This window comes from Streptomyces sp. NPDC058401, assembly GCF_042722885.1.
Classification (GTDB): Bacteria; Actinomycetota; Actinomycetes; order Streptomycetales; family Streptomycetaceae; genus Streptomyces.
The window spans coordinates 1-57,671 of the sequence record NZ_JBHXKA010000042.1 but is presented as its reverse complement, the minus strand read 5'-3'; the positions used below and the strand labels follow the sequence as shown (position 1 = coordinate 57,671).

General features: G+C 72.4%; 45 protein-coding genes, 1 tRNA gene and 1 riboswitch (1 of these 47 running past the window's edge). Of the genes, 30 read left to right on the top strand and 16 right to left on the bottom strand.

Features of this window, described 5'->3' with window-relative positions:
* From ACFWNV_RS17920 to ACFWNV_RS17900, 5 genes are all read left to right on the top strand, one after another.
* A protein-coding gene (locus ACFWNV_RS17920) for a PQQ-binding-like beta-propeller repeat protein (RefSeq protein ID WP_383947440.1) crosses the window boundary here: on the top strand, positions 1 to 37 show its final stretch. It extends 1,646 nt beyond the left edge of the window; only the last 37 of its 1,683 coding nucleotides appear in the window; its start codon lies beyond the left edge, outside the window; the stop codon is at positions 35 to 37.
* A gap of 97 nt (positions 38 to 134) precedes the next feature.
* Positions 135 to 1,901, top strand: coding sequence for a PQQ-binding-like beta-propeller repeat protein (locus tag ACFWNV_RS17915; RefSeq protein WP_383947436.1), 1,767 nt, complete (start codon positions 135 to 137; stop codon positions 1,899 to 1,901).
* A gap of 138 nt (positions 1,902 to 2,039) precedes the next feature.
* A complete protein-coding gene (locus ACFWNV_RS17910; protein ID WP_383947454.1) occupies positions 2,040 to 2,729 on the top strand; it encodes a response regulator transcription factor in 690 nt (229 codons plus the stop codon).
* 168 nt (positions 2,730 to 2,897) lie between these two features.
* Positions 2,898 to 3,845, top strand: coding sequence for a UDP-glucose 4-epimerase GalE (gene galE / locus ACFWNV_RS17905; protein WP_383947452.1), 948 nt, complete (start codon positions 2,898 to 2,900; stop codon positions 3,843 to 3,845).
* A gap of 470 nt (positions 3,846 to 4,315) precedes the next feature.
* Positions 4,316 to 5,101: a LuxR C-terminal-related transcriptional regulator gene (locus ACFWNV_RS17900; protein WP_383947433.1), complete on the top strand. Its 786-nt coding sequence runs from the start codon at positions 4,316 to 4,318 to the stop codon at positions 5,099 to 5,101.
* Here the strand turns inward: ACFWNV_RS17900 and ACFWNV_RS17895 are convergent.
* A complete protein-coding gene (locus ACFWNV_RS17895) occupies positions 5,060 to 5,557 on the bottom strand; it encodes a MarR family winged helix-turn-helix transcriptional regulator (protein ID WP_243335294.1) in 498 nt (165 codons plus the stop codon). The genes ACFWNV_RS17900 and ACFWNV_RS17895 overlap by 42 nt on opposite strands.
* 161 nt (positions 5,558 to 5,718) lie before the next feature.
* Here ACFWNV_RS17895 and ACFWNV_RS17890 point away from each other — a divergent pair, with 161 nt between their 5' ends.
* The gene (locus ACFWNV_RS17890; protein WP_383947430.1) at positions 5,719 to 6,591 is read left to right on the top strand and encodes a trans-aconitate 2-methyltransferase; all 873 of its coding nucleotides are present in this window, start codon (positions 5,719 to 5,721) and stop codon (positions 6,589 to 6,591) included.
* 118 nt (positions 6,592 to 6,709) lie between these two features.
* Here ACFWNV_RS17890 and ACFWNV_RS17885 read toward each other — a convergent pair whose 3' ends face one another.
* Together ACFWNV_RS17885 and ACFWNV_RS17880 are read right to left on the bottom strand one after the other, a co-directional pair.
* Entirely contained in the window at positions 6,710 to 7,384 is a 675-nt protein-coding gene (locus ACFWNV_RS17885; protein WP_383947427.1) for a TetR family transcriptional regulator, read from the bottom strand.
* Positions 7,381 to 8,361: an acyl-CoA desaturase gene (locus ACFWNV_RS17880; protein ID WP_383947424.1), complete on the bottom strand. Its 981-nt coding sequence runs from the start codon at positions 8,359 to 8,361 to the stop codon at positions 7,381 to 7,383. The genes ACFWNV_RS17885 and ACFWNV_RS17880 overlap by 4 nt, the downstream gene beginning before the upstream one ends.
* A gap of 384 nt (positions 8,362 to 8,745) precedes the next feature.
* Here ACFWNV_RS17880 and ppc point away from each other — a divergent pair, with 384 nt between their 5' ends.
* Positions 8,746 to 11,511 (top strand): phosphoenolpyruvate carboxylase, encoded by a 2,766-nt coding sequence (ppc, locus tag ACFWNV_RS17875; protein WP_383947421.1) that lies wholly within the window; start codon positions 8,746 to 8,748, stop codon positions 11,509 to 11,511.
* 84 nt (positions 11,512 to 11,595) lie between these two features.
* On the opposite strand, the gene pth is transcribed toward ppc, so the two are convergent.
* From pth to ACFWNV_RS17850, 5 genes are all read right to left on the bottom strand, one after another.
* Complete coding sequence (gene pth / locus ACFWNV_RS17870) at positions 11,596 to 12,186, bottom strand: aminoacyl-tRNA hydrolase (RefSeq protein ID WP_383947418.1); 591 nt, start codon at positions 12,184 to 12,186, stop codon at positions 11,596 to 11,598.
* Between the two features lie 91 nt (positions 12,187 to 12,277).
* Positions 12,278 to 12,853, bottom strand: a complete 576-nt coding sequence (locus tag ACFWNV_RS17865) for a 50S ribosomal protein L25/general stress protein Ctc (protein WP_383947414.1) — start codon at positions 12,851 to 12,853, stop codon at positions 12,278 to 12,280.
* 204 nt (positions 12,854 to 13,057) lie between these two features.
* Entirely contained in the window at positions 13,058 to 14,035 is a 978-nt protein-coding gene (locus ACFWNV_RS17860) for a ribose-phosphate diphosphokinase (RefSeq protein ID WP_112451977.1), read from the bottom strand.
* Between the two features lie 133 nt (positions 14,036 to 14,168).
* Positions 14,169 to 15,614: a bifunctional UDP-N-acetylglucosamine diphosphorylase/glucosamine-1-phosphate N-acetyltransferase GlmU gene (gene glmU, locus ACFWNV_RS17855; protein WP_383947410.1), complete on the bottom strand. Its 1,446-nt coding sequence runs from the start codon at positions 15,612 to 15,614 to the stop codon at positions 14,169 to 14,171.
* Between the two features lie 108 nt (positions 15,615 to 15,722).
* Positions 15,723 to 15,794, bottom strand: a tRNA-Gln gene (locus ACFWNV_RS17850).
* A 154-nt stretch (positions 15,795 to 15,948) separates the two neighbouring features.
* Here ACFWNV_RS17850 and ACFWNV_RS17845 point away from each other — a divergent pair.
* Positions 15,949 to 17,211, top strand: coding sequence for a sensor histidine kinase (locus ACFWNV_RS17845; RefSeq protein ID WP_383947407.1), 1,263 nt, complete (start codon positions 15,949 to 15,951; stop codon positions 17,209 to 17,211).
* Between the two features lie 230 nt (positions 17,212 to 17,441).
* Positions 17,442 to 17,984: a hypothetical protein gene (locus tag ACFWNV_RS17840; protein ID WP_383947405.1), complete on the top strand. Its 543-nt coding sequence runs from the start codon at positions 17,442 to 17,444 to the stop codon at positions 17,982 to 17,984.
* A 19-nt stretch (positions 17,985 to 18,003) separates the two neighbouring features.
* On the opposite strand, the gene ACFWNV_RS17835 is transcribed toward ACFWNV_RS17840, so the two are convergent.
* Both ACFWNV_RS17835 and ACFWNV_RS17830 read right to left on the bottom strand, forming a co-directional pair.
* Positions 18,004 to 18,522: an SUKH-3 domain-containing protein gene (locus ACFWNV_RS17835; RefSeq protein WP_383947402.1), complete on the bottom strand. Its 519-nt coding sequence runs from the start codon at positions 18,520 to 18,522 to the stop codon at positions 18,004 to 18,006.
* Positions 18,523 to 18,527: 5 nt separating this feature from the next.
* The gene (locus ACFWNV_RS17830; protein ID WP_383947399.1) at positions 18,528 to 19,157 is read right to left on the bottom strand and encodes a YwqJ-related putative deaminase; all 630 of its coding nucleotides are present in this window, start codon (positions 19,155 to 19,157) and stop codon (positions 18,528 to 18,530) included.
* A 230-nt stretch (positions 19,158 to 19,387) separates the two neighbouring features.
* On the opposite strand from ACFWNV_RS17830, the gene ACFWNV_RS17825 reads away from it, so the two are divergent.
* The 3 genes from ACFWNV_RS17825 (at position 19,388) to ACFWNV_RS17815 (ending at position 23,984) form a co-directional block, all read left to right on the top strand.
* A complete protein-coding gene (locus ACFWNV_RS17825; protein ID WP_383947396.1) occupies positions 19,388 to 20,437 on the top strand; it encodes an SMI1/KNR4 family protein in 1,050 nt (349 codons plus the stop codon).
* A gap of 7 nt (positions 20,438 to 20,444) precedes the next feature.
* Positions 20,445 to 22,952 carry an SUKH-4 family immunity protein gene (locus ACFWNV_RS17820; RefSeq protein WP_383947393.1) on the top strand — a complete coding sequence of 836 codons (2,508 nt, stop codon included), beginning with the start codon at positions 20,445 to 20,447 and terminating at the stop codon, positions 22,950 to 22,952.
* A 159-nt stretch (positions 22,953 to 23,111) separates the two neighbouring features.
* Positions 23,112 to 23,984 (top strand): DivIVA domain-containing protein, encoded by an 873-nt coding sequence (locus ACFWNV_RS17815; RefSeq protein ID WP_383947390.1) that lies wholly within the window; start codon positions 23,112 to 23,114, stop codon positions 23,982 to 23,984.
* A 123-nt stretch (positions 23,985 to 24,107) separates the two neighbouring features.
* Here ACFWNV_RS17815 and ACFWNV_RS17810 read toward each other — a convergent pair whose 3' ends face one another.
* The gene (locus ACFWNV_RS17810; RefSeq protein ID WP_383947387.1) at positions 24,108 to 24,953 is read right to left on the bottom strand and encodes a hypothetical protein; all 846 of its coding nucleotides are present in this window, start codon (positions 24,951 to 24,953) and stop codon (positions 24,108 to 24,110) included.
* 124 nt (positions 24,954 to 25,077) lie between these two features.
* Complete coding sequence (locus tag ACFWNV_RS17805) at positions 25,078 to 26,655, bottom strand: MFS transporter (RefSeq protein WP_383947384.1); 1,578 nt, start codon at positions 26,653 to 26,655, stop codon at positions 25,078 to 25,080.
* 417 nt (positions 26,656 to 27,072) lie between these two features.
* On the opposite strand from ACFWNV_RS17805, the gene ACFWNV_RS17800 reads away from it, so the two are divergent.
* The 3 genes from ACFWNV_RS17800 (at position 27,073) to mfd (ending at position 34,225) form a co-directional block, all read left to right on the top strand.
* Positions 27,073 to 27,849: an ABC transporter ATP-binding protein gene (locus ACFWNV_RS17800; protein ID WP_383947381.1), complete on the top strand. Its 777-nt coding sequence runs from the start codon at positions 27,073 to 27,075 to the stop codon at positions 27,847 to 27,849.
* Entirely contained in the window at positions 27,846 to 30,419 is a 2,574-nt protein-coding gene (locus ACFWNV_RS17795) for an ABC transporter permease (protein WP_383947378.1), read from the top strand. Before ACFWNV_RS17800 ends, ACFWNV_RS17795 begins: the two co-directional genes overlap by 4 nt.
* Before the next feature lie 245 nt (positions 30,420 to 30,664).
* Complete coding sequence (gene mfd / locus ACFWNV_RS17790; RefSeq protein WP_383947376.1) at positions 30,665 to 34,225, top strand: transcription-repair coupling factor; 3,561 nt, start codon at positions 30,665 to 30,667, stop codon at positions 34,223 to 34,225.
* A gap of 106 nt (positions 34,226 to 34,331) precedes the next feature.
* Here the strand turns inward: mfd and ACFWNV_RS17785 are convergent, their stop codons facing one another.
* On the bottom strand, positions 34,332 to 34,493 hold the full coding sequence (locus ACFWNV_RS17785) for an Rv0909 family putative TA system antitoxin (protein ID WP_327306380.1): 162 nt from the start codon (positions 34,491 to 34,493) through the stop codon (positions 34,332 to 34,334).
* A gap of 110 nt (positions 34,494 to 34,603) precedes the next feature.
* Between ACFWNV_RS17785 and ACFWNV_RS17780 the strand changes: the two genes are divergently transcribed.
* The 4 genes from ACFWNV_RS17780 (at position 34,604) to ACFWNV_RS17765 (ending at position 39,932) form a co-directional block, all read left to right on the top strand.
* Entirely contained in the window at positions 34,604 to 35,320 is a 717-nt protein-coding gene (locus tag ACFWNV_RS17780; protein WP_383947373.1) for an HNH endonuclease family protein, read from the top strand.
* Positions 35,321 to 35,465: 145 nt separating this feature from the next.
* Complete coding sequence (locus tag ACFWNV_RS17775; protein WP_383947370.1) at positions 35,466 to 37,604, top strand: N-6 DNA methylase; 2,139 nt, start codon at positions 35,466 to 35,468, stop codon at positions 37,602 to 37,604.
* Positions 37,605 to 37,776: 172 nt separating this feature from the next.
* On the top strand, positions 37,777 to 38,427 hold the full coding sequence (locus ACFWNV_RS17770; protein ID WP_383947367.1) for a hypothetical protein: 651 nt from the start codon (positions 37,777 to 37,779) through the stop codon (positions 38,425 to 38,427).
* Positions 38,424 to 39,932 carry a protein kinase gene (locus ACFWNV_RS17765; protein WP_383947364.1) on the top strand — a complete coding sequence of 503 codons (1,509 nt, stop codon included), beginning with the start codon at positions 38,424 to 38,426 and terminating at the stop codon, positions 39,930 to 39,932. The genes ACFWNV_RS17770 and ACFWNV_RS17765 overlap by 4 nt, the downstream gene beginning before the upstream one ends.
* 39 nt (positions 39,933 to 39,971) lie before the next feature.
* Here the strand turns inward: ACFWNV_RS17765 and ACFWNV_RS17760 are convergent, their stop codons facing one another.
* Positions 39,972 to 42,356 carry a YfhO family protein gene (locus ACFWNV_RS17760; protein WP_383947361.1) on the bottom strand — a complete coding sequence of 795 codons (2,385 nt, stop codon included), beginning with the start codon at positions 42,354 to 42,356 and terminating at the stop codon, positions 39,972 to 39,974.
* A 176-nt stretch (positions 42,357 to 42,532) separates the two neighbouring features.
* Here ACFWNV_RS17760 and ACFWNV_RS17755 point away from each other — a divergent pair, with 176 nt between their 5' ends.
* Both ACFWNV_RS17755 and ACFWNV_RS17750 read left to right on the top strand, forming a co-directional pair.
* The gene (locus ACFWNV_RS17755) at positions 42,533 to 43,153 is read left to right on the top strand and encodes a SurA N-terminal domain-containing protein (RefSeq protein ID WP_383947358.1); all 621 of its coding nucleotides are present in this window, start codon (positions 42,533 to 42,535) and stop codon (positions 43,151 to 43,153) included.
* A 30-nt stretch (positions 43,154 to 43,183) separates the two neighbouring features.
* The gene (locus tag ACFWNV_RS17750; RefSeq protein ID WP_383947355.1) at positions 43,184 to 44,173 is read left to right on the top strand and encodes a nucleoside triphosphate pyrophosphohydrolase; all 990 of its coding nucleotides are present in this window, start codon (positions 43,184 to 43,186) and stop codon (positions 44,171 to 44,173) included.
* Between the two features lie 33 nt (positions 44,174 to 44,206).
* Here the strand turns inward: ACFWNV_RS17750 and ACFWNV_RS17745 are convergent, their stop codons facing one another.
* A complete protein-coding gene (locus ACFWNV_RS17745) occupies positions 44,207 to 45,391 on the bottom strand; it encodes a globin domain-containing protein (RefSeq protein WP_383947352.1) in 1,185 nt (394 codons plus the stop codon).
* A 199-nt stretch (positions 45,392 to 45,590) separates the two neighbouring features.
* Here ACFWNV_RS17745 and ACFWNV_RS17740 point away from each other — a divergent pair, with 199 nt between their 5' ends.
* From ACFWNV_RS17740 to ACFWNV_RS17710, 7 genes are all read left to right on the top strand, one after another.
* A complete protein-coding gene (locus tag ACFWNV_RS17740) occupies positions 45,591 to 46,898 on the top strand; it encodes a cytochrome P450 (protein ID WP_383947449.1) in 1,308 nt (435 codons plus the stop codon).
* Positions 46,899 to 47,041: 143 nt separating this feature from the next.
* A complete protein-coding gene (locus ACFWNV_RS17735; protein ID WP_383947349.1) occupies positions 47,042 to 48,193 on the top strand; it encodes a transglycosylase family protein in 1,152 nt (383 codons plus the stop codon).
* A gap of 276 nt (positions 48,194 to 48,469) precedes the next feature.
* A riboswitch (cyclic di-AMP (ydaO/yuaA leader) is annotated at positions 48,470 to 48,641 on the top strand.
* 2 nt (positions 48,642 to 48,643) lie between these two features.
* A complete protein-coding gene (locus ACFWNV_RS17730; protein WP_383947346.1) occupies positions 48,644 to 49,351 on the top strand; it encodes a transglycosylase family protein in 708 nt (235 codons plus the stop codon).
* 326 nt (positions 49,352 to 49,677) lie between these two features.
* Positions 49,678 to 50,958, top strand: coding sequence for a phosphopyruvate hydratase (gene eno / locus ACFWNV_RS17725; protein WP_383947343.1), 1,281 nt, complete (start codon positions 49,678 to 49,680; stop codon positions 50,956 to 50,958).
* Positions 50,959 to 51,057: 99 nt separating this feature from the next.
* Positions 51,058 to 51,546 carry a septum formation initiator family protein gene (locus ACFWNV_RS17720; RefSeq protein ID WP_250737322.1) on the top strand — a complete coding sequence of 163 codons (489 nt, stop codon included), beginning with the start codon at positions 51,058 to 51,060 and terminating at the stop codon, positions 51,544 to 51,546.
* Between the two features lie 40 nt (positions 51,547 to 51,586).
* Entirely contained in the window at positions 51,587 to 52,144 is a 558-nt protein-coding gene (locus tag ACFWNV_RS17715) for a DUF501 domain-containing protein (RefSeq protein WP_383947339.1), read from the top strand.
* Positions 52,141 to 53,082, top strand: coding sequence for an exopolyphosphatase (locus ACFWNV_RS17710; protein WP_383947336.1), 942 nt, complete (start codon positions 52,141 to 52,143; stop codon positions 53,080 to 53,082). The genes ACFWNV_RS17715 and ACFWNV_RS17710 overlap by 4 nt, the downstream gene beginning before the upstream one ends.
* 71 nt (positions 53,083 to 53,153) lie before the next feature.
* Here the strand turns inward: ACFWNV_RS17710 and ACFWNV_RS17705 are convergent, their stop codons facing one another.
* Positions 53,154 to 54,257, bottom strand: coding sequence for a MerR family transcriptional regulator (locus ACFWNV_RS17705; protein WP_383947333.1), 1,104 nt, complete (start codon positions 54,255 to 54,257; stop codon positions 53,154 to 53,156).
* Positions 54,258 to 54,711: 454 nt separating this feature from the next.
* Between ACFWNV_RS17705 and ACFWNV_RS17700 the strand changes: the two genes are divergently transcribed.
* Both ACFWNV_RS17700 and ACFWNV_RS17695 read left to right on the top strand, forming a co-directional pair.
* The gene (locus tag ACFWNV_RS17700; RefSeq protein WP_383947330.1) at positions 54,712 to 56,097 is read left to right on the top strand and encodes an NAD(P)/FAD-dependent oxidoreductase; all 1,386 of its coding nucleotides are present in this window, start codon (positions 54,712 to 54,714) and stop codon (positions 56,095 to 56,097) included.
* A 198-nt stretch (positions 56,098 to 56,295) separates the two neighbouring features.
* On the top strand, positions 56,296 to 57,630 hold the full coding sequence (locus tag ACFWNV_RS17695) for a class I SAM-dependent methyltransferase (protein ID WP_383947328.1): 1,335 nt from the start codon (positions 56,296 to 56,298) through the stop codon (positions 57,628 to 57,630).
* Positions 57,631 to 57,671 lie beyond the last annotated feature (41 nt).

Below are 57,671 nucleotides of genomic sequence, written 5' to 3'. Positions count from 1 at the left end.
CAAGAGCGAGAAGTTCCTGATGGTCTTCGGCAAGTGAGCGGCCGCCCCGCAGCGAACGAGCAGCCCGCAGAACAGCCCGCCGAACAGCGCGCCGAACAGTCCGCCGAGCCGCCCACCGAGAGGCAGTAGCACCGATGAGTACCCCGCCGCCCCCCAGCCAGCCGCCGTCCGGCGGGTTCGGTGCGCCGCAGGACCCGCCGCCGGGCGGTTTCGGCAAGCCCGCGGACCAGCCCCCCGGCGGTTTCGGCGGGCCCCCGCCGGTGCCCCCGGCCATGCCGGCCGGCCCCCCGCCGCCGCCCCCGGCGCAGCCGCCGACGGTCCCGGCCGGGCAGCCCGCCGGACAGCCCTCGTACGGCTATCCGCAGGAGTCCTACGGCTACCCGCAGCAGCCCCAGCCCGTCACCGCGCCGATGTACGCGGCCCAGAGCCCGGCGGTGCCCGCCGGCGGCGGTGGCGGCGGCAACGACGTCCGCACCCAGCTGATGATCGTCGGCGCGGCCCTCCTGGCCATCGTCCTCATCGTCGGCGGCGGCTTCTGGTACGTCTCAGGCGACGACGAGGGCTCCGGCGACCAGCCCGTGGCCGACGGCAGCGCGAGCCCCGGCGCCGGCGGCGACAAGGCCCCGGGCGGCGGCGGCACCGAGAAGGTGCCCGCCAAGACCAAGTCGAAGACGCTGGTCAACGTCCCGATGCCGGAGTCCGCCGAGATCGTCCAGATCCCCGGCTCCTGGCTCACCGACACCACCTACGCCAAGTCCGACATGGGCAAGATCGTCGGCTACAACGTGGCCGACGGCGCCAAGAAGTGGGAGGTCCCGCTCGGCGCCAACGTCTGCGGCGCGAGCCGCTGGGTCTCGGACAACAAGACGGCGGTCCTCTTCGACGAGGCCCTGCCGTCGGCCGACAAGAAGTACCCGCGCTGCAACCAGGTCGGCGTCATCGACCTGAACACCGGCAAGCTCCTGTGGAAGGCCCAGACCAAGGCCGAGGGCGGCGGCGACAAGCCGATCGAGTTCGAGGAGGTCACCCTCAGCGGCCAGACCGTGGCCGCGGGCGGCCTGTACGGCGGCGCCGCCTGGAACCTCGCCGACGGCAAGGTCCTGTGGACGCCCAAGGTCAACGCCGACAACTGCAGCGACCTCGGCTACGCCGGCGGCCCGGCCCTCGCCGTGATCCGCCGCTGCGGCCGGGGCTCGGGCTACACCATGTACGCCCAGGCCCTCGACCCGGTCACCGGCGCGCAGAAGTACCAGTACAAGCTGGCCGCGGGCCTGGAGTTCGCCCAGATCGTCTCCACCAAGCCGCTGATCGTCGCGGCGGACGTCAATGACACCGCCAAGAACGCCACCGGCGTCAGCGACCTCTTCGTCCTCGACGACGCGGGCCAGCTGAAGACGCGCATCCCGCTCACCTCGGGCAACTACAACCCCGAGTGCGGCGGCACCGAGGTCGAGGACTGCACCAACATGGTCGTCGGCAACGGCAAGCTCTACCTGCCGACCGAGGAGCACAAGGGCACGACCGACTCCGGCCGCACCAACGAGATCGTCTCCTTCGACCTGGAGACCGGCAAGCTGACCGCCGACCGCGCCGACGCCGGCGAGCGCTACACCGTCTACCCGCTGCGCATGGACGGCTCCAACCTCATCGCCCACAAGTCCCCGCCGTACGACGGCGGCGGCCAGGTCGTCTCCATCGACGGCAAGACGATGAAGGAGACCCTGCTCATGCAGAACCCGGCGACCAAGGAATCGCAGCGCGCCGAGACCCAGTTCCTGCCGGAGAGCGCGGAGTACCGCTACCAGAACGGGAAGCTGTTCATCTCCCGCACGGCGGTCATGACCAAGTCCACCGTGTCCACCGACCCGTACTACAGCTTCGTCTCCTTCACCACCGGCTGAGCCGTCGCGGGCGCACGCCCGATCCAGCCGAAGCCCCCGGAAGATCCGCCCTTCCGGGGGCTTCTGCGCGGTAACCCCACCGCGTCGTCGAACAAGCGTGTAGCTTGCCGGGTCAGAAGGGCGGGGGTGGGTGCCTCAATGGGCGTACGGGTCATGGTGGTCGACGAGCACCGGCTGCTGGCCGAGGCGCTCGCCTCGGCCCTGAAACTGCGCGGACACCGGGTACTGGCCGCGGCGGCCCCGGCCGCGGGCGCCGCCGAACTGGTCATCAGCCGCGCCCCGGAGGTCTGCCTCTTCGGCACCGCCACGCCCGCCGAGCCCGGGGTCTTCGAGCCGATCGTCCGGATCAAGCGGGAGCGTCCGCAGATCGCGGTGGTCGTCCTGGGGCCGGTGCCGAGCCCGCGCGGGATCGCGGCCGCCTTCGCGGCGGGCGCCTCGGGGTACGTGCGCCACGACGAGCGCATCGAGGGCGTGGAGCGGGCCCTGGCCAAGGCCCGGGCGGGTGAAGTGGCCATCGCGCCACAGCTGTTGCAGGGGGCCTTCGCGGAGCTGCTCAACCCCGCGGCCCAGCCCGACGACGAGGGCAGCCGGCTGCTGCGGCTCCTCACCCCCCGCGAGGTGGAGGTGCTGGTCCGGGTCGCCGAGGGCGAGGACACCCGGCTGATCGCCGCCGGCATGGCCATCGCGCCGAGCACCGCGCGCACGCACGTCCAGCGGGTGCTGATGAAGCTGGGCGTGGGCTCGCGGCTGGAGGCGGCCGCGCTGGCCGCCCGTACCGGCCTGCTCGACCGGGCCGGACTGCCGCCGTCCGGGGGTGTCCGGCTCTGATCGGGGCCGGGGATTTCCCCGGCGGCGCGGATTCCGGTATGCCGGTGGGCAGCACGCGCACGGTGCGTGCTTTCCCCGGCGAGAGGCAGTAGGCACGTGAGCGAGACGGCGTCTTCCAAGGCTTCCAACTCTTCCAATTCCTCTAAGGCTTCGAAGTCCTCCAAGTACTTGGTCACCGGCGGAGCCGGATACGTGGGCGGCGTGGTCGCGGCCCATCTGCTGGAGGCGGGCCACGAGGTCACCGTCCTCGACGACCTCTCCACCGGCTTCCGTTCCGGGGTGCCGGCCGGCGCCGCGTTCATCGAGGGCCGCATCCAGGACGCCGCCGAACACCTGGACCCCTCCTACGACGGGGTGCTGCACTTCGCGGCCTCCTCGCAGGTCGGCGAGTCCGTGGTGAACCCGGGCAAGTACTGGGAGAACAACGTCGGCGGCACCCTGGCCCTGCTGGCCGCGATGCGCGGCGCGGGCGTGCGCCGACTGGTGTTCTCCTCCACCGCGGCGACCTACGGGGAGCCCGGCGACGGGCCGCTGACCGAGTCCTCGGTGACCGCCCCCACCAACCCGTACGGGGCCTCGAAGCTGGCCGTCGACCACATGATCGCGGGGGAGTGCGCGGCGCACGGCCTCGCGGCGGTCTCGCTGCGCTACTTCAACGTGGCCGGCGCCTACGGGCGGTTCGGCGAGCTGCACGACCCGGAGACCCACCTGATCCCGCTGGTGCTGCAAGTGGCCCTGGGCGAGCGGGAGTCGATCTCGGTGTTCGGCGAGGACTACCCGACCCCGGACGGCACCTGCGTACGGGACTACATCCACGTCGCCGACCTGGCCGAGGCCCACCTGGCCGCGCTGCGGGCCGCCGCCGGGGGAGAGCACCTGGTGTGCAACCTCGGCAACGGCAGCGGGTTCTCGGTCCGCGAGGTCATCGAGACGGTCCGCAAGGTCACCGGGAGGGAGATTCCCGAGGTGGTGGCTCCGCGCCGGACGGGAGATCCGGCCTTCCTCGTCGCCTCCGCCCGCACGGCCCGCGAGCGGCTCGGCTGGACCCCGACCCGCTCGGACCTCACGGGCATCGTGACGGACGCCTGGAACTTCGCCCGCACCCGCCGCGGCTGACCCCTGCCGCACGTACGCCCCTGCACCGATCTGCCCCGCCCCGCCCCGGGCGGGGGCGTGCGTGCGTTCGGGGCGCGCCCTTGGCGGGCGCTGCGCGCGGGCGCCCGGCGTGCGCACGCCGAGTGAAATACACCCCGTGCAACTGCCCGCGGCACACCACCGGACGGAACGGCGGTTCCGCTGGAGGAAAGCAGTCGATTTCAAGCCACACCCGAGCCCTTCCGGATGCGCCTCGCCGGAAAATCGCTCGGAAAACTTCTGCAATTCGGCCAACCACGAGCCGACCCCGGCCCTACGCTGATGCGTGACACCGGTGGGGGCCGGTGTTGATTCAGGGGTCGAGACAAGTCGGGTACGACGTCCGGTCCGGGGTAGTGCAGAGATGTCACGGCGGCGGCCGAGGCGCCTGCGGATCACCCGGTCCGGGCGTCGTACCCGCAGTCGTCCGTTCCCCGACCCTTGGGGGTTTTGTGGTCCGTATCCGGGTACTCGTGGTCGACGATCACCGCATCTTCGCCGAATCTCTCGCCGCCGCGCTCGCGGCCGAACCGGACGTGGACGTTTCCGCGGCCGGCAGCGGCCCCGCCGCGCTGCGCTGCCTCGAACGCGCGGCGGCCGAGGGCCGTCGCTTCGACGTCCTGCTGGTCGACTCCGACCTGGCCGCCGTCCCCGCGGGCGTTCCCGTCCAGCGGGAGTCCGGCTCCGCCCCGCCCGCCGCCGACGGGATCGCGCTGGTGGCAGGCGTACGGGTGTCCCATCCGGAGGTCCGCACGGTCGTGCTCGCCGAGCGCGACGACGCCCGCCGGGCCGCCCTGGCGCTCCAGGCGGGAGCCTCGGGCTGGGTGGCCAAGGACTGCTCGCTCTCGCGGCTGCTGGCCGTGATCCGCGGGGTCCTGCGCGAGGAGACGCACCTTCCGCCCGCGCTGCTCACCGGGGTGCTCCGCGAACTGACCGCGGCGCGCAAGCACCGTACCGACAGCGAACGGCTGGTGGAGTCCCTCACGCCGAGGGAGCACGAGGTGCTGCGCTGCATGGTGGCGGGGCTGGGCCGCAAGGACGTGGCCGCGCGGCTGTTCCTCTCCCCGCACACGGTCCGCACCCACATGCAGAACGTGCTGGGCAAGCTGGGCGTGCACTCCACGCTCGCGGCGGTCGCCCTGGCCCGGCGGGCCGGCGTACGGCCCGCGGACCTGCCCGGACTGCCGGGGCAGGGACTAGCCGGGGATGTTGTCGAACGGAGCGGTCAACTGGCGTAGCAGGCCCGCGAGGTCGCCGCGCTGCGTCCGCGAGAGCTGGGCCAGGATCGCCCGTTCCTGGGCCAGCAGGCCGGCGAGCGCCTGGTCGGCGCGGTCGCGGCCCTCGGGGCTGAGGCGCACCAGGACCCCGCGGCGGTCGTTGGGGTCCGGCAGCCGTTCGACGAGGCCCTTCTTGGCGAGCCGGTCGATGCGGTTGGTCATGGTCCCGGAGGTCACCAGGGTCTGCGTCAGCAGCTGGCCGGGGGAGAGCTGGTAGGGCGCACCGGCCCGCCGCAGCGAGGTCAGGACGTCGAACTCCCAGGGCTCCAGGCCGTGCTCGGAAAAGGCCAGCCGGCGGGCACGGTCGAGATGCCGCGCGAGCCTGCTGACGCGGCTGAGTACCTCGAGCGGTTCCACGTCGAGGTCAGGGCGTTCCCGCCGCCATGCCGCGACCAGTCGGTCGACCTCGTCCTCCATGCCGATCAGTGTAAAGGGTCTGTCGACGTGAAGTCTCTTTAAATCGAGTATCTCGATCTAGAGTATCTTGACGTCGAGATATATATTCCGCCACCATGGGGCATGGAGGGGGCCGGAGAAGCTTCCGCTTCCCACCGCACTGCCAGCAAGGAGGCTCGAACATGCATTCCGATACCGCGCCGGCCAGGGTTCCGGCGTCGACATCCCCCACGAACCCCACGGATGCCGCCCCCACCTGGGACCCGCAGCAGTACCTCCGGCACGCGGGCCACCGGGCCAGGCCCTTCCTCGACCTCCTGGGCCGCATACCCGAGCTGCCCACCCGGGCCGCCCGCATCGCCGACCTCGGCTGCGGCCCCGGCAACGTCACCGCGCTCCTCGCGGACCGCTGGCCCGCCGCGCACATCACCGGCTACGACCTCTCCCCGGAGATGCTCCACCGCGCCGACGCCGAGTACGCCGGCCCCACCGGCGGCGGAGGAGAGCTCGACTTCCGTCACGGCAACCTCGCCGACTGGCTCCCGGAGGAGCCCTACGACCTGATCGTCTCCAACGCCGCCCTGCAGTGGGTCCCCGGCCACGCCGGATCCTTCGCCCCCTGGATCAACGGACTGCGCCCCGGCGGCACCTTCGCCTTCCAGATCCCCGGCAACTTCACCGCCCCCAGCCACCGGATCCTGGCCGAGCTGTGCGACACCCCGCGCTGGCGGGCCCGGCTCGCCGGACACGGAGCCCGCTACATCCACATCCTCGAACCCTCCGGATACCTGGAGCGGTTCACCGAGCTCGGCTGCGACGCCGACGTGTGGGAGACCACCTACTACCAGCTGCTCCAGGGCCCCGACCCGGTGCTGGACTGGGTCAAGGGCACCGCGCTGCGGCCCGTGCTCACCGCACTGGCCGACGACGAGGAGGCAGTCGAGGCCTTCCTCACCGAGTACCGCACCCTGCTCCGCGAGGCCTACCCCACGGGCCCCCGCGGCACCGTCTTCCCGTTCCGCCGCATCTTCGCCGTCGCCCGCAAGGAGCCCTGAGCATGCTCACCGGAGTCGACCACGCCCAGGGCTCGCAGCAGGCCTGACGCCCCGCACGACGGCGCCCCGCCACCGGATCTCCGGTGACGGGGCGCCGTCGTACGCGCGAGCTGCGGGCTCACTTCTTGCGGTGGCCCACCAGTCGCGGCTTCGCCTCCAGGTTCTCCAGTCCGTGCCAGGACAGGTTCACCAGGTGCGCCGCCACCTCGGCCTTCTTCGGCTGGCGGGTCTCCAGCCACCACTGCCCGGTCAGCGCGACCATGCCGACCAGCGCCTGCGCGTACAGCGGGGCCAGCTTCGGGTCGAAGCCGCGGGCCTTGAATTCGAGGCCCAGGATGTCCTCGACCTGCGTGGCGATGTCACTGATCAGCGAGGCGAAGGTGCCCGTCGACTGGGCCACGGGGGAGTCCCGGACCAGGATCCGGAAGCCGTCCGTGTAGTTCTCGATGTAGTCCAGCAGCGCGAAGGCCGCCTGCTCCAGGAGCTCCCGCGGGTGCCCGGCCGTCAGGGCGCCCGTCACCCCGTCCAGCAGCTGGCGCATCTCGCGGTCCACGACGACCGCGTAGAGGCCCTCCTTGCCGCCGAAGTGCTCGTAGACCACCGGCTTGGAGACTCCGGCCTTCGCCGCGATCTCCTCCACCGAGGTGCCCTCGAACCCCTTCTCGGCGAACAGGGTGCGGCCGATGTCCAGCAGTTGCTGACGCCGTTCCGCGCCCGTCATCCGGACCCGGCGGCTGCGCCTGGGCTTCTCGCTGCTGGAACTGCTGCCGTCGTTTCCCACGTCCCCCATCATGCCGCGTTCGACACTTCTTCCTTGCGTCGGGCGTCGATGCGGGCCTCGGACGGCCAGCGGACGTCGGACGCCCAGCCCAGCTGTTCGAACCAGCGGATCAGGCGCGCACTGGAGTCGACCTGGCCGCGCAGCACACCGTGCCGGGCCGAGGTCGGGTCGGCGTGGTGCAGGTTGTGCCAGGACTCGCCGCAGGACAGCACCGCCAGCCACCACACGTTGCCGGAGCGGTCGCGGGACTTGAACGGGCGCTTGCCCACCGCGTGGCAGATCGAGTTGATCGACCACGTCACGTGGTGCAGCAGCGCGACCCGGACCAGGGAGCCCCAGAAGAACGCCGTGAAGGCGCCCCACCACGACATCGTCACCAGACCGCCGACCAGCGGCGGCAGCGCCAGCGAGAACATCGTCCAGAAGATGAAGTCGCGCGAGATGCGGCGGATCGCCGGGTCCTTGATCAGGTCCGGGGCGTACTTCTGCTGGTCGGTCTGCTCCTCGTCGAAGAGCCACCCGATGTGCGCCCACCACAGGCCCTTCATCAGGGCCGGCACCGTCTCGCCGAAGCGCCACGGCGAATGCGGGTCGCCCTCGTGGTCGGAGTACTTGTGGTGCTTGCGGTGGTCGGCCACCCACCGCACCAGGGGGCCCTCGACCGCCATCGAGCCCATGACCGCCAGGGCGATGCGCAGCGGCCGCTTCGCCTTGAAGGAACCGTGCGTGAAGTACCGGTGGAAGCCGATCGTGATGCCGTGGCAGGCCAGGAAGTACATGAACACCATCAGGCCCACGTCCAGCCAGCTCACCCCCCAGCCCCAGGCGAGCGGAAGGGCCACCAGCAGGGCGAGGAAGGGCACGGTGATGAACAGCAGCAGTGCGATCTGCTCCACCGACCGCTTGCTCTCACCGCCGAGGGTCGCGGACGGCGCGGACGCGCCGGAAGACGCCGAGGCGTCCTCGATCACGTCGGGACTGATGGTCATAGGTGTGTCCCCTGAGGGTGAGGGAGTCGGCAGGCGCGCCGCCCGGCCACACATCCCTACGGGTGCGTAACCTACGGCAACGTAAGTATGGCAAAGGTCCCCCCCGCGGCAAGAGGAGCGCGCTGCGATCCCGTCCTCAAGGCGCTGGTTACAGGGCCGATCGGCCCGAGTCCCAGGGCCGTCGTCCCGCCTGGTGACACAGGGACCTGGTCACCGGTACGGGCCACCTATCCTGGTGTCGTCGGACAGCGCGGTCCGCACGGGCAGCCCGAGCTGCGCATCAGGAGCGGTGGCACCGCCGGACCCAGGTCCGGGCGGGCACCACCGCGCGCATCCGGGGCCCACCTCCCAGTAGCGCTCGAAACACTGCAAGGAGCCGCACCTGTGAGCAGTGCCGACCAGGCCCACTCGACCACCGCCCCGGCCACGTCCCCCGCCGGCGCGGCCAACGCCGAGCTGCGCGCGGACATCCGCCGCCTCGGCGACCTCCTCGGTGAGACCCTCGTACGCCAGGAGGGCCAGGACCTCCTCGACCTGGTCGAACGCGTCCGAGCCCTCACGCGCACCGACGGCATCGCGGCCGCGGAGCTGCTCGGCGACACCGACCTGGAGACCGCCGCCAAGCTGGTGCGCGCCTTCTCCACCTACTTCCACCTCGCCAACGTCACCGAGCAGGTGCACCGCGGCAAGGAGCTGCGCGCCCACCGCGCCGCCGAGGGGGGCCTGCTGGCCCGCACCGCCGACATGCTCAAGGACGCGGACCCCGAGCACCTGCGCGAGACGGTCAAGAACCTCAACGTCCGCCCCGTCTTCACCGCGCACCCCACCGAAGCGGCCCGCCGCAGCGTCCTCAACAAGCTGCGCCGCATCGCGGCCCTCCTGGAGGAGCCCGTCTCGGGCGCCGGCGAGCGCCGCCGCCACGACCTGCGCCTCGCGGAGAACATCGACCTCGTCTGGCAGACCGACGAACTGCGCGTGGTCCGCCCCGAGCCCGCCGACGAGGCCCGCAACGCCATCTACTACCTCGACGAGCTGCACGCCGGCGCCGTCGGCGACGTCCTCGAGGACCTCGCCGCCGAGCTCCAGCGCGTCGGCATCGAGATCCCGGCCGGCACCCGCCCGCTCACCTTCGGCACCTGGATCGGCGGCGACCGCGACGGCAACCCGAACGTCACCCCCGACGTGACCCGGGACGTGCTGATCCTCCAGCACGAGCACGGCATCACCGACGCCCTGGAACTCATCGACTTCCTGCGCGGACTGCTGTCGAACTCCATCCGCTACACCGGCGCCACCGAGGAACTCCTCACCTCCCTCCAGGCCGACCTGGAGCGCCTCCCCGAGATCAGCCCGCGCTACAAGCGGCTGAACGCGGAGGAGCCGTACCGCCTCAAGGCCACCTGCATCCGGCAGAAGCTCCTCAACACCCGAGAGCGCCTCGCCAAGGGCATCCCGCACGAGGAAGGCCGCGACTACCTCGGCACCGCCGAGCTGCTCACCGACCTCACCCTCATCCAGACCTCCCTGCGCGAGCACCGCGGCGCGCTCTTCGCCGACGGCCGCATGGACCGCACCATCCGCACGCTGGCCGCCTTCGGCCTCCAGCTCGCCACGATGGACGTGCGCGAGCACGCGGACGCCCACCACCACGCGCTCGGTCAGCTCTTCGACCGGCTCGGCGAGGAGTCCTGGCGCTACGCGGACATGCCCCGCGACTACCGCGGCCGCCTCCTGGCCAAGGAGCTGCGCTCCCGCCGCCCGCTGGCGCCCACCCCGGCCCCGCTCGACGCGGCCGGCCAGAAGACCCTCGGCGTGTTCGGCGCCATCAAGGACGCCTTCGAGAAGTTCGGCCCCGAGGTCATCGAGTCCTACATCATCTCGATGTGCCAGGGCGCCGACGACGTCTTCGCCGCGGCCGTCCTCGCCCGCGAGGCCGGTCTCATCGACCTGCACGGCGGCTGGGCCAAGATCGGCATCGTGCCGCTCCTGGAGACCACCGACGAGCTCAAGGCCGCCGACGTCATCCTCGACGAGATGCTCGCGGACCCCTCCTACCGGCGCCTCGTCTCGCTGCGCGGAGACGTCCAGGAGGTCATGCTCGGCTACTCCGACTCCTCCAAGTTCGGCGGCATCACCACCTCCCAGTGGGAGATCCACCGCGCCCAGCGCCGGCTGCGCGACGTGGCCCACCGCTACGGGGTGCGCCTGCGCCTCTTCCACGGCCGCGGCGGCACCGTCGGCCGCGGCGGCGGCCCCTCGCACGACGCGATCCTCGCGCAGCCCTGGGGCACCCTGGAGGGCGAGATCAAGGTCACCGAGCAGGGCGAGGTCATCTCCGACAAGTACCTCGTACCGTCGCTGGCCCGCGAGAACCTGGAGCTGACCGTCGCGGCCACCCTCCAGGCCTCCGCCCTGCACACCGCCCCGCGCCAGTCCGACGAGGACCTGGCCCGCTGGGACGCGGCCATGGACACCGTCTCCGACGCCGCGCACGACGCGTACCGCGCGCTGGTCGAGGACCCGGACCTGCCGGCGTACTTCTTCGCCGCCACCCCCGTGGACCAGCTCGCCGACCTGCACCTGGGCTCGCGCCCCTCGCGCCGCCCCGACTCGGGCGCGGGCCTCGACGGCCTGCGCGCCATCCCGTGGGTCTTCGGCTGGACCCAGTCCCGCCAGATCGTCCCCGGCTGGTACGGGGTCGGCTCGGGCCTGAAGGCCCTGCGCGAGGCCGGCCAGGGCGACGCGCTGACCGAGATGGGCGAGCGCTGGCACTTCTTCCGCAACTTCCTGTCCAACGTCGAGATGACGCTGGCCAAGACGGACCTGCGGATCGCCCGCCACTACGTCGACACCCTGGTGCCCGACGAGCTCAAGCACGTCTTCGCCCGCATCGAGGCCGAGCACGAGCTGACCGTCCGCGAGGTCCTGCGGATCACGGGGGGCGAGAAGCTCCTCGACTCCAACCCGGTCCTCCAGCAGACCTTCGCGGTCCGCGACGCCTACCTGGACCCGATCTCCTACCTCCAGGTCTCCCTGCTGGCCCGCCAGCGGGCGGCCGCCGAGCGCGGCGAGGAGGCGGACCCGATCCTGTCCCGGGCCCTGCTCCTCACCGTCAACGGCGTCGCGGCCGGCCTGCGCAACACCGGCTGACCCCTTCGCACGAGGTACGACGGCGTACGACGGAGCCCCCGCCACCGGATCGATCCGGTGGCGGGGGCTCCGTCGTATCCCGTACTAGCTGTTGTACGTGGACTGCGCGCGCTCCAGGCCCTCCTGGACGAGGCACTCCACGGCGTCCGCCGAACGGTCGACGAACCAGTCGAGCTCCTTGCGCTCCGTGGAGGAGAAGTCCTTCAGCACGAAGTCCGCGACCTGCATCCGGCCCGGCGGCCGGCCGATGCCGCAGCGCACGCGGTGGTAGTCCGGCCCCATCGCCTTGGTCATCGACTTCAGCCCGTTGTGGCCGTTGTCCCCGCCGCCCAGCTTCAGCCGCAGCGTCGGGTAGTCGATGTCCAGCTCGTCGTGGACCGCGACGATCCGGTCCAGCGGCACCTTGTAGAAGTCCCGCAGCGCCGTCACCGGGCCGCCGGAGAGGTTCATGAACGACAGGGGCTTGGCCAGCACCACGCGCCGGTTCAGCGGTCCGGGCGGGCCCATCCGGCCCTCGACCACCTGGGCGCGCGCCTTGTGCGCCTTGAACTTGCCGCGCATCCGCTCCGCCAGCAGGTCGGCGACCATGAAACCGATGTTGTGGCGGTTGCCCGCGTACTCCGCACCCGGGTTCCCGAGACCCACGATCAGCCAGGGCGCCGCGTCGTCCGACATCAAAAGCTCCTTATACGAAGACGACCGCCGTCCCGCTCCAGTGGAGCCGGACGGCGGTCGTTCAGCAAGTGCTGAGGGTGAGCGGTGAGGCTCAGGCCTCGGAGCCCTCGGCGGCCGGCTCCTCGGTGCCCGCGCCGATGACCTGCAGGACGGCGATGTCACCGTCGACGGCCAGCGTGGTGCCGGCCGGCAGGACCAGGTCGGAGGCGGTGATGGTGGCACCGGCCTCCAGGCCCGCGATGGACACGGTGACCTCGGTCGGGATGTGCGTGGCCTCGGCCTCGACGGAGATGGTGTTCTGGAGGGTCTCCAGCATGTTGCCGCCCGGGGCCAGCTCGCCCTCGGTGACGATCGCGACGTCGACGGTGACCTTCTCGCCCTTCTTGACGATCAGGAAGTCGACGTGGGAGATCGAGCGCTTCAGCGGGTGCTTCTGAACGGCCTTCGGGATGACCAGCTCGGTGCCGGCGCCCTCGATGTCCAGGGAGAGCAGGACGTTCGGGGTGCGGAGCGCCAGCGCCAGGGCGTGGGCGTCGACGTTGACGTGCTTCGGGTCGGTGCCGTGGCCGTAGATGACCGCGGGGGTCAGGGCGTCACGACGGGCCTGGCGGGCAGAGCCCTTGCCGAAGTTTTCGCGGACCTTCGCGGCAAGCTTGATCTCGGACATGCTCACTCCTCGTGGGGTGACGGAAATGGACGACAGTCACCCGGCCGGAACACGGCCTGCTACGAAGAGCGCGTCGATAACGGAGTACCGGAGACCTGTTTGGAAAATCCAAAAACAGGTACAGCCTCCCTCGCCGAGCAACTCGAGGAGTGTACCCGGAGGGGAGGCCGTACCCAAAAATGATCTAGCGCGGAGCGGACGTGCCTACTGCTGCTCTTCGAACAGGCTGGTGACCGAGCCGTCCTCGAAGACCTCGCGCACGGCGCGGGCGATCATCGGGGCGATGGAGAGCACCGTGATCTTGTCGAGCTCAAGGTCCGACGGGTCCGGCAGGGTGTTCGTGAACACGAACTCGCTGACCTTGGAGTTCTTCAGGCGGTCGGCGGCCGGGCCCGACAGGATGCCGTGGGTGGCCGTCACGATGACGTCCTCCGCGCCGTGCGCGAAGAGCGCGTCGGCGGCGGCGCAGATGGTGCCACCGGTGTCGATCATGTCGTCGACCAGGACGCAGACGCGGCCCTTGACCTCACCGACGACCTCGTGGACGGTCACCTGGTTGGCGACGTCCTTGTCGCGGCGCTTGTGCACGATCGCCAGCGGGGCGTCCAGGCGGTCGCACCAGCGGTCGGCGACGCGCACGCGGCCGGCGTCCGGGGAGACGATCGTCAGCTTGGAGCGGTCGACCTTGGCACCGACGTAGTCCGCGAGGACCGACAGGGCCGAAAGGTGGTCGACCGGGCCGTCGAAGAAGCCCTGGATCTGGTCGGTGTGCAGATCGACCGTGAGGATGCGGTCGGCACCCGCGGTCTTCAGCAGGTCGGCGACCAGGCGGGCCGAGATCGGCTCGCGGCCCTTGTGCTTCTTGTCCTGGCGGGCGTACCCGTAGGACGGGACGATCACGGTGATGGAGCGTGCCGACGCGCGCTTGAGCGCGTCGATCATGATCAGCTGCTCCATGATCCACTTGTTGATCGGAGCCGTGTGGCTCTGGATCAGGAAGCAGTCCGCGCCACGCGCCGACTCCTGGAAGCGGACGTAGATCTCGCCGTTCGCGAAGTCGAAAGCCTTGGTCGGCACGAGGCCGACACCGAGCTGGTGCGCGACCTCCTCGGCCAGCTCGGGGTGGGCGCGGCCGGAGAAGAGCATCAGCTTCTTCTCGCCGGTCGTCTTGATCCCGGTCACAGCACTGTCTCCTCAGACGTGGGAAAGCTGCTCGCCCCCATGTGCGTCCGTCCCGCACACGGTGAGCCAGCCGAATTGCGTTCACCTATCACGGTACGCCGTCTCGGGCGTAGCCGTTTCCGGTCAGTTCACCTCAGCGTTCGTCGGAGTCCTCGTGGACCGCCGACTGGGCCGCGGTCGCGGCGGCACTTCCCGGACGCTTGCGGGCCACCCAGCCCTCGATATTCCGCTGCTGGCCACGGGCCACGGCCAGGGCGCCGGGCGGCACGTCCTTCGTGATCACGGAGCCGGCGGCGGTGTAGGCGCCGTCCCCGATGGTGACGGGAGCCACAAACATGTTGTCCGAACCCGTCTTGCAGTGTGAGCCGACGGTCGTGTGGTGCTTGTGCTCACCGTCGTAGTTGACGAACACGCTGGCGGCGCCGATGTTCGTGTACTCGCCGATCGTCGCGTCGCCGACGTAGGAGAGGTGCGGGACCTTGGTGCCCTCGCCGATCGTGGCGTTCTTCATCTCCACGTACGTACCGGCCTTGGCCTTCGCGCCCAGGTTCGTGCCCGGACGCAGGTACGCGAAGGGGCCGACGCTCGCCGAGGCGCCGACGACGGCGGTGTCCGCCACGGTGTTGTCCACGCGGGCGCCGGCGCCCACGCGGGTGTCCTTCAGGCGGGTGTTGGGGCCGACCTCGGCGTGCTCGGCGATGTGCGTGGTGCCGAGCAGCTGGGTGCCCGGGTGCACGATCGCGTCCTGGCCGAAAGTCACCGTCACGTCGACGAGGGTGGTCGCCGGGTCGACGATCGTCACGCCGGCGAGCATGGCGCGCTCCAGCAGGCGGGCGTTCAGCAGTGCGCGGGCCTCGGCGAGCTGGACCCGGTTGTTGATCCCGAGGATCTGCCGGTGGTCCGCGCCCACGGCCGCGCCGACGCGGTGGCCGGCCTCGCGCAGGATGCCGAGCACGTCGGTGAGGTACTCCTCGCCCTGGCTGTTGTCGGTGCGGACCTTGCCGAGGGCGTCGGCGAGGAGGGCGCCGTCGAAGGCGAAGACCCCGGAGTTGATCTCGCGGATGGCGAGCTGGGCGTCGGTGGCGTCCTTGTGCTCGACGATGGCGGTGACCGCCCCGTCGGCGCCGCGGATGATCCGGCCGTACCCGGTGGAGTCGGGGACCTCGGCGGTCAGCACGGTGACGGCGTTGCCGTCGGCCTCGTGCGTGGCCGTCAGTGCGGCCAGGGTCTCGCCGGTCAGCAGCGGGGTGTCGCCGCAGACGACGACCACGGTGCCGGCGGGCCGGTCGCCCAGCTCTTCGAGGGCCATCCGGACGGCGTGCCCGGTGCCGTTCTGCTCGTACTGGACCGCGGTGCGGACGTCGGCGTCGATCGCGGCGAGGTGCGCGGTGACCTGCTCGCGGGCGTGCCCGACGACGACGACGAGGTGGGTGGGGTCCAGCTCGCGGGAGGCGGCGACGACGTGACCGACGAGCGAGCGCCCGCTGATCTCGTGCAGAACCTTGGGTGTGGCCGACTTCATGCGGGTGCCTTCACCCGCTGCGAGTACGACGACGGCTGCCGGGCGATTGGCGCTCACGGGTGTGCCCTTCGGCTTCGGGTGGTGGACCCGTGAAGGATACCGGTGGGTTTGAGGCCCTAAACGAGGGTGGGTCCCGACTGTGAAAGTCAGGACCCGGACCGTGGGCTCCCCTGTCAGGACTCGAACCCGAACATAAGGCACCAAAAGCCTCAGTGCTGCCAATTACACCACAGGGGATTAATCGACTGAACCGGACATAGAGCCCTGGTGGTCGAGCCGACGGGACCTACTATGCCGCACCGGGCGCCCTGAATGCGACGGTACAAAACCGAGCCCTTCAGCGGGATTTCCCGTCGCCTGCGGACCGGGGCCGCTGCGTAGGCTGGACCGCATGACCAGTACGGGGGAAGAGCAGGGAGGGGCGGGGGCCGGACGGGACGGGCCCCTGTGGTGGGACCGGCGCGGTTCGGCCGTGTTGGACGTGGGGCTCGGGGCGGTGTCCGCCGTCGAGTGCGGGGTGGAGGGCGTCGACTTCGCCCACGAGGCCGGGATCCCGGTCTTCGCCGGGGTGCTGTTCGGGCTGCTGATCGGGTCCGTGCTGATCCTGCGGCGGCGCTGGCCGGTCCTCGTGGTGCTGGTCGGCATCGCGGTGTCGCCCGCGGCCATGGGGTTCATGCTCGGGGTGGTCGGGCTGTACACGCTCGCCGCCTCCGAGGTGCCCCGGCGGATCACCGCGACCCTGGCGTCGATGTCGCTGGCCGCGACCTTCGTGGTGATGTACCTGAGGACCAGGAACGAACCCGATGTCAGCTTCACCATCCTCATCACCCTGTCCGTGTTCGTGGCGGTGGCATTGACCGTGCCGCCGGTGCTGTTCGGGCTGTACACGGCGGCCCGCAGGCGGCTGATGGAGAGCCTGCAGGAGCGGGCGGACTCGCTGGAGCGGGAGCTGTCGCTGCTCGCGGACCGGGCGGAGGAACGGGCCGAGTGGGCCCGTACGGAGGAGCGGACCCGGATCGCGCGGGAGATGCACGACGTCGTGGCGCACCGGGTGTCGCTCATGGTGGTGCACGCGGCGGCGCTCCAGGCGATCGCCGCCAAGGACCCGGTGAAGGCGGCGAAGAACGCCGCGCTGGTCGGGGACATGGGACGGCAGGCCCTGACGGAGCTGCGCGAGATGCTCGGCGTGCTGCGGGCGGAGGCGCCCAGGCCGGCGGCCGTGACGGCGCCGGTGGCGCTGGTGGGGAGCTTCGAGGACGGGCCGACGCTGGCCGAGCTGGAGGTGCTCGTCGGACAGTCCCGGGCGGCCGGGATGACCGTGGAGCTGGACGTGCGCGGGGAGTACTCCGCGTACCTGGCGGAGGTGGAGCAGACCGCCTACCGGGTGGTGCAGGAGGCGCTGACCAACTGCCACAAGCACGCCGCGGGCGCACGCGTCGTCGTACGCCTGGCGCACCGCGAGGGCGAGGTGGCCATGCAGGTGGAGAACGGCCCCTGCGACGGCAAGGCCGCCGAGCCGGGTCTGCCGAGCGGCGGGAACGGCCTGGTCGGCATGCGCGAGCGGGTCCTGCGCCTGGGCGGCGTGTTCGTCTCCGGCCCGACGGACGAGGGCGGCTTCAAGGTCTCGGCGGTCCTGCCGGGCGAACGGGGGTAGCGGGGAACGGCCTGGGATCCGGCGGCGGCCGCGGCCGAGCTCGCGCCGTCGCGGGATCCGCAGAGCACGGACGCGGCTGCCGGTGTGCGGCAGTACCGCGCCTACTTGGACGGCGGCGCCCTCGCGGCTGATCTGCGGGCGTATGTTTTCCGGTTGGAGGAAGGCCGGTATCCGGGGGCCGGGGAGCGGCTCCCGCGTCCGTGACGCGGGGCGACAGGGGGAAGTGGGGGATGACGGTGGGCTGGGATCCGGTGGCCGAGCTGACGGACGAGGACCGCAAGCTGTTCCAGGGGCGCTGGGAGAAGAGGCTCTGGCTGAACGTGCCGGGGCCCTTCTACACGGGCGAGACGGACACGTGCTGGACCGGGCGGCTGAACGCGCCCCGCAACGTGATGTACGCGGCGAGCACCGAGGGCAGCCTGGAGTACGTGTTCCGGCAGCCGCGGAGCCCGGCCGAGGTGCGCGAGGTGGTGAACGCCGCCGACGAGGAGCCCTTCCAGGAGTACGCGTACGACGGGGACCGCTGGTGGACCCCGGAGTCGGTGCGCCGGTGGTGGGCCGGCCGGGGCCGGGTCGAGGAGCACCTGGTGCTCACGCTGGCCGAGTACGCGGACAGCGTCCATCCCGCCGACCGGGACGCCGCCGCGGGCGCGCGGGAGTTCCGGGCGTACCTGGAGGGCGGGCTCGCCGCCGATCTGCGGGCGTACCTCTTCCGGCTGGAGGAGGGCCGCTACCCGGGAGAAGGGGAGCAGCTTCCCCGGCTGGAGGGCTAGGGCTGGGGCCAGTGCGTCCCTAGGCGCCCGGGTCCGTCGTCAGGCGGGTCGGCTGGAGGCCGGTGAGGAGGAGGGTGAGGGCCTCGTCGAGGCTCGCGCCGAGGTACCAGTCGCCGGTGTGGTCCACGCAGTAGACGCGGCCCTCGCGGTCCAGGGCGAGGTGGGACGTTCCGTCGGCCTCGATGCCGAGCGGGCAGAGCTGGGTGGAGAGGGCGCGGCCGAGGTCCGCGAAGGTGCGGGCGAGGTGGAGCCCTGTGAGGGGGTCCATGCGTATCGCGGTGGGCGCGATCTGGCGGCCGGGGCCCGGGGCGGTGAGGGTGAGGTTCCCGAACTCCGCCCAGGCCTCGACGGCGGCCGGGAAGACGGTGTGCCGGTGCCCGGCGGGGGTGGTGTGGTCGCGCAGGGCGTCGGCCCAGTACTCGGCCTGCTTGATGTCCCAGCGGCCCGGCTCCCAGCCGGCGGTGCGCAGGGCGGAGTCCACGGCGACGGGGAAGCGGGTGGCCGAGGAACGGGCGTACGAAGCGGAAGCGGTGGTCATGGCGGCTACTCGGGGTGGGAGAGGTCGACGGGGCGGACGCCGAAGTGGGCGAGGAGGGCCTCGCAGGAGCGGCAGGGAGGTGCGTAGCTGCCGTGGAGCGGGTCGCCGTCCTCGCGGATGCGGCGGGCGGTGATCTTGGAGTGCTTCAGCGAGCGGCGGGCCTCGCTGGGGGTGAGGGGTTTGCGCGAGGCGCGCTTGCTGCGGGCGCCCTCCACGGTGGCGAGGTGCCGGGAGAGCAGGATCGCCTCCGGACATCGGCCGGTGAAACGTTCGCGCTGGCCGCTCGTGAGGGTGTCGAGGAAATCCTGGACGAGCGCGTGCAGTACGGGCGGCAGGTCGGCCTTGCCGGCGGTGCCGGTGAGGGTCTCCCCGCGCACGGACAGGGCGGCGGCCACGGTGGGCAGGATCCCGTCACGGCGGAAGCGGAGCGTCGGCACGGCGGGCCGGCCGTCCCCGCCGCCGCCCCAGCGCAGCCTGGGATCGCCGGAGCCCGGGTCGGCCGCGGCACCGGCCTGCGCCGGGACGGCGGCAGGTCCGCCGGCTCCCGCGGGGCCCGCCGGGCCCGCGGATCCCGGGGCTCCCGCGCCTCCTGAGTGGGCGTCGGCCGCTGCTGTACGTGTTGCCGTGTTCTGCATGGTTGCGCTTTCCCTCCCGTGGCCGCGGTGCTGACCGCTGTCGCGCACGCCCCCGTGCTGTGGGGACAGCCTGTCAAATGTCTCCCGGCCTGTGGAAGCGGGGTCGAATATTCGTATCAATTCGGATCTTCCCGCCCGTCCCGCGGGGTCCCCGCACACGCGCGGGTGACCTCCCGGCCGGAGCACATAGGCTGTGGTGAACCAGCCAGATCCAGCAGGGGGCTACCGCCATGACGACAGGTCGGCTCGGGCATCAGGCCGCGCCACCCAACGCCGCTTACTCGGGGCAGGTCGTGCATTTCCCGGACCCCGTCCGGGCCGCGCGCCATCCCCACGGAGTCCGGATCGGCGCGAACGGACATCCCGACTTCGCCGCGTACGCGCGCGCGGCCGTCGAGATCGCCGAGCCCCCGGAGGGCTTCGGCGTGGACGAGCTGCGCCTGACCGACTGCGTGTCCGCGAACGCGGCCATGCGGGCGACCGGCCACGAACTGTGGGACACGGTCGGCCCGGTGTCGACCCCGCACGGCTGGACCTGGCACCACGTGTCCGGCACCCGCCGGATGGAGCTCGTCCCGGTCGAGGTGAAGTCCCTGTTGAGGCACCACGCCGGTCTGACGACGGCGGCGGTGGACCACGGCAAGCGCGGGACGCGGCCGTTGCAGGAGGTGCGCCCGGTGCACCTGGGGCTGCCCAAGACGGTGGTCTCGGTGTCCGAGCAGCAGGTCCAGGGCGTCGAGGAGGACCTCGGCTACCGGCTCCCGGAGGCGTACCGCTCCTTCCTGAAGGCGGCGGGCGGCTGCGCGCCGGTGGGCACCGGGCTCGACGTGGAGCTGGGACTTCTGGTGGACCAGCCGTTCTTCACGGTGCGCGAGGAGGCGGCGGTCAACGACCTCGTCTACGTCAACAAGTGCCTGCGGGACCACCTGACGAAGGACTACCTCTGCGTGGCCTTCGCCCAGGGCGGGCTCCTCGCGGTGAAGGTGCGCGGGGAGGCCGTCGGCTCGGTCTGGTTCTCTCCGTACGACGATGCGCGCGACCAGGACGGCTGGTCGGTGCAGGAACGCGTGGAGCGGCTGCTGCTGCCGTGCGGTACGGATTTCGACGCCTTCCTGGAACGGCTGGCGGGCAATCCGCCGGAACTGGAAACGGTGGCCGGTCTGATGGTGGACGGCGGATTCGCACGCTCGGTTCCCGTGACGGGTCAGGGTTCGGGTGCCGGTTCGGCCGGACGTTCGGTTCCGGGTGCCGGGCCGGCATCGGCACCGGTGGAGGGGTGACGGCGCGATGGTGACGTTTGCGCAGGCGCAGGAGCGCGCCGAGGAATGGATCAACGGGGACGTGCCCGCGTACCAGCACCGCGAGGTGCGCGTACGGGAGTTCGGACTCGGTTTCGTGGTGTGGGCGGAGGACCGCCCCGCCGGCCCCGTGTCCGGGGGCGGCCGGCAGCGGCTCGTCATCGCGCGGGACAGCGGGGAGGTGACGCTCTGGCCCGGCCTGCCGGTGGGTGAGGTGATCCGCCGCTACGAGGAGGAGTACGGGGCGTCGGCCGCGCAGGCCGAGGCTTCGGTTCCGGTGCCGCGCATCGACTCGGAGCAGACCTCCTTCATGCTGAGCCCGCCGGAGTGGCTCCAGGAGGCGGCGGACCGCGCGGGGATCCCGCCGGCCCCGCACGCCCCCGCGGCCCCTCCGGTACCGGTCGGGCAGGCGGCCCCGGCCGCTTCCGGGCCGGGTTCTTCGGGGCCGGGCTCTTCCGGGAGCCCATCGGAGGCGGAGCCCGAGCCCGTGCCCCTGCGGCGCGGGGGAGAGGTCCCCTACGAGCCGACCGCCAACGACGGGGTGCCCGCTGCGGTCCCGACCGGGGCCACGCCCTGGGCCGGGACCGACGTGAACCCCGGTGCGGACTCCGTGTCCGTACCGCTGCCGGCGACGGTGTTCGCCCCGCCGCTGTCCGGGTCGGACCTGGACGAGGCCCGGGCGTCCTCGGGGCCGGGCCCGGAGGCGCGCACGACCCTGATGCCCAGGGGCAGTGAGCTGCCGAAGACCGCCGTCGTGCCCGCGCTGGACCCGCAGTCCGGGCCGGGGCAGGGGTCGGCGCCGGGTCCCGGTCGGGACTCCGGTCCCGGTGCGGTGTCCGGCGGGGACATCGCCGACGCCCCGACGAGCAAGGCCCGGGTCAACCGGCCCGGGACACCCGCCCCCGTGACCCCGCCGGGTCCGCCCGGTGCGCCGGGCGGCGGTGCGGAGGCGCCTTCGTACGCCGCGACCATGCTGGCCGGTCCCGGCGGGCCGCAGCAGCCCGGCCCGCCCGGCCCGCCCGGAGCCCCCGGGGCTCCCGGTGCTCCCGGTGGCGGGCTGGACCATGCCGCCACGATGCTGGCGGGTCCGTCGGTGACGGGTCAGCCGCCCGCGCCTCCCGGTCCGCCGGGTGCTCCCGGGGTTCCCGGCGGCGGGCTGGACCACGCCGCCACCATGCTGGCCGGTCCCGCCGGACCTCGGCCGCCCGGTCCGCCCGGCGCGCCCGGAGCCGGGCAGCCGCCCGGTCCGCCCGGGCCCCCCGGCCTGCCCGGTGGCGGGCTGGACCATGCCGCCACGATGCTGGCCGGTCCGGCCGTGACGGGTCAGCCGCCCGCGCCTCCCGGCCCGCCGGGGGCTCCGGGTGCTCCCGGGTCGTCCGGGGCGTCCGGCGGGCGCGGCGACGCCTACGCCGCCACCATGCTGGCCGGTCCCGGTGGACCGCAGCAGCCCGGCCCGCCCGTGCCTCCCGGCCCCGCGCCGCAGTCACCCGTACCGGCGCCGCAGGCCCCCGCACCCGGGGTGCCCACGGTCGGTCCCGGCTACCAGGCCGTGCTGCGCTACCGCGCGCCCGACGGTTCCGAGCAGCAGCTCATCCGCCGTTCCGCGCCCGGCACCCCGCACCCGGAGTGGCAGATCCTGTACGAGCTGCGGGCGATGAACGTGCCCCCGCAGCAGGTGCTGGAGCTGCACACCGAGCTGGCCTCGTGCGAACTGCCCGGCGGCTACTGCGCCCGCATGATCCGGGAGACCTGGCCGCAGGTCCGGATCACCAGCGTGGCCCCGTACGGCACGGACCACGCGGGCCGGCAGCAGGGCATGCGGCACCTCCTGACCCACCAGGGCGAACTGCACCAGGTGGCGGACGGCCCGGCGCGCCCCGCGCCGGTGCGCGTGCCGGCGCCGCAGGTGCCGTTGCAGCCGGCGATCCCGCTGGACGCGATCGCGCAGGAGCTGGCGGGGGCGTTCGGGCCGCAGGGAGTGTTCCGCTTCGAGCAGCGCGCGGTGTCCCGGCAGGGTGTGCCGGAGATCGTGGCGCAGACGCTGATGTGGTCCGGACTGCCGGTCGATTTCGGGCCGTTCTTCTGGGCCCAGGCCGTACCGGGTGCCCCGCTGCCGACGCTCGCCGAACTGGCCGCGCAGCGGCAGGTGCAGCCGGCCTCGGACGCGGGCTCGTACCTGGTGGTCGGCAGCGACTTCGGCAAGGCGCTGTGCGTCCAGTACGGCACCGCGCACATCGTGGCGGTGCCGGTGGAGAGCGGTCCGGGCGGGGCGCCGGTGCCCCCGCAGTTCGTGAACTCCTCGCTGCCGCAGTTCGTGCGGTCCCTGGCGATGCTGGGTCACATGTGGCGGCTGCGCCAGCATCTGACACCGGAGCAGGCAGGCCGTTGGACCGTCGATTTCCAGGCGAATCTGGCGGGGCTGGACAGCGCGGCGCTCGCGTCGCCGGAGAACTGGTGGTCGGTACTGCTGGAGCAGATGTGGGACGGCCTCCTCTGACCGGTTCCTGCTGATCTCGCACGGATCCTCCGCGGGGCCTGCCTTCATCCGGATGGCCGGGTCGTGACCCTCGAACAGGGTCTCGGCCCGGCCATTCGGGCTTCCGGGAGCAAATGACGCATCCTTGACAGGAACCCCCGCGAGAGAGGCGCTTCCAGGATGAGTGCACCCTTTACGACCGTGCGTGGCCGTGGCTACCGGGCCGAAGAGGTGGACCGGTACCTCGCCCGGCTGTCGGGGAGCCGGGACGAGGCCTGGGAACGAGTGGCCCGGCTGACCGTGCTGTCCCAGCAGCTGGAGGCCGAGGCCGAGCGGCTGCGCGTGGAGGTCTCCGGACTGGCCCCGCAGACGTACGAGGAGCTCGGCGAACGCGCCCGCCGGATCCTGCTGCTGGCCGAGGAAGAGTCCGAGACCCTACGGGGCGACGCGCGGGCGGACGCGCTGGCGACGGCGGGCGCCGCCGAGGCGCACGCCGACCGGGTGGCGGACCTGGCGCGCGGCGACGCGGAGGCGGTCCGCGAGCAGACCGAGGTCCGGGCCCGCCAGCTGCTGCTGCGGGCGGGGCGCGAGGCGGACGACGCGCGGACCGAGGCACGGGACGACGCGGCGGCCTGGCGGGCGGAGGCGCAGACGGCGCTGGCGGACACGGCCCGCCGGGCGGAGACGCTGCTCGCGGAGCGCGAGCAGGAGCACGCGGAGCGGTGGGACACGGCGGAGCGGGAGCTGGCGGCGCGGACGGCGGAGCTGGAGTCCCGGCACGCCGAGCTGGAGCGGTACGCGGAATCCCGGCTGGCGGAGGCGAAGCGGGCGTTCGCGCAGGCGCAGGAGACCGCGCGGCACGGGCAGGAGGACGCGGAGGCGCGGGCGGCGGAGCTGATCGCGGAGGCGCGGGTGCGCGAGGAGCGGGTCGGCCGGGAGACGGAGCGGATCCTCCGGGAACACGGGGAGTCCCAGGACGAGATGCGGGCCCACATGAACCACGTCCGCTCCAGCCTGGCCGCCCTGACGGGCCGCGCCCCGGCAGAGGGCTGACCCGCACGGGCACGCACACCGCCGCTCCCGGGGTCTGGGGCGGAGCCCCAGGGGCTCGGGCGCAGCCCGGGTGCGGTGGGTCAGGGCGGAGCCCTGGGAACGGTGGAAGGGCGGGTAGGGGACTCAAGGCCCGCGCAGCGGAACGGGACCGCCGGGTCGGGACGGCTGCGCCGGGTACGGCGACGGGTCGCTGCGGAGGCCGCGGGTGGTGACCACCACGGTGAAGGCGGGCGGAACCGTCGCGGGGAGGGCCACGGCCAGGGTCCCGGCCGGGGTGACCGCGGTCGGCAGGGCCGTGCCGTCGACCTCGACCAGGGGGGCGTCCCCGAAGCCGCCGCCCTCGACGGCGAGGAGACCCTCCGTCACGGAGACCCGCGTGATCACCGGATTGTCCCGCACCGCCACCTTGTTCAGGAGATAGGCGCCGGCCGGCGCCCCCGTCAGCGCCCACATCTCCGACGGCAGCTTCGGCAGCCCGGCGCCCACGTCCGTCACGAAGAACGCCACCACGTACAGCATCGTGACCGCGCTCAGGGCCACGTACTGCAGGTCGACCAGGTCGGTCCGCCCGCTGTCGTTCGCGATCAGGTCGCGCAGCGGGCGCCGCTCGGTGCCCTTGGGTGGCGGTTTGGCCATGGAGCCCCGCTCCACCCGCATGCCGACCACCGCCTTGGCCGCGATCAGGGCGGCGTACGGGCCCCCGAGCAGCGGGAGGTAGACGGTCGTCAGCGAGGACAGGGGGCCCTCCGGGCCCTGGAACCAGGCAACACCGCCGCCCGCGGTGAGTCCGTAGCCGAGGGTCGCCAGGAGCAGCCAGAGCAGGATCACCGTCCAGGCCAGGGCGAGCGTGGTCGAGGTGGAGAGGCGCCCGTCGCGGCCGGTGACGAAGCCGGGGTGGCGGAGCAGGCGCAGCAGGATCGGGCCCGCCAGGGCGGCGAGTAAGGCCAGGGCCAGGAGTGCGGACGTCATGTGTGGTTCCCCCCGGAAGTACGGCGTCTCCGCAGAGGGTTACCGAATCGGTCCGGGCATGACAAGTCGGTTGCCCCTCGGCGGCGTCGCCTTTGCGCCAACTCCGGGGCGCCCGCGCCCGCCCTCACCCCTCCCGTTGCTCCGGCAGCACCGGGAACCGGCGCGGGGCCACCAGCAGCAGCACCAGGGCCGACGCGGCCGCCGCCAGGCTCGCGCCGAGGAAGATGTGGTCCCCGGCGGCGGACACCGCCCGGCGCAGGTACTCGGCGGCCTCCGGGGGGAGGAGGTCGGGGTGGGTCAGTGCCTTGGCCACGTCGTCCAGGTTCGAGGGCAGCCCGGGCACCGGGGCCTCCGACAGCCGGGCGGCGATGGTGGCGTTGGCGACGGCCCCGAGCAGCGCCGCTCCGATGCTCTGCCCGACGTTGCGGCAGAACAGCACCGAGGCGGTCGTGGTGCCGCGCTCCTCCCAGCCCACCGTGGACTGGACCCCGACGATCAGCGGGAGCTGGAACAGGCCGAGGGCCGCGCCCAGCAGCAGCATGATCAGCACGGGCTGCCAGACGGGGGCGGGGTAGGGGAGCACGGCGAAGGAGCCGAGGACCAGGGCGGCCAGCCCCACCCCGGTGGCGGCGGTGTTGCGGAAGCCGATGCGCCGGTAGACGTGCTGGGCGAGGGCGGCGCTGACCGGCCAGCTCAGGGTCATCGCGGAGGCGACCAGACCGGCGCCGGTGGGGCCGAGGCCCAGGACGGTCTGGGCGTACGTCGGCACGAACAGCATCGGGGCGACCATCAGCAGGCCGAGCCCGGCCATGGCCAGGTTGACGGCGGCGATGGTGCGCCGGCGCCACACCCAGCCGGGCAGGATGGGCTGCTCGGCCCGGCGCTCGATCCAGACGACGAGCACGCCCAGCGCCGCGGCGGATCCGAGCAGGAGCACCGAGGGCGTCGACAGCCAGGGCCAGGCGACTCCGCCCTGCACCAGCGCGAAGAGCAGCAGCCCCCCGCAGGCGAACACGGCGACGGCGCCCGGCCAGTCGACGGGTCCGGTGCGGCCGGGGGCCCGGGTGGGCTCGACCAGGTGGCGGCTGATGATCCACAGGGCGGCGGCGGCCAGCGGCAGGTTGAGCAGGAAGATCCAGCGCCAGTCGGTGTACGTGGCGATCAGCCCGCCGAGCGCGGGGCCGGCCAGCGCCGAGCCGGCCCAGACCACGGACATCCGGGACTGGATGCGCGGCCGGTCCTTGAGGGGGTAGAGATCGGCGGCCAGGGTCTGCACGGTGCCCTGCAGGGCGCCGCCGCCCAGGCCCTGGAGGATCCGGAAGGCGATGAGGGCGGCCATGTTCCACGCGGCCGCGCACAGCAGGGAGCCGAGCAGGAAGAGGCTGATGCCGAGGAGCAGGACGGGCTTGCGGCCGTAGGTGTCGGAGAGCTTGCCGTAGACGGGCAGGGTGACGGTTCCGGCCAGGATGTAGCCCGAGAAGATCCAGGAGAAGACGGCGAAGCCGCCGAGGTCGCCGACGATCTGCGGGACGGCGGTGGCGACGATGGCGCCGTCGAGGGCGACGAGGCCCATGGTCAGCATCAGGGCGGCGACGACGGCCGTACGGGGCCGCCCGGGCGCCGCGGATCTGGTCCGTTCCTCCTCGGGTATGCCTCCGGCACTGTCGTCGGTACTCGCGCCCTTGCTCTCCCCTGAGCCCATGAAAAACCCTTCACCCCGTGGCTACCTGCGCAGACACCCTCTCACTGAGGCATTACGCGGTGGTATCCCCCGAGGGCGCCTCGTCCCAACGGGCGAGATCCCCTAGGGGTTGGTCCTCATAAGGGTCCAGGGGCGCTTCGTCCCGGGGGAGGAGGAGGAAAGCCCGCGCGGGTCTTTAACTGGTGTCTACAGGGCGGGAGTCCGGGGGGTAGGGCTAGCACCCCTATGGATACGGCGATTGGCACCAGCGCGCCGCGGTACCCCCGGCCAGCAGACTTCGAGTGAAGCGCAGCACAGCGCATCACGGCACAGCACATCGCAGCGCACGAAGCACGAAGCACGAAGCACGAAGCACGAAGCACGTGAAGCACCGACGACCGTACGCACAGAACGAGGGGGAACACCGTGACAACGGCTATGACCGAAACCAGGCACGGGGGCACTGGAGGGCATGGGGCCGTCGCGGCGCGTGCACGGAAGGTCGTCAAGGCCTACGGCTCCGGGGAGACGCGGGTCGTCGCCCTGGACGCGGTGGACGTGGACATCCACCGCGGCCAGTTCACCGCGATCATGGGGCCCTCGGGCTCCGGCAAGTCCACGCTGATGCACTGCCTGGCCGGTCTGGACACGGTCACGAGCGGTCAGATCTTCCTGGACGACACCGAGATCACCGGGCTGAAGGACAAGAAGCTCACGCAGCTGCGCCGCGACCGGATCGGCTTCATCTTCCAGGCCTTCAACCTGCTGCCGACGCTCAACGCCCTGGAGAACATCACGCTCCCCATGGACATCGCCGGCCGCAAGGCCGACGCGGAGTGGCTGAACCGGGTCGTGGAGACCGTGGGCCTGGCGGGCCGCCTCAAGCACCGTCCGACCGAGCTCTCCGGCGGCCAGCAGCAGCGCGTGGCGGTCGCCCGCGCCCTGGCTTCCCGGCCCCAGATCATCTTCGGCGACGAGCCCACCGGAAACCTCGACTCCCGGGCCGGCGCGGAGGTCCTCGGCTTCCTGCGCCGCTCGGTGAACGAGCTGGGCCAGACCATCGTCATGGTCACCCACGACCCGGTCGCCGCCTCCTACGCGGACCGCGTCATCTTCCTCGCCGACGGCCGGATCGTGGACGAGATGTACACGCCCACCGCCGACCAGGTCCTGGACCGCATGAAGGACTTCGACGCACGCGGGCGGACGTCATGACCGTCATGAAGACCGCGCGGCGCAACTTCTTCGCGCACAAGGGGCGCATGGCGCTCTCCGCCGTGGCCGTCCTGCTCTCCGTCGCCTTCGTCTGCGGGACGCTGGTGTTCACGGACACCATGAACACCACCTTCGACAAGCTGTTCGCGGTCACCAACTCCAATGTCACGGTCACCCCGAAGGAGGCCGAGAACACCGGGGAGACCCCCGACACCGGCAAGCCCCAGGCGCTGCCCGGCTCGGTCGTCGAGCAGGTGAAGAAGGCCGAGGGCGTGAAGTCCGCCGAGGGCGGCGTCGCCTCGATGGCGGTCACCGTCGTCAACTCCAAGAACGAGAACCTCGGCTCGACCACCGGAGCCCCGACCTTCGCGGGCAACTGGACCGAGAACGAACTGAAGTCGATGAAGATCATCGAGGGGCAGGCCCCGCGCGGCCCCACCGACGTGATGATCGACAGCGATACGGCGAAGAAGCACCATCTGGGGCTCGGTGACGACATCCGCACCATCACCGTCACCGGCGACATCCGCTCCAAGATCACCGGCATCGCCGCCTTCACCGTGACCAACCCCGGTGCGACCGTCGTCTACTTCGACACCGCCACCTCGCAGCAGAAGCTGCTCGGCGCCCCGGACGCCTTCACCCACGTGAACGTCACCGCCAAGGACGGGCTGAGCGACACGCAGCTCAAGGCGAACGTCGCTTCCGCCCTCGGCGCCGACACCTACAAGCTGCAGACCGCGAAGGAAGCCGCGGACGCCAACAAGAAGAGCATGGACTTCCTCGACATCATGAAGTGGGTGATGCTCGGCTTCGCCGCGATCGCCTTCCTCGTCGGGATCTTCCTGATCTTCAACACCTTCTCGATGCTGGTCGCCCAGCGCACCCGGGAGATCGGCCTGATGCGGGCCATCGGCGCCGACAGCGGCCAGGTCCTCAAGTCGGTGGTCATCGAGGCACTGCTGCTCGGCGTCGTCGGCTCGATCCTCGGCGTCGCCGCCGGTGTGGGCCTGGCCGTCGGCCTGATGCAGCTCATGAGCCAGATGGGCATGAGCCTGTCCACCGAGGACCTGACCATCGCCTGGACCACCCCGGTCATCGGCATCGTCCTCGGCGTCGTCGTCACCGTGGTCTCCGCCTTCATACCGGCCAGGCGGGCCGGCAAGGTCTCCCCGATGGCGGCCCTGCGCGAGTCCGGCACCCCCGGCGACAAGAAGGCCGGCCGGATCCGTGCCGCCCTGGGCCTGGGCCTCACCGGCATCGGCGCCGCGGCCCTGTATCTCGCCGGCAGCGCCGACACCGCCGGCACCGGAGCGCAGTGGCTGGGGCTGGGCGTCCTGTTCACCCTCCTCGGGTTCATCGTGATCGGCCCGCTCCTCGCGGGCGTCGTGGTCCGGGCCCTGTCCGCCCCGGTGCTGCGGCCCTTCGGTTCCATAGGCCGCCTCGCCGAGCGCAACGCACTGCGCAACCCGCGCCGCACCGGTGCCACCGCCGCCGCGCTGATGATCGGCCTCGCGCTGGTCGCCTGCCTGTCGGTGGTCGGCTCCTCGATGGTGGCCTCGGCCACCGACGAGCTCGACAAGTCGGTCGGCGCGGACTTCATCGTCCAGTCCCAGACCGGGCAGCCCGTCGTACCGCAGGCCGAGGAAGCCCTGCGGCGTACCCAGGGCCTGGCGCACGTCACCGTCTACCGGGAGGTCGACGCCAAGATCACCGCCCCGGACGGCACCACCGAGTCCGACGGCATCGGGGCCCAGGACCCCACCTACGCCAAGGACGTCCGACGCAAGACCACCGCCGGCGAGCACGCCGACGCGTACAAGCCGGGCTCGATGTCGGTGGGCTCCGAATACGCCGCCAAGCACCAGGTCAAGCTCGGTGACGAGCTGACCGTCGCCTTCACCGGCGGCAAGACCGTCAAGCTGAAGGTCGCGGCGATCACCAGCGACGAGGGCAACCTCGACAAAGGCATGAAGTACGTCAGCACCGCCGTCGCCGAGGCGAACGTGCCGGCCGACAAGCTGCCCAGGCCCTTCATGGTGCTGGCCACCGCGAAGGACGGCCAGGACGACGCCGCCTACGCGGCGGTCAAGTCGGCGCTGGCCGAGTACCCGCAGTACCAGGTGCTCAACCAGACGGACTACAAGCAGGCCCTGAAGGACCAGGTCGGCCAGCTCCTGAACGTGGTCTACGCCCTCCTCGCCCTCGCGATCATCGTCGCGGTCCTGGGCGTGGTGAACACCCTGGCCCTCTCGGTGGTCGAGCGGACCCGCGAGATCGGCCTGATGCGCGCCATCGGCCTCTCCCGCCGCCAGCTGCGCCGCATGATCCGCCTGGAGTCCGTGGTCATCGCCCTCTTCGGCGCCCTGCTGGGCCTCGGCCTGGGCATGGGCTGGGGCGCCACGGCCCACCAGCTCCTCGCACTGGAGGGCATGAAGATCCTCGAGATCCCGTGGCCCACCATCCTCGGCGTGTTCGCCGGCTCCGCCCTGGTCGGCCTGCTGGCCGCACTGGTCCCGGCTTTCCGGGCGGGCCGGATGAACGTCCTGAACGCGATCGCCAGCGAGTAGTCGCCGGCCGGTCGTACGGGGGAGCGCCCCGGCCCCGTCTCACCCTTTCGGGTGCGGCGGGGCCGGGGTCGTTCCGGAGGGGACCGGGTGCCCCGCCGCCACCCCCACGGGGGACGCGAATCCCACGCGCGGGTGTCGGACCCGCGTCGTAGGGTGGGAACCCCCGGCCCGTTCGACGTGTCGGGTCCTTCGCGTTGCCGCCCGGCGGGGACGCGCCGCACCTCATCGGATGGAAAGCCGCCTTCATGAGCCTGCACGGACTGCTCGACGCCGTCACCCGGGACCCCGCACTCGCCGAGGCGGTCACCGCGGCCGGGGACGGCAACCGCATGCACGTGGACCTCGTCGGCCCGGCGGCCGCGCGGCCCTTCGCCATCGCCGCGCTGGCCACCCGCACCGAGCGGACCGTGCTCGCGGTCACCGCCACCGGACGGGAGGCGGAGGACCTCGCCGCCGCACTGCGTTCCCTGCTGCCCCCCGACGAGGTGGCGGAGTACCCCTCCTGGGAGACGCTGCCGCACGAACGGCTGAGCCCGCGCAGTGACACCGTGGGCCGCCGGATCGCCGTCCTGCGCCGCCTCGCGCACCCGAGCAAGGACGACCCCGCCGCGGGACCGGTCTCGGTGGTCGTCGCGCCGATCCGGTCCGTGCTCCAGCCGCAGGTCAAGGGGCTCGGCGACCTGGTCCCGGTGAGCCTGCGCCAGGGCGAGAGCGTGGACCTCGGCGCGGTGACGCAGGCGCTCGCCGCAGCCGCGTACGCCCGGGTGGAGCTCGTCGAGAAGCGCGGCGAGTTCGCCGTCCGCGGCGGCATCCTCGACGTGTTCCCGCCCACCGAGGAACACCCGCTGCGCGTGGAGTTCTGGGGCGACGAGGTCGAGGAGATCCGGTACTTCAAGGTCGCCGATCAGCGTTCCCTGGAGATCGCCCAGCACGGCCTGTGGGCCCCGCCCTGCCGGGAGCTGCTGCTCACCGACCAGGTCCGCGAGCGCGCCGCGGCCCTCGCCGAGCTCCACCCCGAGCTCGGCGAACTGCTGCACAAGATCGCCGAGGGGATCGCGGTCGAGGGCATGGAGTCCCTGGCCCCGGTCCTGGTCGACGACATGGAGCTGCTGATCGACGTGCTGCCCGCAGGCTCGATGGCCGTCGTGTGCGATCCGGAGCGGGTGCGGACGCGGGCCTCCGACCTGGTGGCGACCTCGCAGGAGTTCCTGATGGCCTCCTGGGCGGCCACCGCCGGCGGCGGCGAGGCCCCCATCGACGTGGGCGCGGCCTCGCTGCGCGGGATCGCCGACGTACGGGAGCACGCGCGCGAGCTCGGCATGATGTGGTGGTCGGTGTCCCCCTTCGCGGCGGACGAGACGTTGACATATGCCGCTGACGCGGCGGGCGCGATCGGCCGCGACACCCTCAGCCTCGGCATGCACGCCCCCGAGGCCTACCGCGGCGACACCGCCCGGGCGCTCGCCGACACCAAGGCCTGGCTCGCCGACGGCTGGCGCACCGTCTACCTGACCGAGGGCCACGGGCCGGCCGCCCGTACCGTCGAGGTCCTCGGCGGCGAGGGCATCGCGGCCCGCCTGGAGGCGGACGTCACCGACCTGGAGCCCTCGCTGGTCCACGTCTCGTGCGGCTCCCTCGACAACGGCTTCGTCGACCCGGTCCTCAAGCTCGCCGTCCTCACCGAGACCGACCTGACCGGCCAGCGCACCGCCACCAAGGACCTCGGCCGGATGCCGACCCGGCGCCGCAAGACGATCGACCCGCTGACCCTGGAGGTCGGCGACTACATCGTCCACGAGCAGCACGGCGTCGGCCGCTACATCGAGATGGTGCAGCGCACCGTGCAGGGCGCCACCCGCGAGTACCTGCTCGTCGAGTACGCGCCGGCCAAGCGCGGCCAGCCCGGCGACCGCCTCTACATCCCCACCGACCAGCTGGAGCAGGTCACCAAGTACGTCGGCGGCGAGGCCCCGACCCTGCACCGGCTCGGCGGCGCCGACTGGACCAAGACCAAGGCGCGCGCGAAGAAGGCGGTCAAGGAGATCGCCGCCGACCTGATCAAGCTCTACAGCGCCCGCATGGCGGCCCCCGGCCACACCTTCGGCCCCGACACCCCCTGGCAGCGCGAGCTGGAGGACGCCTTCCCGTACGCGGAGACCCCCGACCAGCTCACCACCATCGCCGAGGTGAAGGAGGACATGGAGAAGTCGGTCCCCATGGACCGCCTGATCTGCGGAGACGTGGGCTACGGAAAGACCGAGATCGCGGTGCGCGCCGCCTTCAAGGCGGTCCAGGACGGCAAGCAGGTCGCCGTCCTCGTCCCGACCACGCTGCTCGTGCAGCAGCACTTCGGGACCTTCTCCGAGCGGTACGCGCAGTTCCCGGTCAAGGTGAAGCCGCTGTCGCGCTTCCAGAGCGAGGGCGAGTCGAAGGCGACGCTGGAGGGCCTGCGCGAGGGCTCCGTCGACATCGTCATCGGCACGCACCGGCTGTTCTCGCAGGAGACCAAGTTCAAGGACCTGGGCCTGGTCATCGTCGACGAGGAGCAGCGGTTCGGCGTCGAGCACAAGGAGCAGCTGAAGAAGCTGCGCGCCAACGTCGACGTGCTGACGATGTCCGCGACCCCCATCCCGCGCACCCTGGAGATGGCGGTGACCGGCATCCGCGAGATGTCCACGATCACCACCCCGCCCGAGGAGCGCCACCCGGTCCTGACCTTCGTCGGGCCCTACGAGGAGAAGCAGATCGGCGCCGCGATCCGCCGCGAGCTGCTCCGCGAGGGCCAGTGCTTCTACATCCACAACCGGGTCGAGTCCATCGACCGGGCGGCCGCCAAGCTCCGCGAGATCGTGCCCGAGGCGCGCATCGCGACGGCGCACGGCCAGATGTCGGAACAGGCCCTGGAACAGGTGGTGGTGGACTTCTGGGAGAAGAAGTTCGACGTGCTGGTCTCCACGACGATCGTCGAGTCCGGCATCGACATCTCCAACGCCAACACCCTCATCGTCGAGCGCGGCGACAACTTCGGCCTCTCCCAGCTCCACCAGCTGCGCGGCCGCGTGGGCCGAGGCCGCGAGCGCGGGTACGCCTACTTCCTGTACCCGCCGGAGAAGCCGCTGACCGAGACCGCGCACGAGCGGCTCGCGACGATTGCCCAGCACACCGAGATGGGCGCGGGCATGTACGTGGCGATGAAGGACCTGGAGATCCGCGGCGCGGGCAACCTGCTCGGCGGCGAGCAGTCCGGCCACATCGCGGGCGTCGGCTTCGACCTCTACATCCGGATGGTCGGCGAGGCCGTGGCCGACTACCGGTCGGCGGTCGACGGACAGGTCGAGGAGGAGCCGCCGCTCGAGGTCAAGATCGAGCTGCCGGTCGACGCGCACGTCCCGCACGACTACGCGCCGGGCGAGCGGCTGCGCCTGCAGGCGTACCGGTCCATCGCGGCGGCCAACTCCGAGGAGGACGTCAAGGCGGTCCGCGAGGAGCTCACCGACCGCTACGGCAAGCTGCCCGAGCCGGTGGAGAACCTGCTGCTGGTGGCCGGACTGCGGATGCTCGCCCGCGCCTGCGGGGTCGGCGACATCACCCTCCAGGGCCCCAACATCCGCTTCGGGCCGGTGGAGTTGCGCGAGTCGCAGGAGCTGCGGCTGAAGCGGCTCTACCCGGGTTCGGTGATCAAGCCGGCCGCCTCGCAGGTGCTGGTGCCGCGGCCGAAGACCGCCCGGGTGGGCGGGAAGCCGCTGGTCGGACGGGAACTGCTGGGCTGGACCGGGGAGTTCCTCGCCACGATCCTCGGCTCGTAAGGGCTCGTAGTCGCGGCGCCCGTAGCCGCGGCGCTCGTGGACACGGCGACGGCCGCGTCGGGGACCTTCCGGTCCCCGGTCGCGGCCGTTCGCGTTCCCGCGGGGGCTACTTGTTCGGGTCGTCGTCGATGCCGAGCTTCTCTTCCATCGTCTGCTGGGCCTTGTCGATCTGGTCCGCGTACTTGTTGCCGGTCTTCTCGTTGGCCTCTTGTTCGAGGTTGTCGGAGATGTCCTTGCCCTTGTCCTTGAACCTGTCGAAAATCCCCATGCTCGGGCTCCTTCCGTGATCCCGTTTGCGACGCTACGCCCGTTAGGTGCCGTTCGCTCGCTGGAGGGTCGGAACGTCCCGTAATCGCATGGAGTTTATGATCTTGTCCTATGCGCTCCCACCAGCTGTTTCCCACCCTCCTCCTCGCCTCGGCCCTCGCGCTGTCCGGCTGCACCGCTCTCCCCGGGTCCGGCGCCGGTGCGGCTGCGAACGCCCCCGGGCCTGCCAACGGGCCGGTGGCCCTGGCCTCGGTGGACGGGCTCGCGGTCAAGGGGCGGGCGCCGAAGACGGGTTACGCGCGCGAGCAGTTCGGCAAGGGCTGGCTGGACACGGACGGCAGCGGCTGCGGGACCCGCGAGGACATCCTCAAGCGGGACCTGGCCCGTACCACCTTCAAGGGCGGCTGCAAGGTGCTGACCGGAGTCCTGGAGAAGGACCCCTACACCGGCGCCCGGATCACGCACGAACGCGGCCGCACCGGCGTGGACATCGACCACATCGTGGCCCTCTCCGACGCCTGGCAGAAAGGGGCCGGAGGCTGGGACAAGGGCAAGCGCGTCGCCTTCGCCAACGATCCGCTGAACCTGCTCGCGGTCGACGCCGCGGCGAACCGCAAGAAGGGGGACGGGGACGCGGCCACCTGGCTCCCGCCGGACCGCGGGTACCGCTGCCACTACGTCGCCGCCCAGATCTCGGTCAAGCGGAAGTACGGTCTGTGGGTCACGGTCGGTGAGCGCGACGCGATGAAACGGGTCCTCGCCGGCTGTCCCGGAGAGCGCCTGCCGACCGGGGGCAACCCCACCCGCCCGCCGGAGCGCATGCGCTGATCCCGGGTGGCTCCTGCCTGATCTGAGTCCATTTCGGCGTGATCATCACGGCAGGGTGTGTGAACCGAGTCAACGAGCTGTCGATGGATTGTTAAATTCACGCTGTGAATGGGTCTCTCCACTGTGCGGCGGTAGGCTCGCGCACATGCCGGAGCAGAAGCCCCCCACCGGGGCCCCCGCCGCCCCCGAAGTCACCGCCGCCGAGATCGCCCGTCTCGCCGGAGTCGGCCGCGCCGCCGTGAGCAACTGGCGGCGCCGCCATGCCGACTTCCCCCGTCCCGTCGGCGGCACCGAGACCAGTCCCTCCTTCGCGCTGGCGCAGGTCACCGACTGGCTCCGGGCCCAGGGCAAGCTCGCCGAGGTCCCGCTGCGCGAGCGCGTCTGGCAGTACGTCACCGCCCACCCGGGCGGCTCCGTGGCCGCGCTCGTCAAAGCCGGGAGCGCGCTGCTCCTCGTACGGGACCGGCCCATGGAGTGGCTGGAGGCCTCGGCCGTCTCCGACGAGCGGATGGCCACCCTGCTGGCGCCCGCCCTCGACCGGGTGCTCGCCCTGCGGTTCGGGCCCGCGCACCCGCTCGGGTCCACGGCCCCCCTGTCGCCCGGCGCGGTGCCCTTCCTGCGGGCCGCCGCCGAGCTCGCCGCCGAACTCGGCACCAGGGGAGCCTTCGAGTTCCTGCTCGGCCGGCACCTCGAAGCCAACCCCCGCCAGTACACGCTCACCCCGGACGGCCTCGCCACCCTCATGGCCGCCCTCGCCGCACCCCCCTCCGGCGCGAGCACCGGACCGGCCGGCCCCGCACCCTTCACGGTCCTGGACCCCGCCTGCGGCACCGGCACCCTGCTGCGGTCCGTCCCCGGGGCCACCACCCGCTACGCGCAGGACAGTTCGCCCGAGCTCGCCTCCCTCGCCGCCCTGCGCCTCGCCCTGCAGTCGGACGCCCCGGTCCGCGCCGCCGCCGCCGACAGCCTGCGCGCCGACGCCTTCGCGCGGCCCGCCGCCGAACCGGTCGACGCCGTGCTCTGCCACCCGCCGTTCAACGAACGCAACTGGGGCCACGAGGAGCTGGCCTACGACCCGCGCTGGGAGTACGGACTGCCGGCCCGCGCCGAATCCGAACTCGCCTGGGTCCAGCACGCCCTGGCCCACCTGCGCGAGGGCGGCACCGCCGTCCTGCTCATGCCCCCCGCCGCCGCGGCCCGCCGCTCCGGCCGCCGGATCCGCGCCGACCTGCTGCGCCGGGGTGCGCTGCGGGCCGTCGTCGCCCTCCCGGCCGGCGCCGCGCCGCCGTACGGGATCCCGCTGCACCTGTGGGTACTGCGCAGGCCCGCCCCGCAGACCGCGCCGCCCCCGGGGCTGCTCCTCGTGGACACCGCCGCACTCGGGGAGGGGCCCGGGCAGGGGCCGGGGCGGGCCGGCTGGGCCGCCGTGCACGGCGCGGTGGAGGAGGCCTGGACGGCGTACGACCGCCGCGGCCCGGCCCCGGAAGTCCCGGACGTCCCGGGCGTGCGCCGGGTGGTGCCCGTCGTGGACCTGCTCGACGACGATGTGGACCTGACCCCGGCCCGCCACCTGCCGCCGCCCGCCGCGGGCGGCGGCCTGGCCGAGCTGACGGCCGTACGGGACCGGCTGGACTCCACGCTGAACCGCGCGGCCCGCCTCACCCCGGCGGCCCCGCCCGCCCAGCCCGCCGCGTCCCCGGACCTGCCCGCCGCCGGGCCACCGGCCCGGCTGCCGCTGACCACCGTCGGCGAGCTCGCCCGCGCCGGAGCCCTGCTCCTCCACACGGGCACGGGCAGCGGCGCGGGCCCGGCCCCCGTCCTGACCGAGTCCGACGTGAGCGCCGGCACCGGGCCCTCCGGCACCCTGGCCGCCGCCCCCGAGCCGCCGCTGCTGACCGCACCCGGTGACGTGGTCGTCCCCCTCACCGGGGGCGCCGGCGTGGCCCGGGTGGTCGACGCGGCCACCGCCGGGGCGGCGCTCGGCCGGGGCCTGCAGCTGCTGCGGCCCGATCCGGCCGCGCTGGACCCCTGGTTCCTGGCCGGCTTCCTGCGCGCCACCGCCAACAACCGCCGCGCGAGCAGCCACGCCTCCACCACGAGCCGGCTGGACGTGCGCCGCCTCGAACTGCCCCGGCTGCCGCGCACCGAGCAGGAGGTCTACGGGGCACGGTTCCGGGCGCTGGCCGAGTTCGAGGACGCCCTGCGGCTGGCAGCCCGGCTCGGGGAGCAGCTCGTACAGGGGCTGTACGACGGCCTGTCGGACGGCACGGTCCGGCCCGAATGAGCATCCCGGCCGAGGCGGCGGACCGCGCGGGGCTGCGACCGTACAACGGTTGAGCGCATCCCCTCACTCCCGGCCGGGAACGCTGTATACGCTCTGACCCGGAATCCTCCGTACTTCTTCGTCCTTCCGCCCTTTCTCCGCCCTTTCTCCGCACGGCCCGTCAGGAGCAGCGATGCACGGCCCCGGCACTCCGCCGCCCCACGGTCACCAGCCCACCACCGGGGGCGTGGTGGCGCTCCGCGTGCTGTTCGCGCTGCTGCCGATCCTGAGCTGCGGGTTCCTCGCCTGGGGGACGATGCTGCGGCTCGCGCTGGTCACCCGCAAGTCCCGGGACTGGTGGCTGCTCGGGGCCTCCGTCGGGGTCGAGGTCCTGTCGCTTGCGCTGATCGGCGCGGACCCGTCCGCCGACGCCAGCGGCCCGCAGGGCAACGCGGGGGCCTTCGGCACGCTGCTGAACGGCCTCGTGGTGTGCATCTACTACCTCGTCGCCGACATCCGGCACTTCGAGGCGCTCAAGGCCGGGCCCGCCGCGGCCGGCTGGTACCCGCCGCCCGCCTCCCCCTACGTACCGCCCCAGCAGCAGACCGGGCCCGCCTACGGATACCCGCCGGCGGCCCAAACGGCCCCGCAGCAGCAGCGCCAGCAGCCGCAGCAGCACCAGCAGCCGCAGCAGCCCCCGCACCGGCCGCAGCAGCCCGCCCCCGAGTCCGCGCCCGCCCCGACGCCGCCCCCGCGCATCGGGCAGGTCCGCGCCGAACTCGACGAGCTCAGCGAGCTCCTGCGCCGCCAGCCGCCGCCCCGCGACGAGGACCCCCGCCCGTGACGGACCGGCTCATCGGCGACCGCTACCAGCTCGCCACCATCCTCGGCCAGGGCGGCATGGGCCAGGTGTGGACGGCGTACGACCGCCGCCTGGACCGCCGCGTCGCCGTCAAGCTGCTGCGCCCCGACAAGGTGGCGGGCCCCGGCTCCGTGGCCGAGGAGCTGCGCCGCCGCTTCGTGCGCGAATGCCGGGTCACGGCGCAGGTCGACCACCCCGGGCTGGTCACCGTGCACGACGCGGGCAGCGACGGGGACGAGCTGTACCTCGTCATGCAGTACGTGGAGGGCGCCGACCTCGCCGACCACCTCGCCGAGCACGACCCCTACCCGTGGCCGTGGGCGGTCTCGGTGATCGCGCAGCTGTGCTCGGTGCTGTCGGCCGTGCACGCGGTGCCGATCGTGCACCGCGACCTGAAGCCGCGCAACGTCATGGTCCGCCCCGACGGGACCGTCCTGGTCCTCGACCTCGGCGTCGCCTCCGTGATGGACACCGACACCACCCGCCTCACCAGTACCGGTTCGCCGATCGGCAGCCCCGCGTACATGTCCCCCGAGCAGGCCATGGGCGGGGCCGTCGGCCCGCACACCGACCTCTACGCGCTCGGCGTGGTCCTGTACGAGCTGCTGTCCGGCAACGTCCCCTTCGCCGGCTCCACCGCGCTCGGGGTGCTCCACCGCCACCTGTACGAACCCCCGCTCCCGGTGCGCCAGCTGCGCCCCGAGGTGCCGCAGCAGCTGGAAGCCGTCCTGCTGAACCTGCTCGCCAAGGACCCGCAGGACCGGCCCGCCTCCGCCCAGGCGGTGTACGCGGCCCTCGCGCCGCTGCTGCCCCACCGGGGCTCGGGCGCCCCCACCGGCCCCCTCGACCCGACCCGCCCCTTCCTGCGCCCGCAGGCCCCCTGGCCCGACCGCGCCACCGTGATCCCGCCCCGGCCCGCCACCCCGCCCCAGCCGCCGCGGCCGGACGTCCCGGCTGCCGTGGAGGAGGCCAAGAAGCTCCTCGACCAGGGCATGCTCACCCAGGCCGTGGACATCCTCGGCGGCATCCTCCCGGCGGCCGCCGAACAGCACGGCGCGCACTCGCCGGTGGTCCGCTCGCTGCGCAAGCAGTACACGGCCACGCTGATGGACGACGGCCAGTACCGCCGCGCCCTGCCCGAACTGCGCAGGCTCGCGGAGGAGTTCCCGGCCGGCGACCCGCAGGCCCTGCGCTTCCGCTACGACGCGGCCCAGTGCCTGGAACAGCTCGGCGAACCGGCGGCCGCCCTCGCCGAGTACCGGGCGCTGCTGCCGCTCTTCGAGAACCACTACGCGAACCCGGACCCGGGCCTCCCGCTGGAGGTCCGCCGCCGCATAGCGCACCTGCTGCTCTCCCTCGGCGACCGCCCGGCGGCCCACGACACCCTGGCCCGCCTCCTCTTCGACGGGGAACGCCTGCACGGCCCGAACCACCCCTTCACCGAAGAGGTCCGCCGCACCCTGCTCTGGCTGGGTCAGGTCCGCTGACGCTCCGGCCGGGTCAGGTCCGCTGACGCTCCGGCCGGCTCAGGTCCGCGGCCGCCGCCGATGACGCCGGCCCGCCGCGAGCGGGCCGGGCCGGCCGGGCAGTCCCAGCAGGCCCGCCAGGACCAGCAGGGCCGCCCCCGCGACCGCCGCCCCCGGGACGAGGCCGGGGGGCCGGAAGGTGCAGCCGATGCGGGTGGTGCGGCCGTCGAGCGGGACCGCGACCAGACCCAGCCGGGCCGCGGCCGGGCGGCCGTTGCAGGTCCAGCCCGCGATCGCGGGGGCGGAGAGCAGCGCCGTGCCCGTACTGCCCGGAGGGAGCACCGCACGGACGCCCGAGGAGCCGACCCGTACGGACACCGCGGCCGTGGCGCGCAGCCGGGCCACGGCCGAGGTCAGCAGGGAGCGGTCCAGGCAGGCCAGTTGCCAGTGCGCCGGAGCCCCCTGCTCGAAGACCAGCGCCGAGCCGGGGCCCCGGGAGGGCCCCAGGGGCTGGAGGGCCGCCCTGTTGCGCGGCGGGTTGGCGTTCAGCCGGAAGGCCGGCCCGTCCGCGAGGCGGGCCGTCCCGTTGTACTCCGGGGCCGACAGGAAGGCCTCGGTCCCCGCCCGGCAGACCCCGGGGGAGAGCGGGTCCTCGTACACCCGCGCACCGAGCAGGAGTTCCTGGTTGGCGAAGGGCGAGGCACCGTACGCCGGTTCCGGGCCCGGCGGGCGGACGGTGACCAGCGGCGGCACCTCGGCCCGCGCGACGGTGCCGTCGGGCCGCAGCCGGGCGCCGACGGAGAACACGGCGTCCGTCACCGGGTTGTCGAGGCTCTGTACGTTGCGGCCGCGCGAGGTCCAGCCCGCCCCGAGGGCCACCATCGTCCGGGTGAACAGGTCCGGGGTGTGGCTGCTGTAGTACGCGCCGCCCTCCCCGCCCAGCAGCATCGGGTCGTTGCCGGTCAGCGCGGGCCGCCCGGCGTCCGTGCGGTACGCGGGCCACCCTTCGGCTGCCGACAGGGCCTCCGCGCGCGCGGTGTGCGCCGCGCCCCACACCGGGTAGTCGTCCAGGCCCGCCAGCTTGCCCCGCTCCCCGTTGGCGGTGGTCGCCGCCGCCTGGGCCAGCAGCACCAGCGCCAGCACGGCCGCCGCGGGCAGCACCAGCCGCCGGTGGCGCAGCGCCCACCAGGCGGCCCCCGCCAGGGCCAGGCCGCCGCCGAACAGGGCCAGGCCCCACCCGGTCGCCAGCCGGCTCCCGCTCGCCGCGAGCAGCACGGCCGCCAGCGCCGCCGCACCGCCCGCCAGCGCCCACGGTCCGGGCGGGCCGGCCGACAGCCCCGCCCAGGCGGCCATCACCACGATCCCGGCCAGCACGAAGGTCTGCCGGTACGGGCTGCCGTTGGGCGTCGCGAAGAGGTGCCAGGCCAGATGCGTCGGCATCCACTGGAAGGACAGCAGCACCAGCAGGACCAGCCCCGTCCACAGAAGCCGCTCCCGCCCGGCCACCGCCCGGTGGAAGGGCAGGGCCGCCGCGAGGAGGAGGGTCCCGGTGCCGATGAACAGGGCGGGGGAGGAGAAGGAGTAGGTGGCGGGCAGCAGCCGGGCCAGCAGGTCCTCGGTGGCCACCGGCACGAAGGGCTTGAACCACCCCGGGTAGGCCTGCTTCGAGCTGAGGAAGAGGGGCACGAGCACCGGAGCCGACAGGGCGACGCCCAGCGCGGTGGTTAGCGCCGCCCGCGCAAGGCCCCGTAGCCGGTCCTTCGCGCCCTCCCGGGTGAGGAGCAGCCGGACCAGCAGCACCAGGGCCGCGCCCAGCGTCGCCATGTAGGCGGTGTAGAAGTTCGCCGTCCAGCAGAGCGCCACGACCACCACGGCCGCCGCCGGCCGGCGCGGGCGCAGCGCCCACTCACCCGTCAGACACAGGAGCGGGAGGGCGATCAGTCCGTCGAGCCACATCGGGTTGTAGGAGGCCTCGATCACCGACCAGCCGCACAGTGCGTACGAGGCCCCGAGCAGCCCCGCCGCCCACACCGGCCCGCGCCGCTGGGTGCGCAGCAGCCAGGCCATCGCCGCCGCCGCGGCCGCCGTCTTGAGCACGGTGACCACGTACACCGCGAGGTCGATGTCCCCGCGCGGGAACAGCGCCACGAGCACCGCGAACGGGCTGGTCAGGTAGGTCCCGAAGTCGGGCAGGAAGCTGGTCCCGTAGCCGGACTGCCAGTTCAGCAGCAGCCCGCCCGCGGCGCGCCCGTGCAGCAGGTCCCACAGGTGCGCGTGGAAGGGCACGAACTGATTGCCGAGGTCGTTGACGCTGCGGTGGCGGGGCCCGTACGGGAAGACGCGCGCCACGGCGTCCCCGGCGCCCAAGGCCACCGCCGTGACCAGGGCGGCGAGCGCCGAGCCGAGCAGACCGGGGCGGCGCGGGGAGCGGTGCGGTGTCGACATGGTGGGCCGACCCTGGCACTCCCGGTGGGCCGAAGGGTGGCCATCGGTGGACGCGAACCCCAACACCCCCGGAATCGTTGGTCGAACCGGTGGCTCTGATCACCTCGACTGCATAACATCGATCACCGCACGGCCCTTGTGCACCGAAGCACAATCTCCCGGCCCTGGAGGCTCCTTTGCACCGTCGCACAGCGCTCTCCGTTTCCGCCGCCCTGCTCCTGGCGGCCCCTCTGCTGTCCGCGTGCTCGGGCGAAGCCCGCCCCGGCACCGCGGCCGTGATCGGCGGCGAACGGATCACCACCTCCGCGCTCCAGGCCCAGGTGAACGACGTCCGCTCCGCGCAGAACCGCTCCGAACACGCGGCCGAGCTCATCGCGGCCGTCCCGCAGCTCGACCGGGTCAAGCTCAGCACGATGCTGCAGAGCCGGATCCTCGACCGGATGGCGAAGGACGCGGGGATCGCCGTCACCCCCAAGGAGCTCCAGGACGCCCGCAAGGCCTACGACGAGGGCAACCGCGGGGCCGCCGCGTTCGAGGAGGCCATCCTGCAGAAGGCCGCCGTCGCCCCCGACCAGATCGAGCGCTGGGTCCGGGACCAGGTGCTCTTCGAGAAGCTGAACGCCAAGTTCGGCGAGGGCAAGCTCGCCGAGCCCGCCGCGAAGGCCGCGGCGAAGCTCGGCATCGAGGTCAATCCGCGCTACGGAGTCTGGGACGCCCAGCGGGTCACCCTCGGCGAGCACTCCACCCCGTGGATCACCCAGGTCACCCGGCCCGAGCAGGCCCCGGCCGGGGCCTGAGCGCTCGTGGCGGGGAGGTAGGTTCGGAGGGTGACTGACGACGTGCCCTCCGAGCCCACCGGCCGCATCGTGCTGCTGACCACGAGCCACCGGGTGGCCCCCGGCATGCTCTCCTGGCCGGCCTGGCAGACCCTGCAGGGCGCGGACCGGGTGCTGTGCGCCGACCCGGACCACGTCCAGCTGCCCTACCTGCGCGAGGCGGGCGTCGAGGTCTCCCTGGAGGCCCCCGACGCCCAGGCGCTGATCGAGGAGTGCGCCGGCGGGCGGACGGTCGTCGTCCTGCTCAGCGGCGAGGGCGACCGGCGGCTCACCGACGGGCTGGCCCGCTTCGCCGGCTCGGGCCGGGTCGCCGTACCGGACCTGGAGCTGTTGCCGGGCTCGTACGATCTGCCCGGCGCACGCCTGCTCGACCTCGTCCAGGTCATGGACCGGGTCCGGCGCGAATGCCCCTGGACCTCGGAGCAGACCCACGAGGGCCTGGCGAAGTACGCCATCGAGGAGGCCTACGAGCTGGTCGAGGCCATCGAGGCCGGCGACCGCGGGGAACTGCGCGAGGAACTCGGCGACGTCCTGCTCCAGGTGGTCTTCCACGCGCGCATCGCCGAGGAGGGCGGTCCCGGTGAAGAGGACGAGCCGTTCTCCATCGACGACGTGGCGGGAGCCCTCGTCGAGAAGCTGATCCACCGGCACCCGCACGTCTTCGGCGACGCGACCGCGGAAACCCCGGAGGACGTGAACGCCCACTGGCAGCGCACCAAGCAGGTGGAGAAGCAGCGGGAGTCGGTCACCGACGGCATCCCGCTCGGCCAGCCCGGTCTCGCGCTCGCGTCGAAGCTGGCGGGCCGCGCCCGCGCGGGAGCGGTACCCGTGGACCTGCCCCGCGGGGAGGGCGTCGGGTACGAACTGCTGGAGCTGGCGGCACGCGCCGAAGCGGCGGGCACCGACCCCGAAACCGCGCTGCGCGCCGCGGCCCGGACCTACCGGAACGCGATCCGGGCGGCCGAGGGCGTCGGCGAGTAGCCCTCGGCAGCGGGAGGTCCCGCGAGAACGGCCTCAGTACTCCCGGGGAGCCCGGCCGGACGGATTGTGCCAGTGCGGGTCGGGGCGGTTCAGGAACCACTCGCCGAAGCCCATCGGGCGGCTCGCGTCGTCCTGGTTCCTGCCGCCGGCGGGTACGGAGTCGTGGAAGATCCGGTCGGGGCGCGCGCCGAGTTCCTCCAGAAGGTACGAGGTTTCCCGGATGAACTGCGGCGGACCGCTCAGGTAGACGTCCTGGTCGGGCCAGAGCCCGCGGTTGCTGAGCGCGGTCGCCAGCCGGCCGGTGGCCTGGTTGCGGTGCCGGCCGGGGGCGGGGGTGATGTAGGTGACGCTCAGCCAGGCGAGGGAGTCCGCGTACGCGTCGATGAGCGGGCGGTCGTAGAGGTGTGCGGCGTCCCGGGCGACGACGAAGAGCCGCACGTCCTGATCGGGAGGGTGTTCCGCCAGGTCCTCCAGCATGGCGCGGACCGGGGCCCAGCCGGTGCCGGCGGCTATGAAGCTGACCGGGCGGTCCTCGCGGCGGAAGGTCATCTGCCCGCCGGCGGCGCCGAGCCGCAGCACGTCCCCCGGCTGCGTCTCGCGGATCAGGGCGGTGCTGAGGCGGCCGCCCTCGATCCGGCTGACGTGCAGGTCGAGCGTTCCGTCGGCGCGGGGGGCGTTGCCCAGGGAGTACGTGCGCCAGGTGGTCGGCACCCGGTCGCTGCTCACGCTCGCGTACTGGCCGGGGACGTGGGGGAAGTGCAGGTGCGGGCGGAGGGTGAGGACGCCGATGTCCTCCCCGTACAGCAGGTGGCGTACCACTTCCGCGTCCCACCAGGGCGGGTCCTCGCTGGCGGCGGCGCCGGCCATCATCGCCTCGGCGATCACCTGATACGCCTCTGACCAGGCTTTTTCCGCCTGGTGATCCCAGGCGGACCCGGAGGCCTCGGCGAGCGCGGCGATGAGGCTGGTGCCCACGGCCGCGTAGTGCTCGGGCCCCGCCAGGAACTTGCGGTGGTCGCGGCCGAGGTCGCGCAGATAGGGGACGAGCGTCTCGTTCTCCAGGTGGGCGATCACATGGGTGAGCGCGGCGAAGAGCCGGTCCCGCTGTCGTTCCATGTCTTCGAGGGAGGCCGGGAAGAGATCACGGACTCCGGGGTTGTGCCAGAAGAGGTGGGAGTAGAAGAACTTGACCGCATGCTCGGCCCGTCTCTCCACCACCGCGAAGCTGCTTTTCAAGATCCTCACATCCACAAAACCGAAAGTAGGAACGCCGGAGAACGTGAGGTCAAGCCAGAGCCGATCTACGGACAGCCGCGATAAATAGGCCATATGGGGTGACGGATGGTCGGCGGGATACGGTCTCCGGGTGCACGAGCAGACCCCCGCAGCCCCCGAAGAGCCCGCCGCCGACCAGTCCGTGGACGGATCCACGGGCGGAGCCGCCGCCGGAGCCGCCGCCGGATCCACCCCGCCCACCCCGCCCACCCCGCCGACCCTGTTCGACTGGGAGTTCGCGACCGACCCGTACCCGGCGTACGCCTGGCTCCGCGAGCACGCGCCCGTGCACCGCACCACGCTCCCCAGCGGGGTCGAGGCCTGGCTCGTCACCCGGTACGCCGACGCCCGCCAGGCCCTCGCCGACCAGCGGCTCAGCAAGAACCCGGCCCATCACGCGGGCTCCGCGCACGCCAAGGGCCGCACCGGGATCCCGGGGGAGCGCAAGGCGGAGCTGATGACGCACCTCCTCAACATCGACCCGCCGGACCACACCCGGCTGCGCCGGCTGGTGTCGAAGGCGTTCACCCCGCGCAGGGTCGCCGAGTTCACCGCGAGGGTGCAGGAACTGACCGACCACCTCATCGACCAGTTCTGTGAGAAGGGGGAGGCCGACCTCATCCACGAGTTCGCCTTCCCGCTCCCCATCTACGCCATCTGCGAGATGCTCGGTGTACCGCGAGAGGACCAGGACGACTTCCGCGACTGGGCGGGCATGATGATCCGGCACGGCGGCGGCCCGCGCGGCGGGGTGGCCCGGTCCGTGAAGCAGATGCGCACCTATCTCGGGGAGCTCATCCACCGCAAGCGCGACGACCTCGGCGACGACCTGATCTCCGATCTGATCCGGGCCAGCGACCACGGGGACCACCTGACGGAGGCCGAGGCCACCGCGATGGCCTTCATCCTCTTGTTCGCGGGGTTCGAGACCACGGTCAACCTCATCGGCAACGGGGTCCACTCCCTCTTCATGAACCCGGAGCAGCGCGCACTCCTCCAGAGCTCCCTGGCGGCCGGGGAGAGCGGGCTGCTGGCCACCGGCGTGGAGGAGCTGCTGCGCTACGACGGACCCGTGGAGCTGGCCACCTGGCGGTTCGCCACCGAGGCCTTCGAGCTCGGCGGCCAGGACATCGCGGCCGGAGACCCGGTGCTGGTGGTCCTGGCGGCCGCCGACCGGGACCCCGAACGGTTCGCCGACCCGGACACCCTGGACCTCTCCCGGACCGACAACCAGCACCTCGGATACGGGCACGGCATCCACTACTGCCTGGGCGCCCCGCTCGCCCGGCTCGAAGGGCAGACCGCGCTCGCGACCCTGCTGACGCGGCTGCCCGATCTGGAACTGGCCGTGGCTCCCGAGGAGCTGCGCTGGCGCGGCGGGCTCATCATGCGGGGGCTGCGGACGCTCCCGGTCCGCTTCACCGCCGAATCCACCGCCCAAACCACCTGAAACCGGCCTGACCGGAAGTCAGTTGACAGCCCAAACTTGTGACAGGCGTTCGAAGGCCGCTAGGTTCTGCCGTTACCCCGCCGTTATGCGAAAGGTGCAGCCTCATGCGTTCCGGGAACGGCCGCCACAGACGCCCCCGACAAGTGCCCGCACTTGTCGTCACCGCCGGAGTCACCGGCACCGCCCTCGCCCTGCCGCTGCTCGCGGCCACGGGCGCGAGCGCCGCGGAGACCTCCACATGGGACAAGGTCGCCGAGTGCGAGAGCGGTGGCACGTGGAGTGCCAACTTCGGGGGCGGCACCTACGGCGGGCTGCAGTTCAGCCAGGAGCAGTGGAAGAACGCCGGCGGGCTCGACTTCGCCGAGCGCGCCGACCTCGCCAGCCGCTCCCAGCAGATCGCCGTGGCCGAACGGGTCCTGGCCTCGCAGGGCCCCCAGGCGTGGCCGCTGTGCGGAGTGCCGGCCGGGCTGACGCAGGACGCGCCCGCCGCCGTGGTGGACCCGGGCCTGCCCGGGGGCTCCGGATCCGCCGCCCCCGCCGCCCCGTCCCGCCCGGACGACTCCGTGCCCCACACCGGCTCGGGCAAGCCCTCCACGGACTTCGGGGCCCCGACGCCCACGAGCCCGGCCGCGCCGGAGCCTTCGGGCTCGCCGCTGCCCGACTATCCCGTCGGCGTGCCCGGCGACCTCCCCGTCATGCCCGCGCCGGACCTCCAGGCGCCGCCTCCCGGCCTCCCGGGCGACCCGACGGCTCCCACGAGCCCGACGGACCCCACCGCCCCGACGGACCCCACGACTCCGGCGCCGCCGTCCGTGGATCCGACCGCGCCGGTGGACCCGACCGCTCCGGTGAGCCCGGTGGACCCGACGGTGCCGGTGAGCCCGGTGGACCCGACGGCTCCCGTCGGCCCGTCAGACCCGGCGAACCCGACGGCCCCGGCCGACCAGGGGAACTCGGCGAACCCGACAAATCCGGTCAACCCGGTTGATCCCACGGCCCCGACGGCTCCGGCCGCACCCGGCGACGCGGCCGCCCCGAGCACCCCGGCGGCCCCCGGCGCGACCGAGGGCGGCGGCAAGCACCGCGGCCAGGCCGCGGTCGAGACGCAGGCCGCGCCTGACGCCGCGTCGGACCCTTCGTACACCGTGAAGGAGGGCGACAACCTCGTCGCCATCGCGGACGCCAACGGAGTGAAGGGCGGCTGGAAGGGGCTGTACGAGGCCAACGAGCAGGTCATCGGCGGCGATGCGGACCTGATCAAGCCCGGTCAGAACCTGGATCTAACGCACCAATAGGGGCACTTAAAGCGTCCGGAACCAGCTGATTGTCCGTTTTCTGTAAGTGAGACATGTGTCTCTTCAGGTCAACTGGCGTGTCCGGCCCGGAGGGTTCCGCAAACCCCGCCCTCACCTGCGCAAACACCCTTCCGGGGAGTGCAAGTAGGCACCGTTTCCCCCCGATGTTCCTCGTTGAACATCGGGGGGAGACCTGTCTACCTTCTGAATCGCTCGCCACCGCGGGCTCCTTCGACCGCATCGCCGAATCCTGCCGGCGGACGGAGGGAACACTCGTCGCGTAAAGCGCCGAAGGCAGGAGCGGGGGAACCAAGGTAGGCGCCGGAACCGGCCGTTGAGAGACGGTCACGGAACCGGCTAGGGGTTAAGTCGAGCGCTAGGTCGCTCGGCCGGGCACTCACTCGCCCGAACCCGACAGCTCACCTCGTAGGCGTCGGTGAGGAGAACTCCATGCTGCTTTCGGGCAAGGGCAAGCACCGTCGCGGCTCCAAGGCCGTCCGCATCGTCACGCTGGCCGGCGTCGCCGGTGTCGCCGTGGCCGCTCCGCTGATGGCCGCGGGCACCGCTTCCGCCGCGACCGCCGGCGAATGGGACCGGGTCGCCGCGTGCGAGTCCGGCGGCAACTGGTCCATCAACACGGGCAACGGCTACTACGGCGGCCTGCAGTTCTCGTCCTCCACGTGGGCCGCGTACGGCGGCAAGTCGTACGCCGCGCAGGCCAACCAGGCCTCCAAGTCGCAGCAGATAGCCATCGCCGAGAAGGTCCTCAAGGGCCAGGGCAAGGGCGCCTGGCCGTCCTGTGGCGTGGGCCTGTCGAACTCCTCCTACACCGGCGGCTCCGCGGAGACCCCCGCCAAGCCGAAGGCCCAGCCGAAGCCGGCGCCGAAGGTGGAGAAGAAGGCCGAGCCGAAGAAGGAGACCAAGCGCGCCGAGGCTCCGACGACCCGCTCCGAGCGTCCGGCCGCCGCGGCCGCGCCGAAGACCGAGGCCCCCAAGACGGGCAACGGCTCCTACGAGGTCAAGTCCGGCGACACGCTGGGTGCGATCGCCGACGCGAACAAGGTGTCCGGCGGCTGGGAGAAGCTCTACGAGCTGAACAAGGACATCGTCTCGGACGCCGACCTGATCTACCCGGGTCAGAAGCTGAACCTCAGCTGAAACGTGTGAGAACGGGCGTGGCCGCTTTCGCGACACGCAGTAGTTCCGCACGGAGCTCCACCACGTAATTCCACCGCCCGGCGCGCAACCCCCTTCGCGCCGGGCGGTGCTGTGTGCACGCGCCTCCGGCCTGACGGAGCCTCCGGTCTATCGATGATCAAGGGCCCTATGTCCCGTAAGAGGGGCATTCAGGCCCTTTTTCGTCCCAGGACCCGGGCGGTCGGCTGGCCGAGTGCCCGGAGCCGGTTAGGCTCTAAGCGGCAAGGCCATCCCACGGCCTGACATGCCACCGCACACCCAGCGTCACATCCCAGAAGGAGATGCTCGTGCCGTCCATCGACGTCGTCGTAGCCCGGGAAATCCTGGACTCCCGAGGCAACCCCACGGTCGAGGTCGAGGTGGGCCTCGACGATGGCAGCACCGGCCGTGCTGCAGTCCCGTCCGGCGCCTCCACCGGAGCGTTCGAAGCCGTAGAGCTCCGCGACGGTGACCCCAACCGCTACATGGGCAAGGGCGTCGAGAAGGCGGTCCTCGCCGTCATCGAGCAGCTCGGCCCGGAGCTCGTCGGCTACGACGCCACCGAGCAGCGCCTGATCGACCAGGCGATGATCGACCTGGACGCCACCGAGAACAAGGGCTCCCTCGGCGCCAACGCCATCCTCGGTGTCTCCCTCGCCGTCGCGCACGCCGCGGCCGAGGCCTCCGACCTCCCGCTCTTCCGCTACCTCGGCGGCCCGAACGCGCACCTGCTGCCCGTTCCGATGATGAACATCCTGAACGGTGGGTCGCACGCCGACTCCAACGTCGACATCCAGGAGTTCATGATCGCCCCGATCGGCGCGGAGTCCTTCTCCGAGGCGCTGCGCTGGGGTGCCGAGGTCTACCACACCCTCAAGAAGGTCCTGCACACCAAGGGCCTCTCCACCGGTCTGGGCGACGAGGGCGGCTTCGCGCCGAACCTCGAGTCGAACCGTGCCGCGCTGGACCTCATCGTCGAGGCCATCAAGCAGGCCGGCTACGTCCCGGGCACGCAGATCGCGCTCGCGCTCGACGTCGCCGCGTCCGAGTTCTACAAGGACGGCAACTACGAGTTCGAGGGCAAGTCCCGCTCGGCCGCCGAGATGACCGACTACTACGCCGAGCTCGTCGAGGCGTACCCGCTGGTCTCCATCGAGGACCCGCTGTTCGAGGACGACTGGGACGGCTGGAAGACCCTCACCGACCGCCTGGGCTCCAAGGTCCAGATCGTCGGCGACGACCTCTTCGTCACCAACCCGGAGCGTCTCGCCCGCGGCATCGAAGAGGGCTCGGCGAACGCCCTGCTCGTCAAGGTGAACCAGATCGGTTCGCTGACCGAGACCCTGGACGCCGTCGAGATGGCCCAGCGCAACGGCTTCAAGTGCATGATGTCGCACCGCTCCGGTGAGACCGAGGACGTCACCATCGCCGACCTCGCGGTCGCCGTGAACTGCGGTCAGATCAAGACCGGCGCCCCGGCCCGCTCGGACCGTGTCGCCAAGTACAACCAGCTGCTGCGCATCGAGGAGATCCTCGACGACGCCGCGGTGTACGCGGGCCGCTCCGCGTTCCCGCGCTTCAAGGGCTGATCAGTCCTTTAGGGCGCAAGCCTCCCTACGTCCCCGCACTCGGTCCCGTACCGTGTGCGGGGACGTAGTGCGTCGTGCGCATATAGGGGAGGCGGATCAATGGCCGGGAACCGGGACCGGTTCGCCACGTTCTCGACCGCGACCAGGCTCAAGCAGCTCGGTGAGCGGACCGCGGCGCACGTGTACCGCTCGCAGTCCCGCCGGCAGGTCCGCCGCAGCCGGCTCACCGGCCGGGCCGCGCTGCTCGTGCTCGTCCTCTGTACCCTGGTCGTCGCCCTCGCGTATCCGATGCGCCAGTACGTGTCCCAGCGCTCGGAGATCGCGAAGCAGCAGAAGGACGCCGTCTCCGCGCGGGACCGGCTGGAACGGCTGCGCGACGAGAAGGCCCGCTGGCAGGACAACGCGTACGCCGAGCAGCAGGCGCGCAAGCACCTGCACTTCGTCCGGCCGGGGGAGATCAGCTACATCATGACCGACCCCGGAGCCGCCGCGGGCGAGCAGCGCCGCAGCGGACAGGCCGCCACCGACCGGCCCTGGTACTCCAACGTCTGGGACGGCGTCGACAAGGCCGACCGCCCGGGCGACTGAGTCCCACCCATCCACGAGAACGAAAAGACTTCCTCCAGGCATGCAGACGCCCCCGCCCCAGACCGACCGGACCGAGCCGACCGCCGCCGACATCGAGGCGTTCGAACAGCAGCTCGGCCGCCCCCCGCGCGGGCTCCGCGCCATCGCGCACCGCTGCCCCTGCGGGCAGCCGGACGTGGTGGAGACCGCCCCGCGGCTCCCCGACGGCACCCCCTTCCCGACGTTGTACTACCTGACCTGCCCGCGCGCCGCCGGTGCGATCGGCACGCTGGAAGCCAACGGCGTGATGAAGGAGATGCAGGCCCGCCTCGCCGTGGACCCGGAGCTGGCCGACGCCTACCGGGCCGCGCACGAGGACTACATCACCCGCCGCGACGCCATCGAGGTGCTCCAGGGCTTCCCGAGCGCCGGCGGCATGCCGGACCGGGTCAAGTGCCTGCACGTGCTGGTCGGCCACTCCCTGGCCGCGGGCCCGGGCGTGAACCCGTTCGGCGACGAGGCCCTGGCGATGCTCCCCGAGTGGTGGGCCAAGGGCGCCTGCGTCACCCCGTGCGGCGAGAAGAAGGCCGACGAGAACACGGCGGAGGCGGGCGCGTGACCCGCGTCGCGGCCGTCGACTGCGGTACGAACTCCATCCGGCTCCTCGTCGCGGACCTCGACCCCGCCACCGGCGAGCTGATCGAGCTGGACCGCCGGATGATCGTCGTCCGGCTCGGCCAGGGCGTAGACAAGACCGGCCGGCTGGCCCCGGAGGCGCTGGAGCGCACCTTTACGGCCTGCCGCGAGTACGCCGCGGTGATCAAGGAGCTGGGCGCCGAGCGCGTGCGCTTCGTGGCGACCTCGGCCTCCCGGGACGCCGAGAACCGGGACGAGTTCGTCCGGGGCGTCCTGGACATCCTGGGTGTCGAGCCCGAGGTGATCAGCGGCGACCAGGAGGCCGAGTTCTCCTTCACCGGCGCCACCGGCGAGCTGACCGGCCGCACCGACCTGGAGCGGCCCTTCCTGGTGGTGGACATCGGCGGCGGCTCCACGGAGTTCGTGGTCGGCGCCGAGCAGGTCCGGGCGGCCCGCTCCGTCGACGTGGGCTGCGTCCGGATGACCGAGCGCCACCTGACGGTGGACGGGGCCGTCACCGACCCGCCGACCGGGGAGCAGATCGCCGCGATACGGGCCGACATCGAGGCCGGGCTGGACCTGGCCTCCGAGACGGTTCCGCTGGCCGAGGCGCGCACCCTGGTGGGCCTGGCCGGCTCGGTGACCACGGTCGCCGCGATCGCCCTGGGCCTGGAGGCGTACGACTCGGCACGGATCCACCACTCCCGGATCCCCTACGAGACGGTCCGCGAGGTCAGCGAGCGGATGCTGACCCTGACGCACGCCGAGCGCGCGGCCATCCCGGTGATGCACCCGGGCCGGGTCGACGTGATCGGCGCGGGCGCCCTGGTCCTGCTGACGATCATGGAGCGCGTAGGCGCCTCCGAGGTCCTGGTCTCGGAACACGACATCCTCGACGGAATCGCCTGGTCCATCGCCTGACGCCCGATACGAACGCACACCACGGTGCCCCCGGCGGATCCCGCCGGGGGCACCGTGGTGTGTCCGGACGCCTACCCGTCCAGGCGGACCGGCATCAGGAGCGAGAACGATTCCTCGTCGTCGGGGCGGCGGATCGCCACGGGGGCCTTCGGGGCGCCGAGCTCCAGGATCAGCCGGTCCCGGGCTCCGGCCGTGAGGGCGTCCAGCAGGAACGTGCGGTTCAGGCCGACGTCGGCCGGGTCGTCATCGCCGTCGGCGCCGAGGGAGATGCCGCCCTCGGGGGTCACCCTGAGAACGCTGACGTCGCCGGTCGCGCCGTCCTGTTCGCGCTCGGCCGGGCGGACGGGGCCGGATTCCAGGGCGGCGCGGAAGGCCGGTACGTCGACGAGGACCCGGCGCCCCGCGGGCAGGGTGACCAGGCGGCGGTAGTCGGGGAACTCGTGGCCCGGGCAGCGGCCGGCCGCCTGGCGGTCCCCCGACTCCGTCTCCAGGGTCACCCGGTCGCCGTCCACGGCGAGCAGGACGGGGGCGTCGTCGCTCAGCAGCGCCCGCATCGCGTCGGCGAGGGGGGCGGGTACGAGGAGCTGGAGGCGGGGCCCGGAGTGGCCGGCGGCCCCGGCGCGGGCGACGGCCAGCCGGTAGCGGTCGGTGGCCACGACGCGCAGCGCACCGTCCTCGATGTCGAAGAGGACACCGCCGAGCACCGGCAGCTCGGGGTCGGAGCCGACGGCGAACCGGACGGCGTCCAGCGCGGCGGCCAGCTCGGGCGCGGCCAGGGTGAGCCGGGCGGTCGTACCGGCGGTGGCATGGGTGGTCGTGCTCGTGGTCATGGGGGTCTCCCGGCGGTCGAGTAGGGCGCGGATCGCGGAGAGCTCGGTGCGGGCATCGGACAGGCCCCGTTCGAGCCGGAGCAGGTGCGCCCGGAGCAGGCCGCGGACCAGATCGGTGTCCGCGCCGGCCCAGCCGGCCAGGACGAGCCGGATGTCCGCCAGGGGCATGCCGGTCCGCCGGAGCCGGGCCAGCAGCCGGGCCTCATCGACCTGCCCGGGCCCGTACCAGCGGTACCCGCTGACCGGATCCACCCGGACGGGAACCAGCACGCCGGCCCCGTCGTAGAACCGCAGGGCGCTCACGCTCAGCCCGCTGTCGAGGGCGGTCTCGCCGATACTGCGCATCTCGTTCTCCACGCCCCGAACCCTGGTCCCTCGACCAGGTCGAGGGTCAACCACAGGGGTCGGCGGCGGTCTCGGAGGGCCGTTCGGGGGTCTTAGGTCCCGTCGTCCACATGAACTTCGTGAAGTTCTTCACAAGGAAAAGGTGCCTGTGAGGGCTCCAGAGGAGCCTTTTGGGCGAGTCCGGAGCCCCCGGGGCCTTCTTTTTGCTCGCGTTCGTGCGAATGAAGGTCGCCGCGAGCCCCTGGCGGTAGGTATCCACGAAGCCGGTGGTCTACTCCGCTTGAGGGCCTGGAGGCCAGGTCGGGACTGGTGTTCAACGACTCCCGTTACACCCTGGTTCCCGTTTCGCGCCATGACCTCGGTCACGTGGGCGGCGGAGTGTAGCAGAGGGTCCGGAGGTCCTTGTGAAGGGGCTCACGAGCGTCACCCCTTGGGGTGCTGGATACTTTTCCTCATGAGCACCACGGAGCGTCCCAGGATCCTCGTTGTAGGAGGTGGGTACGTAGGCCTGTACGCAGCCAAGCGCATCATGAAGAAGATGCGTTACGGCGAGGCGACCGTCACGGTCGTCGACCCGCGCTCGTACATGACCTACCAGCCCTTCCTCCCCGAAGTGGCCGCAGGCAGCATCTCGCCTCGGCACGTCGTCGTACCGCTGCGACGCGTGCTTCCGAAGGCTGAGGTCCTCACCGGCCGGGTCACGAACATCGACCAGGACCGCAAGGTCGCCGTCGTCACGCCGCTGGTCGGCGAGGCGTACGAGCTGCCCTTCGACTACCTGGTGATCGCGCTCGGCGCCGTCTCCCGCACCTTCCCGATCCCCGGCCTCGCCGAACAGGGCATCGGCATGAAGGGCGTGGAAGAGGGCATCGGCCTGCGCAACCACGTACTCGAGCAGCTCGACAAGGCCGAGTCCACGACGGACGAGGACGTCCGCCGCAAGGCCCTCACCTTCGTCTTCGTCGGCGGCGGCTTCGCCGGCGCCGAGACGATCGGCGAGGTCGAGGACATGGCCCGCGACGCCGCGAAGTACTACGCCACGATCAAGCGCGAGGACATGCGCTTCATCCTGGTCGACGCGGCCGACAAGATCCTTCCCGAGGTCGGGCCCAAGCTCGGCACCTGGGGCAAGGAGCACCTCGAGTCGCGCGGCATCGAGATCTACCTGAACACCTCCATGGACTCCTGCGTGGACGGCCACGTGGTGCTGAAGAACGGCCTCGAGGTCGACTCCAACACCCTCGTGTGGACCGCCGGCGTCAAGCCCAACCCGGTGCTGGCCCGCTACGGCCTCCCGCTGGGCCCCCGCGGCCACGTGGACGCCGAGCCGACCCTCCAGGTCAAGGGCACGGACTACATCTGGACCGCCGGCGACAACGCCCAGGTGCCCGACCTCGCCGCCCGCAAGGCCGGCGTGGAGAACGCCTGGTGCCCGCCGAACGCCCAGCACGCGCTGCGCCAGGCCAAGGTCCTCGGCGACAACGTCATCTCGGGCATGCGGGGCTTCCCGCAGGCCGAGTACTCGCACTCCAACAAGGGTGCGGTGGCGGGCCTCGGCCTCCACAAGGGCGTGGCGATGATCGTCATGGGCAAGATGAAGATCAAGCTCAAGGGCCGTCTCGCCTGGTACATGCACCGTGGCTACCACGGCATGGCCATGCCGACCTGGAACCGCAAGATCCGCGTCTTCGCCGACTGGACCCTCGCGATGTTCCTCAAGCGCGAGGTCGTCTCCCTCGGCGCCCTGGAGAGCCCCCGCGAGGAGTTCTACGAGGCCGCCAAGCCGGCGCCGGCTCCGGCCGCCGTCGCGGCCCCGGCCGAGAAGGCCAAGGCCTCCTGACCGCGTAGGACCCAGCAGGGCCGGCAAAACCAGCAGGCTCAGCAGGACCGGTAAGACCAGCAGGACCCAGTGTGTCCCGAAAGGGCCGCCCGCCATCCGTGGTGCGGGCGGCCCTTTCGGCATATTCGGCGCCGGATCCGGGTATGCCGTGCGGTCGGAACTTGTCGGAGTACGTCAGCGCCTGTCGGAGGAACCCGCATGAACGACGCCGCGCCGCGGCTGGCCGCTTTAGCCGAAACCCTGATGGGAGCCCCCCTTCCCGTCCGGATCCGGGCCTGGGACGGCAGCGAGGCCGGCCCGCTCGGCGGTCCCATCCTGGTCCTGGCCAACCGGCGCGCCCTGCGCCGGATCCTGTGGAAGCCGGGCGAGCTCGGCCTGGCCCGCGCCTGGGTGGCCGGGGACCTGACCGTCGACGGTGACCTGTTCGAGCTGCTGGACCGGGTCGGCGGGCTGCTCTGGGAGCCGGACCGCGAGCCCGGCGCCGAGGCGCCCGCCAAGGACGAGAAGGCCGGACCCGCCGCCCTGCTGCGCGATCCGCGCACCCGGGCCGCCGTACGCGGCCTGGTGGCCCTGGCACGCCCGTGGACCAGGCCGGCCCCGCCGCCCGAGGAGGCCCACCGCCGCGGCGACGGGCCCCGGCAGCCCCGGCACACCCGAGGGAGCGACAGACGGGCCATCAGCCACCACTACGACGTGGGCAACACCTTCTACGAGCGGGTGCTCGGCCCGTCGATGGTGTACTCCTGCGCCTACTGGGCCCCCGGCGGGAGCCTGGAGGACGCCCAGCGGGACAAGCTGGACCTGGTCTGCCGCAAGCTCGCCCTGGGCCCGGGGGACCGGCTCCTGGACGTCGGCTGCGGCTGGGGCTCGATGGCCCTGCACGCGGCCCGGGAGTACGGGGCGAAGGTCACCGGGATCACGCTCTCGCGCGAACAGGCCGCCTACGCCCGCAAGCGGGTCGCGGAGGAGGGCCTGGCCGACCTCGTCGAGATCCGCGTCCAGGACTACCGGGACGTCAAGGACGGGCCGTACGACGCCGTTTCCTCCATCGGGATGGCCGAACACGTCGGCGCCGACCGCTACCGCACGTACGCCCGGAGCCTGTACGGACTGCTGCGACCGGGCGGGAGGCTGCTGAACCACCAGATCGCGCGGCGTCCCGAGCCGGACGAGGAGGCGTACCGGATCGACGCGTTCATAGACGCCTACGTCTTCCCCGACGGGGAGCTGTCCCCGCTGGGCACCACCGTCGGCGAGCTGGAACGGGCCGGCTTCGAGGTCCGCGACGTGGAGGCGCTGCGCGAGCACTACGCGCTCACCCTGCGGGCCTGGGTGGCCCGGCTGGAGGAGCACTGGGAGGAGGCGCAGCGGCTGACCTCGCCCGGCCGGGCGAGGGTCTGGCAGCTCTACATGGCCGCCTCGGCGCTCGCCTTCGAGCACAACCGCCTCGGCGTCAACCAGGTGCTCGCGGTGCGCACGGGGACCCGGTCCGCCTCCGGGATGCCGCTCCGCGCCCGGGAGTGGCCGGCGTAACCCCGTACGGCCGGGAAACGGCGCAGGGCCCCGCGACGGGA

Bases quoted from the DNA above. Each gene is read 5' to 3' on its own strand.
- ACFWNV_RS17915 (WP_383947436.1), top strand. From the start codon at position 135: ATGAGTACCCCGCCGCCCCCCAGCCAGCCGCCGTCCGGCGGGTTCGGT.
- ACFWNV_RS17910 (WP_383947454.1), top strand. From the start codon at position 2,040: ATGGGCGTACGGGTCATGGTGGTCGACGAGCACCGGCTGCTGGCCGAG.
- ACFWNV_RS17895 (WP_243335294.1), bottom strand. From the start codon at position 5,557: ATGGAGGACGAGGTCGACCGACTGGTCGCGGCATGGCGGCGGGAACGC.
- ACFWNV_RS17890 (WP_383947430.1), top strand. From the start codon at position 5,719: ATGCATTCCGATACCGCGCCGGCCAGGGTTCCGGCGTCGACATCCCCC.
- ACFWNV_RS17885 (WP_383947427.1), bottom strand. From the start codon at position 7,384: ATGATGGGGGACGTGGGAAACGACGGCAGCAGTTCCAGCAGCGAGAAG.
- ACFWNV_RS17880 (WP_383947424.1), bottom strand. From the start codon at position 8,361: ATGACCATCAGTCCCGACGTGATCGAGGACGCCTCGGCGTCTTCCGGC.
- pth (WP_383947418.1), bottom strand. From the start codon at position 12,186: ATGTCGGACGACGCGGCGCCCTGGCTGATCGTGGGTCTCGGGAACCCG.
- ACFWNV_RS17865 (WP_383947414.1), bottom strand. From the start codon at position 12,853: ATGTCCGAGATCAAGCTTGCCGCGAAGGTCCGCGAAAACTTCGGCAAG.
- ACFWNV_RS17845 (WP_383947407.1), top strand. From the start codon at position 15,949: ATGACCAGTACGGGGGAAGAGCAGGGAGGGGCGGGGGCCGGACGGGAC.
- ACFWNV_RS17840 (WP_383947405.1), top strand. From the start codon at position 17,442: ATGACGGTGGGCTGGGATCCGGTGGCCGAGCTGACGGACGAGGACCGC.
- ACFWNV_RS17835 (WP_383947402.1), bottom strand. From the start codon at position 18,522: ATGACCACCGCTTCCGCTTCGTACGCCCGTTCCTCGGCCACCCGCTTC.
- ACFWNV_RS17830 (WP_383947399.1), bottom strand. From the start codon at position 19,157: ATGCAGAACACGGCAACACGTACAGCAGCGGCCGACGCCCACTCAGGA.
- ACFWNV_RS17825 (WP_383947396.1), top strand. From the start codon at position 19,388: ATGACGACAGGTCGGCTCGGGCATCAGGCCGCGCCACCCAACGCCGCT.
- ACFWNV_RS17820 (WP_383947393.1), top strand. From the start codon at position 20,445: ATGGTGACGTTTGCGCAGGCGCAGGAGCGCGCCGAGGAATGGATCAAC.
- ACFWNV_RS17815 (WP_383947390.1), top strand. From the start codon at position 23,112: ATGAGTGCACCCTTTACGACCGTGCGTGGCCGTGGCTACCGGGCCGAA.
- ACFWNV_RS17810 (WP_383947387.1), bottom strand. From the start codon at position 24,953: ATGACGTCCGCACTCCTGGCCCTGGCCTTACTCGCCGCCCTGGCGGGC.
- ACFWNV_RS17805 (WP_383947384.1), bottom strand. From the start codon at position 26,655: ATGGGCTCAGGGGAGAGCAAGGGCGCGAGTACCGACGACAGTGCCGGA.
- ACFWNV_RS17800 (WP_383947381.1), top strand. From the start codon at position 27,073: ATGACCGAAACCAGGCACGGGGGCACTGGAGGGCATGGGGCCGTCGCG.
- ACFWNV_RS17795 (WP_383947378.1), top strand. From the start codon at position 27,846: ATGACCGTCATGAAGACCGCGCGGCGCAACTTCTTCGCGCACAAGGGG.
- mfd (WP_383947376.1), top strand. From the start codon at position 30,665: ATGAGCCTGCACGGACTGCTCGACGCCGTCACCCGGGACCCCGCACTC.
- ACFWNV_RS17785 (WP_327306380.1), bottom strand. From the start codon at position 34,493: ATGGGGATTTTCGACAGGTTCAAGGACAAGGGCAAGGACATCTCCGAC.
- ACFWNV_RS17780 (WP_383947373.1), top strand. From the start codon at position 34,604: ATGCGCTCCCACCAGCTGTTTCCCACCCTCCTCCTCGCCTCGGCCCTC.
- ACFWNV_RS17775 (WP_383947370.1), top strand. From the start codon at position 35,466: ATGCCGGAGCAGAAGCCCCCCACCGGGGCCCCCGCCGCCCCCGAAGTC.
- ACFWNV_RS17770 (WP_383947367.1), top strand. From the start codon at position 37,777: ATGCACGGCCCCGGCACTCCGCCGCCCCACGGTCACCAGCCCACCACC.
- ACFWNV_RS17760 (WP_383947361.1), bottom strand. From the start codon at position 42,356: ATGTCGACACCGCACCGCTCCCCGCGCCGCCCCGGTCTGCTCGGCTCG.
- ACFWNV_RS17730 (WP_383947346.1), top strand. From the start codon at position 48,644: ATGCTGCTTTCGGGCAAGGGCAAGCACCGTCGCGGCTCCAAGGCCGTC.
- ACFWNV_RS17720 (WP_250737322.1), top strand. From the start codon at position 51,058: ATGGCCGGGAACCGGGACCGGTTCGCCACGTTCTCGACCGCGACCAGG.
- ACFWNV_RS17715 (WP_383947339.1), top strand. From the start codon at position 51,587: ATGCAGACGCCCCCGCCCCAGACCGACCGGACCGAGCCGACCGCCGCC.
- ACFWNV_RS17705 (WP_383947333.1), bottom strand. From the start codon at position 54,257: ATGCGCAGTATCGGCGAGACCGCCCTCGACAGCGGGCTGAGCGTGAGC.
- ACFWNV_RS17700 (WP_383947330.1), top strand. From the start codon at position 54,712: ATGAGCACCACGGAGCGTCCCAGGATCCTCGTTGTAGGAGGTGGGTAC.
- ACFWNV_RS17695 (WP_383947328.1), top strand. From the start codon at position 56,296: ATGAACGACGCCGCGCCGCGGCTGGCCGCTTTAGCCGAAACCCTGATG.